The organism is Micromonospora sp. RTGN7 (assembly GCF_033804645.1).
GTDB lineage: Bacteria > Actinomycetota > Actinomycetes > Mycobacteriales > Micromonosporaceae > Micromonospora.
The window spans coordinates 402,227-459,897 of the sequence record NZ_JAPZLF010000001.1 but is presented as its reverse complement, the minus strand read 5'-3'; the positions used below and the strand labels follow the sequence as shown (position 1 = coordinate 459,897).

Sequence of the window (57,671 nt, the reverse complement as noted above, 5' to 3'; positions counted from 1 at the left end):
AGCCGCTGGGCGCTGGCCACCGAGTGCAGCGCCACCGTGGTCTTGCCGCTGGACTCCGGGCCGTAGATCTCGACCACCCGACCGCGCGGCAGGCCGCCGATGCCGAGTGCGACATCGAGTGCGATGGAGCCGGTCGGGATGATCGCGGTCTGGACGACCGGTCGATCCCCCAGCCGCATCACCGAGCCCTTGCCGAACTGCTTGTCAATCTGGGCGAGAGCAAGGTCTAGCGCCTTCTCCCGGTCGGGCCCTGCCGCCATGTTTGCCACCCCTGCCTTCGCCGGCGTCTTTCCTGAGCTTCGCGTCACGCGGACACGCTAGGCGCTGGGTCCGACAGAAAACCAGCCGACCGGCCGCGACCTGTGGACAAGCACCCTGCTGTGGACAATAGCCGAACAGGTGTACGACTGGAAAAGCGACACGCGGACGGGAAGGAAGTCCTGCTCAGCACAGCCGTGCGGGCACCCGGTCGGGGTAGGCGGCGACCACCGCGCGCCACACGACGTGGGTCTGCTCACCCGAGCTCAGCGCCTGCTCGACGGTTCGCCCGCCGAGCTCGGGCAGCACCTGGTCCGAGGCGATGCTGGCCGCATAGCCCGGCCCGAACGTCTCCTCCAGCCGGGTCCAGAAGTCGGTCAGCCGCACGTGTCAGTCCTCCTCGTCCGGCGCCGGTACGGGCGCCGGACGCAACGCTAGCGCCAGCAACGGCACCGTCGCGATCGCCGCCAGCAGGGTGAGCGTCGGATACCCGGCCGCCTGCATGACGAACCCGCTCAACGCGCCGGCGGAGGCCCCGGCCAGGCCCATCGTCAGGTCGGAGAGCCCCTGCACACTGGGGCGCACGGCAGTCGGCACCGACTCCGACAGCAGGGTCGACCCGGCCACCATCGTCCCGGACCAGCCCAGCCCGAGCAGGACCAGGCCGGCGGAGAGCCCCGCCGTGTGGTGCCCGGAGACGCCCGCCACGGCGCACCCGGCCAGCAACACCGCCAGGCCGCCGAGGATCACCGGGCGTCGGCCGAGCCGGTCGGTGAGCCAGCCGACCACCGGGGAGAGCGCGTACATGCCGGCGATGTGCAGGCTGAGCACGACCCCGACCGCCCCGAGCACGGCGGCGTCCGAGTGGTACTCGCCGAGGCGTACCGGGGTCATCGACATCACCGCGACCATCACCAGGTGGCCGACGGCGACGGCGGCGATGCCCAGCCGGGCCGCCGGACGCTCGCGGACCACCCGCCAGGCCGCCCGCATGCCGGCCCCGCGCTGCCCGGTCGCCGACCCGCCGGCCGCCCCAAGGCCGTCGGGGGCGTCGGCCGCCGCGAGCCGGCGCGCGGTGAGCAGCGGGTCGGGCCGCAACAGCGCCAGCAGTACGCCGGCGGCGAGCGTGAACGCCACGGCGCTGAACACGAACGGGCCGGCCAGGGGTGGCAGCCCCCAGCCCCGGGTGGTCCGGTCGGCGAGCGTGGCGAAGTTCGGCGCGGCCACCGCCCCGATCGTGGTGGCCCAGACGACCATGGAGAGTTGGCGGCCCCGGCGGGCCGGCTCGGCGAGGTCGACGGCCGTGTAGCGGGCCTGCAGGTTGGCCGCCGTGCCGCCGCCGAAGAGCAGCATGCCGAGGAAGATCAACGGAACCTGGCGGGTCACCGCGGCGAGCACCACCAGCACGCCCCCAGCCGCCCCGACCAGGTACGCGGTGACCAGGCCGGGCCGGCGGCCGTACCCCGTCATGATCCGGGTGACCGGGACGGCGAGCAACGCGCCGCCCACCACCCCGGCGCTCTGCGCCAGGCCGGCGACCGCCGTGCCGGCGATCCGGGCCGCGAGCAGCGCGCCGACCGAGATGCCGATGGTGACGCCGATCCCGCCGATGATCTGGGTCACGAAGAGCAGCCGCACCGTCCGGCGCTGGATCGCGGCGACGTCGGGCCGGGTCGGTGCCGGCGCAGTGAGGTCGGTGACCATCGGGCTCCTCGGGGGGCAGGGCGGTAAGGGGCGGTGGGCTGCCCTATCCTTGCGCAGCCCCGCCCCCGCCGGCACCCGGGTCTGCTACAGGCCGAGCCCTCGGCCGATAATCTCCTTCATCACCTCGGTGGTGCCGCCGTAGATGGTCTGCACCCGCCCGTCCAGCCATGCCTTCGCCACCGGGTACTCCAGCATGTAGCCGTACCCGCCGTGCAGCTGGACGCAGCGGTCGGCGACCCGGTTCTGCAGCTCGGTGGTCCACCACTTCGCCTTGGCGGCGTCGGTGGCGCAGAGCCGTCCAGCGTTGAACTCGGCGACGCAGTGGTTGACGAAGGTCCGGGCGATGGTGACCTCGGTGTCCAGCTCCGCCAGGAGGAACCGGTTGTGCTGGAACGCGCCGATCGGCCGGCCGAAGGCCTCGCGGGACCGGGCGTACTCCAGGGTCAGGGCGAGCAGCCGCTCGGCGGCGGCGACGGCGGACACCGCAATGCCGAGGCGTTCGCGGGGCAGGTTGGCCATCAGGTGGTAGAAGCCGTGGTTCTCGGTGCCGATCAGGTTCTCCGCCGGCACCCGGCAGTCGTCGAAGAACAGCTCGGTGGTGTCGTTGGCCTTCAGTCCGACCTTGGCCAGCCGGCGGCCCCGGCCGAACCCGGGGGTGCCGGTCTCGACCGCGACCAGGCTCACCCCGTGCGCACCCAGGTCCGGCGCGGTGCGGACCACCACGATCACCAGGTCGGCCAGTTCGCCGTTGGTGATGAAGGTCTTCTGCCCGTCGAGCACGAGCGCGTCGCCGTCGCGGACGGCGGTGGTGCGGATCCCGGCCAGGTCGGAGCCGGCGCCGGGCTCGCTCATCGCGATCGCGGTGACCAGGTCACCGGAGCAGAAGCCGGGCAACCACCGCTCGCGCTGGTCGGTGGTGGTCAGCTCCGTGAGGTACGGGGCCACCACGTCGTTGTGCAGCCCGAAGCCGAGCCCGGTGCAGCCGGCCCGGACGATCTCCTCGACCAGCACGGCGTTGAACCGGAAGTCGCGCTGCCCGCCGCCGCCGTACTCGGGGTCGACGTCCATGCCGAGCAGCCCGGCCGCGCCCGCGGCCCGCCAGACCTCCCGGTCGACGATCCCGGCGGCCTCCCACCGGTCGTGGTGCGGCACCGCCTCGCGGGCCAGGAACGCCCGGCACAGGTCCCGGAACTCCTCGTGGACGGACTCGTAGAGATGCTGCTCCATGTCCGAGATTGTGGCACCGCTCACCCGCCCCGCCCAGTGGCCAGCAGCCCCCTTCGTGGTGAACCCCCGGCCCGATCTCGGACAGTTGCCACCGGCGAAAACTGTCCAAGATCGACCCCGTACTCCTTCGGGTCAGCTGGGGAGGGCGCTCGCGGCTACGGTCAGATCGGCTACCAGGCCGGCGTACGCGGCGTCCTGGTCGTCGGCGCGGAGCACCGCCGACGGGTGGATGGTGGCCAGGAGTCGGGCCGCCGGGGCGTCGGCGACCTTCCCGGCGGAGTCGACCGGCACCCGGGCGAAGTCCTCCGGGTGCTGGGCCGAGGCCGGCCACGGCATCAGCGCGCCTCGCTGCCGGGTGACCCGGAACGACGGGCCGAGCAGCGCCTTCGCGGCGGTCGCGCCGAGCACCACCACGACGTCCGGGCGCAACCGGGCGAACTCGGCCACCAACCAGGGCCGGCACGCGGTGACGTGTACCCGGTCCGGCGTCTGGTGGATGCGCCGCCTGCCGCGCAGCTCGAAACGGAAGTGCTTGACGGCGTTCGTGAGGTAGAGCTGGGCCGGGTCGAGCCCGGCGTCGTCGACCGCCCGGCGCAGCAGCCGGCCGGCCGGGCCGACGAAGGGCAGCCCCTTCTGGTCCTCCATGTCGCCGGGCTGCTCGCCGACCAGCACCACCCGGGCCTCCTCACCGCCACGGCCGAAGACGGTCTGGGTGGCGTCCCGGTACAGCTCGCAGCCCCGGCAGCCGCCCGCGGCGGCGCGCAGTTCGTCGATGGTGTCGGCCTGCGGCGGGATGAACTGCTGCGCACCGGGCGCGGTCTCGGTCTCGGTCTCGGACATGACGATCTTTTTACCCGCCTTCCCCGCGCCCACGCGGGCGCCCCGCCCGACACGTCCTCACTCACCCCGCCCGGGCACCCCCGCTTTCACGGAAAGAGTGGCCATGGGACGCGGAATGGCCACTCTTTCCGTGAAAGTGCGAGCGCAGCCCGGGCCCGGACGCGCACGGTGGTGGGCGGGCGGGTGGGTGGGTGGGTGGGTGGGGTGGGTGGGGTGGGTGGGTGGGGTGGGTCAGGCGGTGAAGTTGGAGGTCGGGCGGGGGCGAACGGCGGCGGCCAGCGCGGCGGCCAGCGCCGGGACGTCGGCGTCGTCGAGCGAGCTGACCGTGATCCGCAGGCCGGGCTCGGCGGCGATCCGGAACAGCGCGCCCGGGGCGATCGCCCAGCCGGCGTCGCGCAGGGCGGTGAGGGCGCTGATCTCGTCCGGCACCGGCAGCCAGACGTTGATGCCGGTGCGGCCGTGGCCGGTCAGCCCCCGCCCGGCCAGGGCGGCGAGCAGGTCGCCCCGGCGTCGCTCGTAGCTCTCGCCGGCCCGGTCGACCAGCGCGGCGGTGGCCGGATCGCGCCAGAGCGCCAGCACGAGACGTTGCAACACGGTGGAGACCCAGCCCGCGCCGACCTGGGCCCGCCCGGCCACCCGCGCCACGGTCGCCTCGTCGCCGGCCAGCACGGCGAGCCGCAGGTCAGGCCCGTACGGCTTGCTGACCGACCGGACGAAGGCCCACGCCGGGGTGGCTCCGGCGAGTGGGTGCAGCGGCACCCGGGCCAGCTCGGCGGCGTGGTCGTCCTCGATCAGCAGCAGGTCGTTCCGGCCGGCGAGCAGGGCGCGCAGCCCGGCGGCCCGGTCGGCGGAGACGGCCGCGCCGGTCGGGTTCTGCGCCCGGCTGGTCACCACCAGGGCCCGGGCCCCGGCGGCCAGGGCGGCCCGCACCCCGGCCTCGACCGGCCCGTCGTCGTCCACCGGTACGCCGATCGGGCGCAGCCCGAGCGCGGCGACCAGGTCCAGCAGGTTGGCCCAGCCCGGGTCCTCCACGGCGACCGCGTCGCCGGGGCGCAGGTGGGCGGCGAGCAGCCGTTCGATGCCGTCGAGCGCGCCCCCGGTCACGGTGACCTCGTCGGCGGGCACCCCGTCGGCGGTGAGTCGTTCCCGAGCGGCGTCGGCCAGTTCGGGCAGGACGCCGACCGAGGCGTACCCGACGGGGGCGGCGAAGTCGCCGGCGAGGGCGGCCAGGTGCGGGCCGAGCGACGGGAGCAGCCTGATGTCGGGCTCGCCGCGGGACAGGTCGCGGGCACCGGGCGCGGAGGTGGGGTGCCGGGCGCGGCGGCTGGCCACCGGCGGCCGGGGGCGCACCCGGGTGCCGTGCCGGCCGGCGGTGGCGAGCAGGCCGCGCTGGCGCAGCTCCTGGTAGGCGCGGGCGACCGTGGCCGGGCTGACCCGCAGCTGCGCGGCGAGGGCCCGCACCGGGGGAAGCGCGGCCCCGGGCGCAAGCTCGCCGGACCGGATGCCCGATTCGACGCTGGCCGAGATCTCGGCGGCCGTCCCGCCGCTCACCTGATAATGTGCTGACACAATTTTGGGATTGTACTAGAACAAATAGGAGGCTGCCGCGTGTACCCGCCCACGCCCCGGACCACCGCCACCCGCACCCGCGAACGGATGAGCTACGACCGCGCCGCCGCGCACGCCGTGCTCGACGAGGCGTACCACTGCGCGCTCGGCTTCGCCGTCGACGGCGAACCCCGGGTGCTACCCACCCTGCACGTCCGGGTGGGCGACACCCTCTACCTGCACGGCTCCACCGGCAGCCGGCCGCTGCTCGCCGCCCGGGGCGACGGCCTGTCGGTCTGCGTGGCGGTGACCCTGCTCGACGGGCTGATCTACGCCCGCTCGCAGTTTCACCACAGCGCCAACTACCGGTCGGTGGTCGCGCACGGCACCGCACAGCTGGTCACCGACCCCGCCGAGAAGGCCGCCGCGATGACCGCGCTGGTGGAGAAGGTCGCCGCCGGGCGCAGCGCCGACACCCGCCCGCCGAGCCGCCGGGAGATGGCCGAGACGGCGGTCCTGGCGCTGCCGCTGCGCGAGGTCTCCGTCCGGTCCCGCACCGGCGGGGTACGCGAGGACGAGGCCGACCTGGACCTGCCGCACTGGGCCGGAGTGGTGCCGCTGACGCTGACCGCCGGGCCGCCCGAGCCGGCCCCCGGGGTGAGCGCGCCGCTGCCGGCGTACCTGCGGCCGGCCCGGTCACCGTGGCTGGAGCCGGCCACCCTGCGGGGCACGCACGTCGTGCTCGAACCGCTGGACCTCGCGCACACCGACGAGTTGCACACCGCCACCGCCGACCCGCAGGTGTGGCAACACCTGGGCAGCCGGCAACCCGTCGACCAGGCCGGGACGGCCGAGGTGATCCGGGAGGCGCTGGCCGCCCACCACCGGGGCGAGCGGGTGCCGTGGGTCCAGCGGTGCGCGGTCACCGGGGTGGTGGTCGGGACCACGTCGTTCTACGAGGTGGACCCGGCGCTGCGGGCGGTGGCGATCGGGTACACGTACCTGGGCCGGCCCTGGTGGCGGACCGGGATCAACACCGAGGCGAAGCTGTTGCTGCTCGCCCACGCCTTCGAGGAGTTGGGCGCGGAGCGGGTGGTGTGGCACACCGACCTGCGCAACGAGCGCTCGCAGCGGGCCATCGAACGACTGGGCGCCACCCGGGAGGGGGTGCTGCGCCGGCACCGCATCCGGCCCGACGGCTCCTGGCGGGACACCGTCCAGTACTCGATGATCGCCGACGAGTGGCCGAACGCACAGGCCATGCTGCGGGAACGGCTTCTCCCCGCGCCGGTCCCGCCGCGATGATGGCGGGCGTGCTGGGCATCACCGACATCTGGACGTACTCGCTGGGGACCGTGGCGATCATTCTGCTCCCCGGCCCGAACTCACTCTTCGTGCTCTCCACCGCAGCCAAACGCGGAGTACGCACCGGCTACCGGGCCGCCTCCGGGGTGTTCCTCGGCGACTCGGTGCTGATGGTCCTCTCCGCCGCCGGGGCGGCATCGCTGCTCCAGGCGTACCCGCCGCTGTTCCTGGTGGTGAAGTACGTCGGCGCGGCGTACCTGGGCTGGGTCGGGCTGACGATGCTGCGCGGCGCGTGGCGGCGCTGGCGGGACCGCAACGACCCCGCCGCGCCGCGGCTGATCGACGCCGCCGAGCCGGCGGAGCTGCGCAGCCCGTTCCGGCAGGCGCTGGTGATCAGCCTGCTCAACCCGAAGGCGATCCTGTTCTTCATCTCCTTCTTCATCCAGTTCGTCGACCCCGGGTACGCCTGGCCGGCACTGTCGTTCCTGCTGCTCGGGCTGATCGCCCAGGCGACCAGCGTGCTGTACCTGACGATGCTGATCTTCGCGGGGACGTACCTGGCCGGCCAGTTCCGCCGGCGCCGCCGGCTGGCCGCTGGGGCGACCACCGGGGTGGCCGTGCTCTTCCTCGGCTTCAGCGTCAAGCTCGCCACCGCCTCGGTGTAAAGAGGGGCCCCTCTCCACGCCTCAGGTAGCGAGGGGCCCCTCCTCACCGCCCTCGGCAGGGAGGCGCCGGCGCGCCGGCTCAGGTGCCGTCGCCGCCGCCCCCGCCGCCACCGATGCCCCCGCCGCCGGCGGTGCCGCCCAGGCCGTACCCGGGGCGGACCGGCTCATCCGGCCGGCGGCTCACGTGCGCCGACTCGCCGATCCGGGCCGACCAGTGGCCGTGCGCCGCCGCCGCGGCGTGTCGGTTGATCGTGTGCCGCAGCCAGCCGTCCAGCACGGCGACCCAGTCGGCCCGGTCCGCGTGGGCGTGCCAGACCCGGAACCGGCTGATGCTCTGGTGGGTGACCCCGGCCAGGGAGAGCCGGCGGTCGGCCCAGAGGATCACCTCCAGGCCGGCGGCGTTGGCCACGAAGATCACCTCCAGCTCGGTGATCGGGCCGGCATAGAGCGGCGCCACCCACCAACCGAGCCGCTGGTGCAGCGGGAACGCCTGCTCCACCCCGGGCAGCCGGCCGGCGACCAGGCCGGCCTGACGCAGGCTGAACCCGAGCGTGTCCAGCGCGGCGAGGATGTGCTGCTGGGTCGGCAGGGGATGCACGAAGAGTGGCACCAGGGCGCCCTGTTCCAGGTCGACGTCGATCGACGCCTCGGTGCGCAGGCCCATCCGCAGGCTCATCAGCGGCACCCCGCCGAAGATCGTCACCGGGGTCTCCCAGGGCAGCGGCAGCGCGAAGTCGACCGCCCGCCGCCGCCCGGCCGGTACCACGAACGCGCCCGCGATCGACACCTGGTGGAACTGGACGAGTCGGCGGGGTGCGCCCGGGTCGTCCGGCTCGACCTGGGTGACCAGGCCGAGCCGGAGGTGCCGGACGCCGACGTCGTCCGGGCCGGCGTGCAGCGTCACCCGCCCGGGCAGCCGCAGCCCGGGGCGGGTGCTCGGATTGGACAGTGTGGTGCGTACCGAGAGCCCGGTCCAGCCGGACTCCGGGGACACCCCGGTCAGCCGCACGCCGCTCCCCTCCGTACCCCTCGGTGCTGGCACGGCTTTCCCGGGCAGCGACCGGACAGTCCTGGCGGACCGCCGCGGACGCCGGGCCGACCCGGCAGCGCCGGGCCGACCCGGACGGGCCTCAGCGCATCCGACGGCCCCGGGGCACCGGGTCGGTCTCGTCGTCGAACTCGCCGATGACCTCCTCCAGCAGGTCCTCCAGCGCCACGAACCCGATCGGGCGGGTCGGCCCGCCGCCGTTGCGGACCAGGGCGAGCTGGGCCTGTTGGCCCTGCATCGCGGCCACCGCCTCCGTCACCGAGGCCGTCCCCGGCAGGGTGAAGGCGGCGCTCATCAGGTCACCGGCGGTGGCGACCCGGCCGGCGGTGGTGACCCGCACGGCCTCCCGGACGTGCACCAGGCCGCACACCTCGCCGCCGGCGTCCAGCACGGCCAGCCGGGACCGCCCGCTGTCCCGGGACACCTGCTCGATCCGCTCCGCCGGGTCGTCCCGGGTGACCGTGACGATCTGGTCGAAGGGCTCCATCACCTGGGCGACAGTGGTGCCCTGGAGCTCCAGCATGCTGGTGAGCAGCCGGTGCTGCTCCGCGCCGAGCAGCCCGTGCTCGCGGGACTGCTCCAGCAGGATGCGCAGCTCGTCCGGGCCGTGCGCCTGGGCGAGCTGGTCCTGCGGGCGCACCCGGACCAGCCGCAGGATTACGTTGGCCAGCGCGTTGAGCAGTGACAAAACCGGCCGGGCCACCCGGGCGAAGGCCCTGAACGGCAGGGCCAGCAGGGTCGCCGAGCGCTCCGCGTCGGTGATCGCCCAGGACTTCGGGGCCATCTCGCCGACCACCAGGTGCAGGAAGGTGACCAGGGACAGGGCGAACACCAGCGCCACCACACGGCTGGCCGCATCCGGCAGGCCCACCGCGTGCAGCAGCGGGCTCAGCAGGTGCTCGATCGCCGGCTCGGCCAGCGCGCCGAGGCCCAGCGTGCACAGCGTGATGCCGAGCTGCGCGCCGGCCAGCATCAGGGAGAGCTCGCGTACGCCGTCCAGGGCCGCGCGGGCCCCCCGGCCGCCGCCGGTGGTGACGGCCTGTTCCAACCGGTACCGCTTGCTGGCCACCAGCGCGAACTCGGCGGCCACGAAGAACGCATTCAGCGCCAACAGCAGCACGGAGACGAAGAGCGCCACTCCCGGGCTCATGCCGCCTCCCCCGTCCGCCGGCCGGCCCCGTTGCGGGACCTGTTCCCGGACCCATTGCCAGACCCGTTGCGGGACCTGTTGCCGGACCTGTTTCCGGACCCATTGCCGGGAGCGTTGCCGACGGGCGTGTCGACGAGCCGGAGCCGGACGGAGTCGGCGACGTGCCGATCCACCGCGAGCACCTCGACCAGGGCACGCGCCTCGGTCTGGGCGTCGCCGTCGCCCGTCACCGCGATCTCCAGCCGGTCGCCCACCTCGGGCACCCGGCCCAGCTCGCGCATGACCAGGCCGGAGAGGGTGTCGTACTCGGGGGCCTCGGGCAGGGCGATGCCGGTGCTGTCGGCGACCTCGTCGATCCGCCAGCGCGCCGGCACCACCCACGAGCCGTCGTCCTGCCGGGCCGGGGCCCGGTCCGGTGGGTCGTCCTCGTCGCGGATCGGTCCGACCAGCTCCTCGGCGATGTCCTCCAGCGTGATGACGCCGGCGAAGCCGCCGTACTCGTCGACCACGCAGGCGAGCTGCCGGTGCCCGACCCGGAGCCGGTCCAGCACCGTCGGCAGCGGCAACGTCTCCGGCACCAGCAACGGGGGTACGGCGACGGCGCTGACCGGGGTGGTCGCGCGTTCGGCCGGGGCCACGGAGAGCACCTCGGAGATGCCGACGACACCGACCAGGTCGTCGACGCCCTCGGTGCCGCGTACGGGGAACCGGGAGTGCCCGGTGTCGAGCAGCTCCACCACCCGGCTCAGCGGCTCGTGCGTCCGGACGGTGTGCACGTCGACCCGGGGCACCATGGCCTCCCCTGCGGTCAGCCCTCGGAAGTCGAGCCCCCGGTCGAGCAGGTCGGACATCTCGGCGTCGAGGCTCCCCTCCTCGCGGGACTCGGCGATGATCTGCTCCAGGTCCTGCGGGGTGGCACCGCTGGGCAGCTCCTCGATCGGTTCGATGCCGATCCGGCGCAGCAGCCGCACGGCTGCCTTGTCGAACAGGGTGATCACCGGCCCGAAGACCTTCAGGTAGATCAGGGTGGAGCGGCTGAGCGCCCGGGCCAGCGGTACGGCCCGGGCAATGGCCAGGTTCTTCGGGGCCAGCTCGCCGAGGACCATCTGCACGACGGTCGCGATGAGCAGGGCCAACGCGATGGAGAGCGGCAGGGCGACCGAGGTGGAGAGCCCGGCCACGCCGAGCAGCTCGGCCAGCCCGGCGCCCAGGGACGGCTCGGCGGCATAGCCGACCAGCAAGGCAGTCACCGTGATGCCGAGCTGCGCTCCGGAGAGCATGAAGGAGAGCCGACCGGTCACTTCCAGCGCCCGGGCGGCGGCTTGGTCGCCGTCGTCGGCGAGCTGCTTGAGCTTGCCCCGGTCAACTGCGACGTAACCGAACTCCTGGGCCACGAAGTAACCGGTGGCGGCGGTGAGGACGATGATAAGGACGAGTCCGACGACGATCAACACGGGTCGCTCAGGGCTCCCGGGGTCGTCGGGACGGGCAGATGCCGGGCACGACCCGGCGTGCTACTGCTGCCCTCCTGGGCAGAAGAGTCGATCATGCAGCCATTTTATCGGCGTCGGCTGAGTGCCCGCTGGAAGGAGTGGAGAACAGCACCGAATCACCGTTCGTCGACGGGTTCGCCTTCACCGTTCGTCGGCGAGTTCGCCTTCACCGTTCGTCGGCGAGTTCGTCAACGTCGAGCAGGGAGCGGTCGACCCGGCCCGAGCGGTACGCGGCCCGCCCCACCATCTGGGCGGCCACCGGCGCGGTGGTCAGCTGGAAGACCGCGACCAGGACGATCATGCCGATGTCGGACGACGTGCGCAGCCGCAGCGCCACCCCGGCGAGCAGCAGGAGCACGCCGAGCACCTGCGGCTTCGTGGCCGCGTGCATCCGGTCCAGCACATCCGGGAAGCGCAGCACGCCGACCCCGGCGGCGAGGCTGAGCAGGCCCCCGGAGATCAGGCAGGCCGCGCCCAGCCAGTCGGCGACCGTGCCCGCGCTCACGACTCCTCCCGGACGGCGAAGCGGACCACGGCCACCGCACCGACGAAGCCGAGCAGGGAGAGCACCACGAGCACGGGCAGGGTGCTGGCGTGCCGGTTGACCGCCGCCTCCGCCCCGACCGCGCCGACCATCGTGTTGAGCAGGACGTCGGCCGCGACCACGCGGTCCAGCAGCGAGGGCCCCCGGTACAACCGGGCCAGCGCGAGCAACGCGGTGACCGAGAAGAGCACGGTGAGCACGGTGGCGAGGAAGACGGTCACTGGTCGGGCCCCCTGTCGGTGGGAGGGTCGGGATCTGCGGCGGCGGAGGTCTTGGAGGCGGCGGGGGGCGGGGCGTCCAGCAGGCGAAGTTCGGCGGCGGAGCCGATCGCGCGGACGATCCGGGCCTCCGTGGCGAGGATCCGCTCCCGGCTGTCGGTCAGATCGGCCGGCCCGCGTACGTCGAACACGTGCACGTAGAGCAGGCCGTCCTCCCGGTCGACGTCGATGATCAGCGTGCCGGGGACCAGCGAGATCGCCTCGGCGGTGAGCGCCAGGTTGAGGTCGGTGCGCACCCGCAGGCGAACCGCGATGAGCGCGCCCCGGGGCCGGTAGCCGGGGTGCACGGCGATACGGGCCACATGAATGCTGGCGATGACCAGTTCGGTGATGAACCGGCCCGCCAGCACGAGCAGCGCCCAGGGTCGCAGCCGCCCGCCGAAGGTGACCGGCGGCAGCGGGAAGAAGAGCAGCACGGCCGCGCCGACCAGCAGCCCACCGACCAGGTTCCCCCAGGAGACCCGGCCCCAGAGCAGGCTCCAGACGCCGACCAGCCAGACGAGGGCCAGCAGCCGGTCCCGGGACCGCCCGGCCCGGGGGCGAGCCGAGCCCTCCGAGCCGTCCGGACCGTCGGTCGACCCGTCCCCGGGTCGGCGGCCGGACATCGGACCCCGGTCGCCGGCCACGGGGTCCCGATCTCCGGTCACGGGGCGCCGCCGGGCAGGACGGCGCGCACGTACGGGGTGCGGGCGCGCAGATCGGTGGCCGCGTCGGTGGTGATCGCGAAGAGCGGCCCGGCGGCGAGGGTGAACACCAGGCCCAGGGCGACCAGGGCCGCCGTGGCGCCGATCATCAGGGCGGGCAGCCGGATCGGCGGGTCGGCGGTGGGCAGCTGCGGGGCCCGCCAGAACGCGATGTTCCACACCCTGGACGCGGCGTAGAGGGTGAGCAGGCTGGTGGCGGTGCCGGCGGCGACCAGGGCCCAGGCCAACGGGCCGCCGACGGCCACCCCCGCCTCGAGCAGGCCCAGCTTGCCGAGGAACCCGGAGAACGGCGGGATACCGGCGAGGTTCATCGCCGGGACGAAGAAGAGCACCCCGAGCCGCGGGGCGATTCGGGCCAGCCCGCCCAGGCGGCGCAGGTCGGTGCTGCCGGCCTTCACCTCGACCAGCCCGGCGACCAGGAACAGGGTGGTCTGGATGGTGATGTGGTGCACCACGTAGAAGATCGCGCCGGACAGCCCGGCGACGGTGCTCAGCGCCACCCCGAAGATCATGTAGCCGATGTGGCTGACCAGCGTGAACGAGAAGAGCCGCTTCATGTCCGACTGGGCGGCGGCACCGAGGATGCCGACCACCATGGTCAGCCCGGCCACCACCATCAGCAGGCCCGCGACGTCCCCGCCGGGGAACAAGAGGGTCTCGGTGCGGATGATCGCGTACACGCCGACCTTGGTGAGCAGGCCCGCGAAGACCGCGGTGACCGGCGCGGGCGCGGTCGGGTAACTGTCCGGCAGCCAGGCCGAGAGCGGGAACACCGCCGCCTTGATCCCGAACGCCAGCAGCAGGATCAGCTGGAGGCTGAGCCGGACCCCGTCGGGCAGCTCGTCGAGCCGGTGGGCGAGCTGGGCCATGTTGAGGGTGCCGGTGGCGGCGTACACGAGACCCACCCCGGCCAGGAAGATCATCGAGGACAGGATGCTGACCACCACGTAGATCGACCCGGTCCGGATCCGAACCTCGGTGCCGCCGAGGGTGATCAGCACGAAGCTCGCGGCCAGCAGCATCTCGAACCCGACGAAGAGGTTGAACAGGTCACCGGCGAGGAAGGCGTTCGTCACGCCGGCGGTGAGCACCAGGTAGGTGGGGTGAAAGATGGTCACCGGGGTGCTCTCGCCGATGTCCCCCCGGCCCTGGCCGATCGAGTAGAGCAGCACGCACAGGGTCACCGCCGAGGAGACCACCACCATCAGCGCGGCGAGTTGGTCGGCCACCAGCACGATCCCCACCGGCGGGGGCCACCCACCGACGCGCATGACCACCGGGCCGTGCCGGTACGCCTCGACCAGCAGAACCACCGCCACCACCAGGCTGGTGGAGAGCCCGACCACGCTGACGGCGCGTTGCAGCCGGGGCTGTTCGGCCAGCAGCAGCGTGAACGCGGCACCCAGCAGCGGCACCGCCACCGGTAGCGGCACGAGCGCCTCGTACCCCGTCATCACGCCTCCCCTCGCCGGGGTCGGCGCGGACGCGGCTCCGGATCGACCTGCTCCGGGTCGTCGTCCGGTCCCTCGCCCCCGAGGTCGGAGGCGGGCAGCTCGTTGCGCGCGGCCAGCTCGGCGATCTGGCAGTCCTCCAGGTCGTCCTGCACCTCGTCGTTGCCCCCCAGGTACCAGCTGCGGTACGCGACCGCGAGCAGGAACGCGGTGAGCCCAAAGGTGATCACGATGGCGGTGAGCACCATCGCCTGGGTCAACGGGTCGCTCATCTCCTCCGCCGGGCCGCTGCCGACCACCGGCGCCCGGCCGGACCGGCCGCCGAGCAGGATCAGCACGTTCACCCCGTTGCCGAAGAGGATGATGCCGAGCAGGATGCGGGTCAGGCTGCGCTCCAGCAGCAGGGTGACGCCGGCGCCGACGAGCACCCCGACGATGGCCACCAGCACCAGGTTCGCCCCGGTCCCGCTCACCGCCGCCTCCCCTCCGGGTCGACGACCAGCCCACGCTCGTTCTTGCCGGCCGCCTCGATGTGCCGGTCGACCTCCGCGCCGAGGCTGCCCAGGATGTCCAGCGCCAGCCCGACCACGATCAGGTACACGCCGACGTCGAAGAAGATCGACGTGACGACGTGGAGGTCGCCGACGCCGGGAAGCCAGATGTCGACCTTCACGCTCTCCAGCACGGACCGGCCGGCGAGGAGCGCGACCAGGCCGGTGCCGACCGACACCGCCAGGCCGGTGCCGAGAACCGTGCCGGCGGCGACCGGGGCGGCCTCGGCCAGCTCGTACCGGCCACCGGCCAGATAGCGCACGACGAGGGCGAGGCTGGCCACCAGGCCGCCGGAGAAGCCGCCACCCGGAGCGTTGTGGCCGGCGAAGAGGAGGAAGAGGGAGAACAGCACGATGGTGTGGAAGAGCAGCCGGGTGACCACCTCGAAGACGATCGACCGGCGGTGCTTCCGCAGGGTCGGGCCGCCGCGCAGCCAGACCGGCCGCTGCGGTCCCCGGCGGGGGGCCGGGTGCTCGGGGCGGCGGCGGGGGCGACGGGGGCGGGGGCCGGTCCGGGAACGCTCGAAGATCAGGCTCGCCACCCCGGTCGCGGCCGCCACCAGCACGGAGATCTCGCCCATGGTGTCCCACGCCCGGATGTCGACCAGGGTCACGTTGACGACGTTGCGCCCGTACCCCTGGGCCACCGCCAGGTCCGGAAAGTCCAGCGAGATCGGCGGCGCGGTCCGGGCCCCGGCCGCGAGCAGGCAGAGGCCGGCGAACACCACGCCGACGGCCACTCCGATCGACCGGCGCACCCAGCGGCTGCGCCGCAGCGGGCGGGCGGAGAACTTCTCGGGCAACCGGCGCAGCACCAGCACGAAGACCGCGATGGTCGACGACTCCACCAGGAACTGGGTCAACGCCAGGTCGGGCGCGCCGTGCAGGACGAACAGCATCGCCACGCTGTAGCCGGTGATCCCGACCAGCAGCATCGCGGTGAGCCGGCGCCGGGCGCCGATGGCGAGCGACGCGGCCACCACGATCACCAGTCCCACCACCGGCTGCAACGGGGTGTCCCACAGATCGATCCCCTGGCGCCACGGGCGGGCGGCCAGCATCGCCCCGCCGGGCACGGCAACCAGGACGAGCAGGATCGTGCCGAGGTACTGCGGCAGGGACCCGCGCTGGGTGACGCTGGTGACCTCGATGGCGAGCCGGTCGAACCGCTGAGTCAGCCACTCGTACCCCCGGGCACCGGTCACCGGCGCGCGGACCCGCTCGAGCACCGGGGCGAGCGGGCCGCGCAGCGCGAAGAGCACCGCGCCACCCGCGAGCGCCAGGGCGGAGAGCCCGAGCGCGACGGTCGGTCCGTGCCACAGCGCGAGGCCCTCGTCGACCGGCCCGAAGAGCTCGGCGTACGGGCGCAGCAGGCCGCCCAGGGGGCCGGCGAGCAGCCCGACGACCAGCCCGGCGACGGCCAGCAGGGCCGGCGGCCCCAGCATGGCGGCAGGGACCGGATCGGGTTCGGTCGGCGCGACGGACGGGCGGTCGGCGAACCCGCCCCAGACGAAACGGGCGCTGTACGCGACGGTGAGCACGGTGCCCACGACCAGCCCGGCGAGGACCAGCGGGTGGTCGGTGAACGCCGCGAGGACGGCCTCCTTGGCGACGAAGCCGACCAGCGGGGGCACCCCGGCCATGGAGGCCGCGGCCAGCACCCCGACCGTGGCCAACAGCGGGGCCCGCCGCCGCAGGCCGGAGAGTTCCCGCAGGTCCCGGGTGCCGGCGGCGTGGTCGATCGCGCCGACGACGAGGAAGAGCGCCGCCTTGAACAGGGCGTGGGCGAAGAGCATGGCCGTGCCGGCGAGCGCGGCCTGCGCGGTGCCCGCCCCGAGCACCACGGTGAGCAGCCCGAGCTGGCTGACGGTGCCGTACGCCAGCAGCAGCTTCAGGTCGGTCTGCCGCAGCGCCGCCCACCCCCCGGCCAGCATGGTGAGCAGACCGGCGGTGACCACCACGGGGCGCCACGGCCCGACCGCGGCCAGCACCGGCGCGAGCAGCCCGAGCAGGTAGACGCCGGCCTTCACCATCGCCGCCGCGTGCAGGTACGCGCTGACCGGTGTGGGGGCGGCCATCGCGACGGGCAACCAGGAGTTGAACGGCAGGACCGCCGACTTGGACAGCGCCCCGGCCAGCACCAGCAGCACGGCCGTGACCAGGTAACCGCCGTGCGGCAGGTCTGCCGCCGCGAGGTCGGACCAGCGGTACCCGTCGGCGTGCCGGCCGAGCATCAGGAAGCCGACCAGCATGGCCAGCCCGCCGAAGGTGGTCACCATCAGCGCCTGCGCCGCCGCCCAGCGGCTGGCCCGCCGCTCGGCGCTGTGCCCGATCAGCAGGTAGGAGAAGATCGTGGTCAACTCCCAGCAGACGTAGAGCAGCAGCAGGCTGTCGGAGAGCACCAGGCCGAGCATCGCGCCGGCGAAGGCGACCAGTACGGCCGCGAACCGGGCCAGCCCCACCGCGCCGGCGGAGAAGTACCGGGCGCAGTAGACCAGCACCAACGCCCCGACGCCGCCGACCAGCAGGGTCATCAGCCAGGACAGGGTGGTCAGCCGGAACGCCAGCTCCAGCCGCAGCTGCGGCACCCAGGGGTACGTCTCGACCACCGCGCCGCCGTCACGCACCGCAGGCGTCCGGGCCAGCGCCCAGCCGAACGCGGCAGCGGGCACGAGCGCCAGTGGATAGCAGGCCCGCGGACCCCACCACCGGACCAGCAACGGCGCGACGAGCGCCGCCACGAGGTGGAGGATCAGCAGTACCAGCACCCGTGCTCCCGGTCGAGGTGGCGGCGCACCCCGAGGGAAACGCCTATAAGCGATCAGACGCCAGTTCTCGGCCCGATGGGAGGTTTTGCCGGAATTGACGGGATCCAGTGACGGGCTCGGCCCGCGTCACCGCAGTCCCCTTCGTCACCCCTTACCTGGCAGCCGACACCACGAGCACGGTCCGACTACCCTCGCGCCGTGAACGCAGTGGAGATCGAAGCACCCATCGTCGGTGTCACCGTCTATCCGGACCGGGCGCGGGTCACCCGCCGGGGCAGCACCCGGTTGGCCGCCGGTGAGCACCGGGTGCGTGTCGCGCCGTTGCCGCTGGGCCTGCGGCGGGACTCGCTTCGGGTCGGTGGCCGGGGTGCGGCCACCGTGCTCGGTGTGGACGTGACGACGTGGCGGCAGGCGCGCAGCGTTGACGGGCAGGTCCGCGAACTGGAGCAGCGGGCCCGGGAACTGGCCGACGAGTTGGCCGGGGTCGACGACGCAGACAGGATCGAGGAGCAGCGGGGGCAGTTCCTCGCCCGGCTGGCCGAGCGGGCCGGCGGCACGTACGCCCGCGCGCTGGCCTCCGGTGACGCCGACCCGAACGACGTGGTCACCTTCGCCGACTCGGTGGCCGGCCAACTCTCCGACTCCCACGGCCGGCGGCGCGGGCTGGCCCGGCGGCGTACCGACCTCACCGAGGAACTGGCGGCCGTCCAGCGGCAACTCGACGCCGCGAGCGGTAAGCGGCAACCTGACCGGCTGGCCGCCGAGGTGACCGTGTCCGTGGACGCCGACGACGCGGAGCTGGACCTGGAGCTGACCTACCTGGTCGACGGGGCCCGCTGGCAGTCCTCCTACGACCTGCGGCTGGTCGACGACACCATGACCGTGACCTGGTTCGGTCTGGTCAGTCAGGACACCGGCGAGGACTGGCCGGAGTGCGTACTCCAGCTCTCGACCGCCCGCCCGGCGGCGGCGGCCGGCGTACCCGAACTGTCGCCCTGGTATCTCGACCGGATCCGGCCGGCACCGCCGCAGACGCCCATGCCGGCGGCCAGCTTCGACAGGTGGCCGGGATCCCCGCCGCCCGGCGCGCCGCCGGCCCTCACGGGCGGTGCGGCCCGGTCCGGCCCGCCGCTCCCCAAGGTGCGGGAGAGCGTCGCCGCGGTCGAGCAGGGGGTCAGCGCGGCCACCTACCGGCCGGCCCGCCCGGTCGCGGTACCCGCCGACGGCAGCGCGCACCGGGCCACCATCGCCGTCCTGGACCTGCCGGCCCTACTGGACCATGTGACCGTGCCGGTCCACGCGGCCGAGGCGCACCTACGCGCGACGGTCCGCAACACCTCGGCACACACGCTGCTCCCCGGCCCAGCGGCAGTCTTCCACGGCGCCGACTTCATCACGGCCACCCGACTGCCGACGTGGGCACCCGGCGAGGAGACCGAACTGGCACTCGGGGTGGACGACCGGCTACGGGTAGAACGGAAACTACGCCGACGCGCCGACACCCGGGCCACCCTCGGCTCCACCCGACGGCGGGACGTGGAGTACCGAATCAACGTGGCCAACCACACACCCCGACCGGCGACCGTGGAGGTACGCGACCAACTCCCGGTATCCCGCGACGAGGCAGTGGTCGTCCGGGAACCCACCCTCACCCCACCGCCAGCCGAACGCACCGAGCTGGGCGAGCTGACCTGGCGGCTACGACTCGCGCCCGGGGAGAGCACCGAGATCACCATGGGCTTCCGGGTCGAACTCGCCAAGGGAATCGAACTGGCCGGCTGGCGGGAGTGACCGGGGCGATCGCCAGGTTCGGCCCCTGGCGCGGGATGAACCGGCTCGGACGGCAGCGTCGGGTCACACCAGCAGGTCGGGGCGGTTTTCGACCAACAGGTCGGGGCGATTCTCCACCAGCAGGTCGGGGCGGCCGAGCTGGAGCACGACCTTGTTTACCACGCGCTGGGCTGCGGCGAGGGAGCGCACGGCGAGCAGTCGTCCCCGGCTCTCCCGGCGCAGGACGAAGTAGTGCACTGCGGCGCGGACCTGCCCCCGGTCGGCCGCGCTGGACTGGGCGGTCTGCCGGACCAGCTCCCGAAGGCAGCTCGCAAGCTGCTCGGCCAGCTCAAGCTCGGGGCCGTGCAGGCCGGCGCGGAGTGCGGCAAGATGGCTGTCGACCTTGCGAATGAGCACGTCGGTGCCGGACCCGGAGCCTCGTTCCTCGACGGCCATCCGCTCTCCTCACCCTTAGCACTGCGGGTGAAGTTACTGTAGGTTGCGGCTCACAATCAAGCAGTTAAGTAAGACTTAACGGAAAAACCGCTCCTTCTGCGTGCATTTCTCCGTAGTCGAACAGCCGCCCGAACCGGCCGGGCGTGGGCCTCCCTTCCCGGGCCGGGTGGATGTCCCACCTCGGGGGCAGGATGGGAGGCATGGCGGAGGTGACGGCCGGCTTCGGCGCGGCGGAGGCGCACCGGGTGCTCGCGGGCTTCGGCCCGGCGACCCGGGAGTGGTTCACCGCGGCCTTCGCCGCCCCCACCGCCGCCCAGGTCGGCGCCTGGCGATCCGTGGCGGCGCGGCGCAACGCCCTGGTCGTCGCCCCCACCGGCTCCGGCAAGACCCTCGCCGCGTTCCTCTGGTCGCTGGACCGGCTTGCCGGGTCGCCGCCACCGGCCGAGCCCCGACAGCGCTGTCGGGTGCTCTACGTCAGCCCGCTCAAGGCGCTCGCCGTCGACGTCGAGCGCAACCTGCGCGGCCCGCTCGCGGGCATCCGGCAGGCCGCCACCCGGCTCGGCATCCCACCGCCGGAGATCACCGTGGGAATGCGCACCGGCGACACCCCCGCCGACGAGCGGCGGGCCTTCGCCCGCACCCCACCGGACATCCTCATCACCACCCCCGAGTCACTGTTCCTGCTACTCACCTCCGCCGCGCGGGACTCGCTGCGCGGCGTGGAGACGGTCATCGTCGACGAGGTACACGCGGTCTCCGGAACCAAGCGCGGCGCCCACCTCGCGCTCTCCCTGGAACGCCTCGACGAGTTGCTGCCCGCCCCCGCCCAGCGGATCGGCCTCTCCGCCACCGTCCGGCCGATCGACGCCTGCGCCCGGTTCCTCGGCGGGTCCCACCCCGTCGACGTGGTGCAGCCGCCAAGCGCCAAGACCATCGAGGTCAGCGTCCAGGTCCCGGTGGAGGACATGACCCGCCTCGACGAGCGGGAGCAACCCCCCGACGACCTCGGCGGCCCCGGCCCGCGCCGGGCCTCGATCTGGCCGGCCGTGGAGGAGCGGGTCTTCTCGTTGATCCGGGCACACCGCTCGACGATCGTCTTCACCAACTCCCGGCGCGGCGCCGAGCGGCTCTGCGCCCGGCTCAACGAGCTGGCCGCCGAGGAGCTGACCGGGCAGCCGGAGAGACCCCCCGCCCGGCCGCCGGCCGAGGTGATGGCCCAGTCCGGAGCGGCGGCCGGTGCGGCCCCGGTGATCGCCCGCGCCCACCACGGCAGCGTCTCCCGGGAAGAACGCAAGCACATCGAGGAGGCGCTCAAGTCCGGGCAGCTCCCCGCCGTGGTGGCCACCTCCAGCCTGGAGCTGGGCATCGACATGGGCGCCGTCGACCTGGTGGTGCAGATCGAGGCCCCGCCCAGCGTGGCCGCCGGCCTGCAACGCGTCGGCCGGGCCGGGCACCAGGTCGGCGCGGTCTCCCGGGGGGTGATCTTCCCGAAGCACCGGGGCGACCTGCTCTCCTGCGCGGTGGTCGCCGAGCGGATGGCCGCCGGCGCCATCGAGGAGCTGCACCACCCCCGCAACCCCCTGGACGTGCTGGCCCAGCAGGTCGTCGCCATGGTCGCGCTGGAACCGTGGCGGGTCGGCGACCTCGCCGCCCTGGTCCGGCGGTCGGCGCCCTTCGCCGAGCTGCCCGACTCCGCCCTGCACGCCGTGCTGGACATGCTCTCCGGGCGGTACCCGTCAACCGCGTTCGCCGAGCTGCGTCCCCGGCTGGTCTGGGACCGGGCCGCCGACGTGCTCACCGGCCGGCCCGGGGCGCAGCGACTTGCCGTGACCAGCGGGGGCACGATCCCCGACCGTGGTCTGTTCGGCGTCTTCCTGGCCGGGGCCGAACGGGCCGCCCGGGTCGGCGAGCTCGACGAGGAGATGGTCTACGAGTCGCGAATCGGCGACGTGTTCCTGCTCGGCTCGTCGTCGTGGCGGATCGAGGAGATCACCCCCGACCGGGTGCTGGTGTCCCCCGCCCCCGGGCAGGCCGCACGGATGCCGTTCTGGAAGGGCGACCAGCTCGGCCGGCCCGTGGAGCTGGGCCGGGCCATCGGCGCCCGGGTGCGCACCCTGCTGCGTCACGGCGACGAGGCTGCGGTGGCCGCGCTACGCGCCGGCGGGCTGGACGACTGGGCCGCCGGCAACCTGATGACATACCTGCGGGAGCAGCAGGCCGCCACCCGGTCGCTGCCCGACGACCGCACGGTGCTGGTCGAGCGGTTCCGCGACGAGCTGGGCGACTGGCGGCTCGCCGTGCACTCGGTGCTCGGCGCCCGGGTCAACGGCCCGTGGGCGCTGGCGATCGGCCGCCGGCTGGCCGAGCGGTACGGCGTCGACGCCCAGGTCATGCCGTCCGACGACGGGATCGTGGTGCGGCTGCCGGACACCGCCGAGGAGCCGCCCGGTGCCGATGTGGTCGTCTTCGAGCCCGACGAGATCACCCAGCTCGTCGAAGAGTCGGTCGGCACGTCCGCGCTGTTCGCGTCCCGGTTTCGGGAGTGCGCGGCCCGGTCGCTGCTGCTGCCCCGCCGCGACCCGCGCCGCCGCCAACCGCTCTGGCAACAGCGCCAGCGTTCCGCGCAACTGCTCGACGTCGCCCGCGAGTACGCCGACTTCCCGGTCACCCTGGAGGCCGCCCGGGAATGCCTCCAGGACGTCTTCGACCAGCCGGCGCTGGCCGGGCTGATGCGCGACCTGGCCGCCCGCAAGGTCCGCCTGGTCGAGGTGGAGACGACCCAGCCGTCGCCGTTCGCCCGATCGCTTCTCTTCGGATACGTCGGCGCGTTCCTCTACGAGGGCGACGCCCCCCTCGCGGAACGGCGGGCCGCCGCCCTGGCGCTGGACTCGGCGCTGCTCGGCGAACTGCTCGGCCGGGTGGACCTGCGCGAGCTGCTCGACCCGGCGGTGCTCGCCGAGACCGAGCGGCAGCTGCGCTGGCGCACCGAGCAGCGCCGCCCCCGCGACGCCGAGGACGCCGTCGAGCTGCTGCGCACCCTCGGCGACCTCTCCGAGCCGGAGCTGGCCGAGCGTGGTGCCCCAGTCGACTGGCTCACCGAGCTGGCGGCGACCCGCCGGGTGCTGCGGGTGCGGATTGCCGGCGAGGAGCGCTGGGTGATCATCGAGGACGCCGCCCGGCTGCGCGACGCGCTCGGTGTGGCGCTGCCGGTCGGGGTGGCCGAGGCGTACCTCGCGCCGGTGGCCGACCCGCTCGGGGACCTGGTCGCCCGGTACGCCCGCACTCACGGCCCGTTCGCCGCCGCCACCTGCGCCGCCCGGTTCGGCCTCGGGGTCTTCGTCGTGGAGCAGGCACTGCGCCGGCTCGCCGCCACCGGGCGGGTGATCTCCGGCGAGTTCGCCCCCGACAGCGTGGGCACCCAGTGGTGCGATGCGGAGGTGCTGCGGCTGCTGCGCCGCCGTTCCCTGGCCGCGCTGCGCCGGGAGATCGAGCCGGTGCCGCCGAGGGCGCTCGCGGCGTTCCTGCCCCGCTGGCAGCAGGTCGGCTCGTCGGCTCGGGGGATGGAGGCCCTCGCCGCCGCCGTGGAGCAGTTACAGGGGGCGGCGGTGCCAGCGTCCGCGCTGGAACGCCTGGTGCTGCCCGCCCGGGTCGCCGACTACTCCCCCGCCCAGCTCGACGAGCTCTGCGCCAGCGGCGAGGTGGTCTGGGCCGGGTCCGGGGCGATCTCCGGCGGCGACGGCTGGGTCACCCTGGCATACGCGGATGCCGCGCCGCTGCTGCTCCCCCCGCCCGACGACGCGCTGACCCGTACCCCGCTGCACGACGCCGTGCTCGATGCCCTCGCCGACGGTCAGGCGCTGTTCTTCCGGCCGCTGGCCGACCGGGTGGAATCCACCGACGACGCCGCACTGACCGCCGTGATCTGGGACCTGGTCTGGGCCGGGCACCTCACCAACGACACCCTCGCCCCGCTGCGGGCGGCGCTCGGCGGCGGCGGGGCGCACCGGTCCCGGCCGACCGCGCCGCGCACCCGGTACCGCCGCCCCGGCCGGGTCGCGCTGCCCAGCCGCAGCGGCCCGCCCACCGTCGCCGGCCGTTGGTCGCGGCTGCCGGAACGGGACCTCGACCCCACCCGGCGGGCCGCTGCCCTGGCCGACGTGCTGCTGGAGCGGCACGGCGTGGTGACCCGGGGCGCGGTCATCGCCGAGCAGGTCACCGGCGGCTTCGCCGCCGTGTACCCGGTGCTGTCCGCACTGGAGGAACGCGGGGCAGCCCGGCGGGGATACTTCGTGGAGGGGCTGGGCGCGGCCCAGTTCGCAGTGCCCGGCGCGGTGGAGCGGATCCGCGCCCTCGCCGACCCGACCGACGGCGGCCGGGGCCGGGGCGGGCAGACGCTGGTGCTCGCCGCCACCGACCCGGCCAACCCGTACGGCGCGGCCCTGCCCTGGCCGGAACGGGTGGTCGACTCCGGCGACGGGGCGGCCCCGGCCACCGGCCACCGGGCCGGCCGCAAGGCGGGCGCCGTGGTGGTGCAGGTCGGCGGCGACCTGGTGCTCTACGTCGAGCGCGGCGGCCGGACGATCCTCTCCTTCGCCGACGACCCGGACGCCCTCGCGGCGGCCGGCAAGGCGCTCGCCGACGCGGTGCACTCCGGCGCGCTGGGGGCGATGTCGGTGGAGCGGGCCGACGGGGATGCGATCTCCGCGTCCCCGCTGCGCGACGCGCTCACCTCCGCCGGCTTCCGGGCGACTCCCCGCGGCCTACGCCTACGCGGCTGACCACGCCTGCGGTGGTCGCCGCCGGACGGTCTGCCCCAACGGCTGAGCGGTCACCCGTCAACGAGTTGAACAGCAGGCTCGTCTGCGTGTCCAGGACCCCCGCGAGTCCACGGATTCTCTCCAGTGCGAGATCGAACTCCGACAGTGAAGCGGCGCGCAACTGTAGGACCAGGTCCCAGGCCCCGATCGTGGAAAACAGGGTCTCGACCTCGGGGTAGCCCCGCACCGCCCGTACTACGTCCTGGCCACGGTTCGGTTCGATCCTGACCATCGTGACGCCCCGGATGGCGTCCCGGTCGACGTCGTTGCTCAGCCGGACCGTGAACGCCTCGATCACCCCGGAGTCGCGGAGCCGCTCGATTCTCGCTGTCACCGTCGATCGGTTCACACCGAGGACCCGAGCCAGGACAGCGACCGGAGCGCGGCTGTCGTGACGCAACTCCGAGATCAGTCGGTGATCGAGATCATCAAGCACGCAAATCGCCCTCTCCCCCTGTGCAATCTGCTGCAATAGGCAGCAGATTGCGTACTAGTTGCTCATTGTGTCACCACTTCGGCTGCTCCTACGGTCAGGTCGTCACTGTCAGCTCTGGTGAAGGCCAGAACCCGTGTCCGCTTCCAACACCTCGGGACCGGTGGTCACCCACTTCGCGGCCCGCGCCGGCGACCACAATGACCACGCCATGCAGGGATCGCGCATGATCGCAGCCGAACTCGCAGCTCGCCTGGGGTCAGCGCCGGTCGTCATCGGGTCGCCCCAGCCCGCACTGTGCACGAACTGGGACGAGGAACTGGCCGTGGCTCGACCAGCGCTCCACGCCATGTCAGAGCACTTCGACGGGCTGTTCCACGACGGCGCTTTTCCCGTCACAGCGCTGAGCCGCTGCGCAGTCGCCTTGGCGACGCTCCCGGTCGTCGCCAGGCATCGCCCGGATGCGGTGGTCGTCTGGCTCGACGCGCATGCAGACCTCAACACACCCCAGAGCACCACCACTGGTTACCTCGGAGGCCTCGCCTTCAGCGGCCCGCTCGGAATGTGGGACTCCGGTCTGGGACAGGGACTGAAACCAGAAAACGCGATCCTCTGTGGGGCGCGCGACATCGACCCGGCCGAACAGCCCCTCATCGATGACGGCGTGATCACGCTGGTCGAGGTAGGCCCAGACCTGGCGGAAAGGTTGAGAGCCGCGATCGCCGGCCGTCCGGTCTACGTGCACATCGATTGTGACGTCCTCGAGCCCGGCACAGTGCCCACCGACTACCTCGTGCCCGGCGGCCTCACACTCGGCGATCTCAGATCCGCCGCGCTCGCCATGAGCGAGTTCGACGTCGTCGGGCTGGAAATCGGCGAGTTCGAGGCCGGGGAAGACCCCGATGGCGTCCCAATCCACCCCGGTCCGCTCCTGGACGCCCTTCAGCCGCTGCTCCGCATGGCGGGGATGCCCCGCGATAGTGGCCTCTGATGACCGCGCGCTCGGGCTCGCCCCAACCGCCCCAACACCGTGGGTGCGTCATGGAGACTGCGACCGAAGGCCCCGGTCACGGCACCGGCTGCGCGCCACCCCGGCGGGTCGCGAGCGCAGTGAGCGCGAGCGCCACCACGGCCGTGCCGACCGCGCACCACAGGATCGCCGTGAAGGTGTGCGGCACCACCCACTCGGCGACCACGATCAGGCCGACCGTCGCCGCCCACAGCGGCGCCGACGGCCACCGTGCGCCCGCCGCCACCTGGGCGTTGACCAGCACGAACACCAGCGCGTACAGGGCGCCGGTGGCGGCGAAGACCGGCGCGTAGCGGCCGAGGCCGACGTAGTCGGTGCCGCCCGCCAGGCGGAACGCGAGGCCACCGGCGAGCGCCGACGCCGCCACCAGCAACGCCCCGCAGCCGGCCACCAGCCCGAGGGCGATCATGAGGGCCCGCCGGTTGCCCTGCGCCAGGCGCGGGAGCGCCAGCACCGTGACCACCTGCGGTGCCCACAGCGCCCCCTTGGTGAGCACGGTCCCGACCGCGTACCCGCCCGAGGCGTCCGCGGGCAGCAGGTGGCGGGCCAGGATCAGGTCGGCGTACGAAACGACGAGCATCGCGAGCGTCGCCGAGCAGGCGGTGAGGACCTGACGGGCGGTGATGCCGTGGCCGCCCGACGCGTCGACCCGCGAACGGGCCAGGTGGGCCAGGACCGGCGGGATCAGCAACGTGACGGCCGTACCCGCCAGGACCGACCCGGTCAGGCCGGCACCGAGCAGCAGGCCGGCGATCAGTCCGGCGTACCGCCCGACGGCCAGCACCGCCATGCCGAGTGCCAGGCGTAGGAAGCGCTCGTCACCCTGCAACTCGCCCAGCCACCGGCCGGCCACCACCACGGCGCCGGTGTAGACCGCGAGCAGCAGCGTCACGGCCGGCGAAAGGTCCAGCAGCGCGCTCAGGACCGGCGTCAGGACGACCACGGCACCGGCACAGACGGCCGCGGTCAGCCAGCCGATCCGGCCGCTCGCCGCGCCGCGCGTACGGGCCCGGTGGATCGCGACCGCGATCTGCAGCCCCACCCCGGGAACGCCGGCGATCGCCGCGATCGCGAGGACGGTGGCCAGCGCGCCCAGGTCGCCGGGGCCGAGCTGTCGGGCGCCGAGGACGGGCACGAGGTAGCCGAGCCCGTTGGTCAGTGCTCCCGCCACGGCCACCGCCGCCCCGGACATGCCGATCCGCCGCCGGGCCGACGTCGTCGTGGTCATGGCACCAGCCGCCTGGGAGATGGGTCGCAGTGCCCACCGGGCACGACGCGGCTCAGAGCCGGCCGTCGTGCACGGCCCGGGTCACCCACGGGATCACCTCGTCGAGCATGGCGTCGAGGCCGGTCGTCGCGGTGAAGCCGAGCACCTCGCGGGCCTTGGCGACGTCCGGCACCCGCTTGGTCACGTCGTGCTCGAACGGCTTGTCGCTGACGTGGTGGAACGGCACATCCGGGCCCTTGATCTTGCGCCAGATCAGCTCGGCCAGCTCCAGCACCGTGGTCGACTCGGCGGTCGAGAGGTTGAAGTCATCGTTGCGCGCCGCCTCGTGCTCCATCGCCACCGCGATCCCGCGCGCCAGGTCGCCGCCGTAGGTGTAGTGGCGCACCTGCTCGCCGGTACCGAGGATGCGCAGCGGGTCCTGCCCCTTGACGATCTTCTGCACCAGGTCGGGGACCACATGCGACATCGCCAGCTTGACGTTGCCGGAGAGCACCTCCGCCTCGCCGAGCGCCCGCCCCTCGCCGACACCGACGCAGTTGAACGGCCGCACGATCGTGTACGGCAGCCCGTACTGGTCCCAGGCCGCCCGCGCGTAGTACTCGACCGCCAGCTTCTGGAAGCCGTACGAGGACAGCGGCGGCGGGATGCGCCGCTCGTCGCCCTCCCGGCTGGGCCAACGGTCGGTCGACTCGTACACCATCGACGACGAGATGTAGGTGACCTTGCGCAGCCGGCCGGCCCGGTGCGCCGCGATCGCCGCGTCGCAGGACGCCGCCATGATCCGCTCGTTGGTGGCGAGGAGGTCGTACGCGTACGCGTGGAAGTAGGAGATCCCGCCGATCATGGCGGCGCCGGCGACGAAGTGGTCGCAGTCGGCGAGCAGGTCGGCGAGGAGCGCGGCGTCGCGTGCGTCGCCCTCGACGAACCGGTAGCGGGGATGGTTGTCGTAGCTGTGCGCCACCGGGCCGTACTTCGAGTGGTTGTCGAGCCCGACCACGTCGTGCCCGCGACCGAGCAGTTCCTCGACCAGGTAGCCGCCGATGAATCCCGCCGAGCCGGTGACCAGCACCGTCGCCATCCGTATCTCCTCTACCGCGCCACGTCGATGTCGGTCGGCACGCCGCCGGTTGTCACTTCGTCGGTCGGCACGTCGCCGGTCGCCACGTCCGGCGCGGGCGCGGCCGGCGCCGGGCGCCGCGCCTCCCACCGCGCGGCGAGCTGCTGCGTGGTCAGCCGCCGACCGAACGCGAAAAAGTACCAGCGCAGATAGCTGGGCAGGAACCGCCCCAGGTCGAAGTGGGACTCGCCGAGCTGCCGATCCAGCCAGATCGTCGGGATCTCGGCGACCGGGCGACGCAACCGGGTCGCCTTCGCGGTCAGCTCGATGCCGATCTCGAACCCGGTCCGGGACTCGATGCCGACCTCGCGGACGAAGTCGGTGTCGTACGCCTTGAAGCTGTTGGTCGCGTCGCGGGTGCCGACCCTCGCCAGCAGCCACAGGGTGCGCCCGGCCCACCGGGAGGCCATCCGCTTGAATCGCGGCCCGCCGACCTGCTGCCCGCCGGGCATGTAACGGGACGCGGCGGCGACCACCACCCCACGGTCGACGAGCCGGGCCAGCTCGTCGATCTGCCGTGGGTCGTCACAGCCGTCGGCCATCGTCACCACGGCGACCGGCGCTTGTGCCGCGTCGATGCCGAACCGGATCGCGTTGGCCGGCCCGGACCCGTATGTGTTGAGCACCGGACGGACCCGCGGATCGCGGCGGGCGACCTCCTCGGCGTACGGGACGGTGGTGTCCTCCGGCATGTCGTGCACGATGAGCACCTCGGCCGGCAGCAGCACCTCACGCAGGATCCGGTCGAGACAGCGGACGACGTCCGCGCCCTCGTTGTAGACCGGGATGACCACCGTGACCCGGGGTCTCATACCCGCACGCCCCGTCCGGTCAGGCCCCACATGTCAATCAGTGGCTTGTCGGTGTCGAGGTCGGCGTATTCGGCGTGCGGTGCGGCGATCACCAGCAGGTCGGCGCGGCTGAGCACGTCGGCGAGCGGGACGAGCCGGTCGTCGACCACGTACGGGTCGGTGCACAGGGTCTCCCCCGCCTTGAGCGTCAGAATCTTGCGCAGCTTGTACGCCAGGCTGCTGCGGGTGTCGTCGCTGCCGCCCTTGAACGCCATGCCCAGGATGCCGACGGTCATCGTGGCGAGGTCGAACCGGTCCTCCAGCCGGGAGACCAGGTACAGCGGCAGACCCTCGTTGATCAACATCGCCGAGTGCCCGAGCACGAAGTTGTTCCGGTTGAACGCGGCCAGCTGCATGGTGTCCTTGAGCAGGCACGGTCCGGCGGCGAAACCGGGCATCGGCAGGTCGGCCGCGCGCGGGTAGTCGAACGCGACGGCGTGCCGGATGCGGGCGAAGTCGAGGCCGAAGTCGTTGGCCATCATCCAGAACTGGTTCGCGGTCGCGAACTTCACGTACCGCCAGGTGTTGGTGAACAGCTTTGCGAGCTCGGCCTCCTCCGGCTCCAGCTCGACGATCGAGTCGGTGAGCCGGCGGAAGAGCCGCTCCGCCCGTTCCATGGCCCGCGGCGTCCGGGCCGCGACGATCTGCGGCAGGGTGAACAGCTCGGTCATCGCCCGGCCCTCGGCGATCCGCTCCGGGCAGAACGCCACGTCGACCGCGAGGCCCCGGCGCGCCAAGAGCTTCTCGGTCAGCGCCGTCACGCCCGGGTAGACCGTGCTGCGCAGGACCACCAGTTGCCCGTCGTGCAGGTGCTCGGCGCAGCGTTCCAACGCCCGGGGCACCGCGCTGAGGTCGGGGTTGAGGTGTTCGTCGACCGGGGTGCCGACGACCACGATCAGGGTCTCGGCCAGACCGACGCTCGTCGCCTCGGTGCTCGCCCGCAACCGGCCGGCGGCCAGCGCCTCGGTCAGCAGCTCCGCGGCGCCCGCCTCGGCGAAGGGCAGCGCACCGGAATTGACCCGGTCAACCGCGGCGGCGTCGATGTCGTACAGCACGACGCTCAGGCCGCGCGAGGCCAGCGCGATACCCAGCGGCAGGCCGACCCGCCCGCACCCGCCCACGACACAGACGTCGACCGCCACCGCACCGTCCGCCTGTGTCATCGCCGCACCCTTCCGCCGGCCCGGCGCGGAAATCGCCCGCCGGCCAGTGCAGGTTACTGGTGAGGAAACCTCGGGTCTACCCACCCGTCGATAAGGGTCTAAGGTTCCACCCCATGGCCAGCACGCTGCCCACGGAACTGAGTTCGCGGTTCGCCGCCAGGCTCCCGGCCCGCGCCGTCGGGGCCGCTGTTCGGCTCGCCTATCCGCGGGTCGAACCGGAGCTCGCCCGGCTGCCCTCCTACGCGCCGCGCGGCGGCACCGCGGTGGACATCGGCGCCTGGTACGGGCCGTGGACTCGCGGCCTGCGGCGGCTGGCCGATCGGGTCGTGGCGGTGGAACCGGCCGCCGAGCTGGCGCGCTGCGTGGCCGCCGCCTACCCGGACGTGCGGGTCGTCGAGGCGGTGGCCTCCGACCGGACGGGCACCGCGGAGCTGTTCGTTCCCACCGGTGGTCCCGGTATCGGCACCTCGTCTCTGGAGCACGGGGACGGCCCATCGGTCACCGTGGAGCGGATCACCGTGGACGGTCTCGGGCTCACCGACGTGCGGTTCGTCAAGCTCGACGTCGAGGGCCACGAACTGCCGGCGTTACGCGGCGCCGAGCGCACCATCCGGCGGGACGGCCCGCTTCTGCTCATCGAACTCGAGGAACGGATCCAGCCGATCGGCCCGGTGCTCGCGCTGCTCGACGGGTGGAACTACCGGCCGTACGTCATGCCGGACGACCGCTGGCTGCCGCTGGCCGGCTTCGACCTGGTCGCACACCAGCGGGCGGCGCTCGGCCGGGTGGCGCAGAGCTTCGCCCGGCGGGTCGTCCACCCGCGTCCGCGCTACGTCAACATGGTCCTGTTCCGCCCCGAGGAGCCGCCCCGATGACCGAGCCGGCGGCCACGGCCGCGCCCGACACCACGGCCGCCCAGCGCGTCGACCTGATCCACGTCGCCGCCGTCGTGCTGATCACCGCGAGCGTGTTCTGGCGGGCGTCGATCACCACACGCGGGTTCCTCACCGCCGACGACTTCCCGATCATCGCCCAGGCCGACGCCGGCGGCCTGTCACCGGGGCACCTGTTCTCCCTCTACAACAACCACCTCATGCCGGCCGCCCGGCTGCTCACCTGGGTCACCCACCGGCTGACCGAGTACGACTACTGGCCGTACGCCACGCTCATGGTGCTCGGTCAGTTGGCCGTCAGCGTCGCCTTCTACCGGCTGCTGCGCCTGCTGCTCCCGGCGGGCTGGGCGTTGCTGGTGCCGCTCTGCCTGTTCCTGTTCAACCCGCTGACGCTGGAGGTCAGCGCGTGGTGGGCGGTGGGGATCAACCTGCTGCCGATGCAGTTGGCCATGATCGTGGCCATCGGGGCCCAGGTGCGTTACCTCCGTACCCGCCGACCCCGCCACCTGGTCACGCTCGGCGCGTCGGTCGTCGTCGCCCTGCTCTTCTTCGAGAAGGCGCTGCTGGTGGTCGCGGTGGTCTTCCTGCTGACGCTCTGCCTCTACGCACCGGGCGGGCCGCTGCGGGCGGTGCTGACCACGATCCGCCGCTGGTGGCCCGCCTGGCTGGTGCTCACCGGGATCTCCGTGGTGTTCCTGGCCGGCTACCTGTCGGTGTCGGCGTCGACGCTGCGCGCGCCGACCTCGGCGGGCGAGGTGGGCACGTTCCTCCAGCAGTTCTACGGGCAGTCCCTCCCCGCCGGCCTGGTGGGCGGCCCGTGGACCTGGCTCGACGCCGCGGACGGCCCCGCCGTCGTCGCCCCGACCCAGGCCGCCCAGTGGGTTTCGTGGGCAATCGTGGCGGCGTTCGTCGGGTTCACGGTGTGGCTGCGCCGCGCGGTGGCGGTCCGGGCATGGATCCTGCTGGCGCTCTGCTCCGGGCTGGCGGCCGGGCTGATCGGCGCGACCCGGCTCGGGTCCGGGTTCAGCGGGGTGGCCGGGCTGGTGCCGCGCTACTTCGGTGATCTGCTGCTGGTCGCGGCCCTCTGCGTCGGCGTGGCGCTCTGCGGCCTGCGCCGCGCGGAGCCCGCCCCTGCAGAGCCGGCCGCCGCAGAACCCACCGATGCCGCCGAACCGGCACCGATCCGTCGCCACCCCCAGCAGTTCGCCACCGCGCTCGCCGTCGGCCTGGTCCTGCTGATCGCCAGCAGCGTCTACAGCGGCGTCGACTTCGGCACCGACTGGCGGTCCAAGGCCGGGCGCGACTACCTGAACACAGCCCGCGCCGACCTGGCCATCGCCGAGCCGGGGACCGTCTTCATGGACCAGCCGGTGCCCGAGCCGGTGGTCCCCGGGTTGTCCCACCCGTGGAACCTGCAATCGCGATTCTTCGCACCGCTCGACGACGGGCCGATCTTCGTGACCAGGGCCCGCAAGCTGTGGGTCTTCGACGCCTCCGGCCACGTCCGCCCGGCCTGGGTCAAGGGCGTCAAGGCGGCGCCCGGGCCGACGCCGGGTTGCGGCTACCCGGTCACGAGGGGCCGGACGGCGCGGATCCCCCTGAAAGCGACGGTCGTCGACTACTGGCAGGCGGTGCGGATCGGGTACATCAGCGACCGGGACACCACCGCCACGTTCCGGCTCGGCGACGGCGAGGCGGTGCCGTTCGACGTACACCGCGGGCTCAACGCGATGTTCCTGCTCGTGTCTGCCGGTGGCGACGAGGTCCAGCTCACGGTGGGCGACCCGACGGCCTCGTTCTGCACCGACGAGATCGAGATCGGCGCGCTGGTGCCACAGCCGGTCGGGTAGCCAATGCGCCACCGGCTGATCCCGCACACCGTGCCGCACGCCGTCGCGGCGGCGATCACCGCCGTGGTGCTCGCCCCGCTGGTCCTACCCGGCTACGTGCTGCGTTACGACATGGTCTTCGTGCCCCGTCAGCCGCTGAACTGGGAGATGGTCGCGCCGGCCGACGCGCTGCCCCGCGCCGTACCGCTGGACGCGCTGGTGTCGGCCGCCAACCTCGTCGCGCCGGGCTGGTTGGTGCAGCGGATCGCGCTGGTCGCGATCGTCTACCTGGCGGCGCTCGGCATGGCCCGACTGATGCCGACCGGACGGACGCTCACCCGGGTGGCCGGCGCGTTCGCCTATGCCTGGACGCCGTACCTCGCCGAGCGGCTGCTGCTCGGGCAGTGGGGCCTCCTGCTGGCGTACGCGGCCCTGCCCTGGCTGGTCGCCGCGGTGCGGGACGTGCGCACCGGCCGGCCCGGCGGGCTGGCCCGCCTGGTGCTGGCGGCGGCACCGGCGGCGGTGACCCCGACCGGCGGTGTGATCGCGCTCTGCACCGTGGCGGTGCTGCTGCCCGGTGGCTTCGCGGGCTGGCGCCGGGTCACCGCCGCTGCCCTCGGCGCGGTCGCCGCGCTCAACGCGCCCTGGCTGGTCGCGGCCGCGACGAGTGCCGCCGACGGCCGATCGGACCCGGAAGGCGTCGCCGCGTTCGCCGCGCGGGCCGAGAACTGGGGCGGCGCGTGGACCGCGCTGGCCGGCACCGGCGGCATCTGGAACGCGCAGACCGTTCCCGACAGCCGGTCCTCACCGCTGGTGCCGGTCGCGACGCTGGTGCTGCTCGCGGTGGCCGTGGTGGGTGTGCGGGAACTACGCCGGCGGTGGCCGGGCGGAGCCGGGCGGCTCGGGCTGCTCGCGGCCGGCGCGTTCCTGGTCGCCGCGGCGGGCACCGCGCCCGGAGCACCGCTCCTGGAACGGCTCATCGACACGGTTCCGGGCGCCGGGTTGCTGCGCGACGGCCAGAAGTTCCTGATCCCGTACGCGGTCCTGCTCGCACTGGGGGTGGCCCTCGGCGCCGAGGTGCTCGCCGGCAGGTTGGCTCGCCGCCTCGACGCCGGGGCGGGCCGGGTCGTGCTGGTCGCGGCCGCGCTGCTGCCGGTGGCGGTCCTGCCCGACCTGGCCTTCGGCGCCGCCGGGCAGCTTCGGCCGGTGCACTACCCGGCCGACTGGGACGCGGTGGCGACGCGGGTCGCCGCTGCGCCCGGCGAGGTGCTCTCGCTGCCGTTCGAGGGCTACCAGCGTTACGGCTGGGCCCGGGACACTGTGGTGCGTGACCCCGCGCCGCGCTACCTGGACGCGCCGGTGCTGATGAACGACGCACTGCGGGTCGGCGACGTGACGGTCGACGGCGAGAACCCACGGGCGGCGCGGGTCCGTGCAGTGCTCGACGCGGACGGCCCGCTCGCCGAACTGGGGGTTCGGTGGGTGCTCATCCGGCGCGAACCCGGCGTCGAGCCACCTGCGACGGCCCTCGCCGGGCTGCGTCCGGTTTTCGCCGGCCCGCACCTCGAACTGTGGGAGAACCCGGCCGCCGTCCCGCCGCCGCCGCCCGCCGCCTCGCGGTGGCCCGCGGCCGCCGCGCACCTGGCCGCCGCGTCGATCGTGGTTTTCGCTCTCCTGACCCTACTGCTACGTCGACGAACGCCGTGGTATGGTCCGCGCATTCACGAACCCGGGGAGGTAGGACTATGGCCAAGCTGGCCACGTTCGCCGTCGCTGCTGTCCTCGGCGCGGCGCTGGGCTTCATCAGCCTCGTCGCAACGGTCGGAGCGGTGAGTCCGTCCGCCGACCACGTCGCCGAGGAAACCACCACCAACTCTGTCACCAAGGTCTACGGCAACCGCTGATCCGCTAGCTGCGATGTGGTCGCCGGCAACTGCCCGGCGACCACATCGGCGAATGCCTCCCCCGACACCGCCCAGGTGAAGCGCCGCGCATAGGCCACGGCCTCCGTGCCCATCTCCGCGCGCCGGTCCGACTCCAGCAGCAACGCCCGAATGGCCTGGAAGAACTGGAACTCGTCGTCGACCAACATGCCGGTCTGCCCGTCGGCCATCGCCTCGGCGACCCCGCCGGCGGCGCGGAACGCCACGGACGGGGTGCCCCGGGCACCGGCCTCCACGATGGTCAGCCCCCAGCCCTCCTTGAGCGACGGCACCAGCGACACCCACGAGCGGCACAGCAACTCGTGCTTGCGCTCCTCCGGGACGAACCCGGTGAACCGGACCCGGTCGGCGATGTCGAGTTCGGCGGCGAGCCGCCGCAGCGGCTCGTCCCACCAGCCCTGGCCGGCCACCACCAGCTCGATCTCCGGCAGCTCCGTGGCGAGCAGCGCGGTGGCGCGCAGCGCCAGCTCCACCCGCTTGTGCGGAACGAGCCGGCCGAGCACCACCAGGCTCGGGTGAGCGGTACGCGGCACCGGCGCGCCGACGACAGCCGGCGTTCCGTTGTAGATGATCGCGATGCGACCCGGGTCCACGCCGAGCCCGGCGAGCTCACCGCGGGTCGACTCGGACACCGTGACGTACCGGCAGGCCCGGTAGACCCGGACCGCCAGCCGCGACTCGATCCACCAGCCGATCCGGGCCATCCACGGGCCGAAGACCACCGGCCACTGCTCACGGTGCACGTGGTGGACCAGCGCGATGACCGGGCAGCGGGCGTAGACCCGGCTGAGGAACGGCATGCCGTTGCAGACGTCGACGATCACGTCCGGCCGGCCGAGCCGCCGACGGGCGAGCGGACCGACGCCGAGGGCCCCCGCCAGGTAGACCAGGGCCGCGTACAGGTAGACCGTGTGGCGGCCGCCGCGACGCAGGATGCGGACTCCCCCGGGCATCAGCTCCAGGGCGGGGCCGTCGGCGTGCGCCTGGCAGAACAGGGTCACCCGGTAGCCGCGGGCGGCCAACTCGTCGGCGACCCGTTCGAGGAAGACCTCCGAACCGCCGCCCTCCGGATGCCGGGTGTCCCGCCAGCTCAGGAAGAGGACGTGCGGACCAGAGGTTTGGGTCATGGCCTACTCATCCACCCCTACTTACGAGTACGGTTCGCGGTTGCGTCACACTAGGGCGCTCTGCAGAGTTCCGCAACGGTGACGTCACTGAGGAGGATGCGTGGCGAACGGCGGCCTGCGGACCCGGCCGGAGTTCTGGCCGGTCCTGCTACTGAGCGGTGCGCTGGTCGCGGTGCTCGGCGGTTGGGGCGCGACCAGCTACCTGGAGCGGACCCGGAGTGAGCCGCCGTGTAAGCAACGGACCGAGCTGCGGATCGCGGTAGCGCCGAGCGTCGAACCGCCCGCCCGACAGGTCGCGCGCGACCTGTCCGCCCGGGAACGCTGCCTAGACGTGGTGGTGCAGGCGCGCGAGTCCGCGGACGTGCTGCGCGACCTCACCTCTCCGGCGACCGGCGGTGCGCAGACCGGCACGGCGACGTCTCCGCCGCCCGCAGCCACGGCTACCACCGCGACTCCCACCGCACCCCCGGACGCCTGGTTGCCGGAGTCGACGCTGTGGCTGCGCCGTGCCCGCGCCGCCGGCGCGTTCCAGGTGCCGGCGGAGGGCGTCTCCGTGGCGAGCACCCCGGTCGTGCTGTCGCTCGACGAGCGGTCGAACGCGCGGCTGAGGCGCGACCGCGACCTCGGTTGGACCAGGCTGGTCGCCGCCGAACGACCACCGCTGACCGTCGTGCTGCCCGACCCGACCGCCAGCCCACTGGGCTTCGGCGCGCTGGTGGGCGTCCGGGCGCTCGCCGACTCCGCCCAACCGTCCAAGGGCGCGGCCGGGGCGGCGGCAATCATGCGTCGGCTGGCGGCCCACACGGCGCCGTTCCCCGGTACGGCCCTCGCACCCACCGGCCCCGGTGCGGCCGAATCCGCGGTCGTCAGCACCGAACATGCGGTCCTCCTGGCCGCCGCTGACAGCGGTACGCGTCAGGTCGCCGTCTACCCGCCGGAGCCCGTACCCGGCCCGGACTACCCGTACGCGATCCTCGCCTCCGGCGCGGGGCGCGAGGGTGCCGCCGCCTTCCTGCGCGGAATGCTCGCCGCCGAGGGCGCGGCGGCGTTGGCCGGTCACGGCCTGCGCACCCCGAGCGGCGGGCCACCCGCCGACATCCCCGCCGGCAGCGGAATCCGCAGCGGGGAGTACCCGCCGGCGTCCCTACCCGCCGAGGCGGACGCGACCGCGCTGATCAACGCGTGGGGCGGGGTGCACATCAGCGCCCGGATGCTCGCGGTCCTGGACGTCTCCGGATCGATGGCCGCTCAGCTGCCGGGATCGACCGAGACCCGGCTCTCCGCCATGATCAAGGCCGCCCAGGGCGGCGCGGAACTGCTCCTGGGCACCACCGAACTCGGCGTCTGGGAGTTCTCCACCGACCTCGACGGCGAGCGTGACTACCGCGAGGTGATACCGGTAGGGCCGGTCGGCCCGCGCCGTGAGGAGATCGTGAAAGCACTCGACCGGGTACGGGTCAAGCCGAACGGCGCGACCGGGCTCTACGACACCACGCTCGCCGCGTACCGCGACGCGACCCGGAACTGGACCGTCGGACGGATCAACATGGTGCTGGTCCTGACCGACGGCAAGGACGACAACGCCAGCGGGATCACCCGCGCGAAGCTGCTGGACGAGCTGGCCGGGCTGCGCGACAAGCGCCGTCCGGTGCCGATCCTGTTCATCGGCGTCGGCCCGGAGATCGACCCGGACGAGCTCAAACAGATCGCCCGGGCCACCGGCGGACGGGTCGCGCTGACCCCACGCCCCTCCGGCATCCAGCAGATCTTCTACTCCGCGCTGGCCGAGTTCAGCTGCCTGCCGCCGAAGTGCCGCCGATGACGGCCAGCACGCGGGACCGGGTTTCCGGGCTGCCCGCCGCCCGGCCGGCGGGCGCGGCCGGCCGCCCCGACGGGGTGAACCATCGCCGACGACGTCTCGCCACCTGGGCGGGCGCGCTCCTCCTCGTGGTCGTCGCCGTGCTGCAGCGCCCCGGCCGGACCACCTTCGACACCAAGCTGGACCTGGCCGTCGACCCGATCGGGTTCATGGCCCGGGCGCTGCACCTGTGGAACCCGGAGGCGGCCTCGGGGGAACTCCAACAGCAGGCGTACGGCTATCTCTTCCCGATGGGCCCGTTCTTCGCCGTCGGCGACCTGCTCGGCCTGCCCCCGTGGGTGACCCAGCGAGCCTGGAGCGCGCTCCTGCTCTGCGCCGGATACCTCGGCGTGGTGCTGCTCGCCCGGGCGCTGCGGATCGGCGCGGAGCCCGGGCGGCTGCTGGCCGGGCTCGCCTACGCGCTCGCGCCCCGGATGCTGACCGAGATCGGCCCGCTCTCCGCGGAGATGCTGCCCGTGGTCGTGCTGCCGTGGGTGCTGCTGCCATTGGTGGCGGTGCGCCGCATCGGCTCGGCCCGGCGCGCGGCGGCCCTCTCCGGGCTCGCCGTGCTCTTCATGGGCGGGATCAACGCCGCCGCCACCGTGATGGCGCTGGTGCTGCCCGCACTCTGGCTGGCGACCCGGCGCTGGGACCGGCAACTGGCCGTACTCGCCGCCTGGTGGTGCGTCTTCGTGGCGGGCGCGACCCTCTGGTGGATCGCGCCGCTGCTGCTCTTCGGGCAGTACAGCCTGCCGTTCCTGGACTACATCGAGTCGTCGGCGACGACCACCGCGGTGACCTCGCTCTTCCAGGCCGTACGCGGCACCAACCAGTGGGTCGGCTACGTCGTGCAGGGCGAACCCTGGTGGCCGGCCGGCTGGGTGCTCATCGACAACCCCGTCCTGATGGCCGCGACCGCGCTGGTCGCCCTGGTCGGCCTGGTGGGGCTCGCACTGCGTGGCCTGCCCGAGCGCCGCTTTCTCGTCTTCGGCGTGCTGACCGGGCTGACCCTGCTGACCACCGGCTACCTCGGCGCGCTGGACAGCCCGCTCGCCCCGTTCGTCCGCGACCTGCTCGACGGGCCGCTCGCGCCGCTGCGCAACGTGCACAAGTTCGAGCCGGTGCTACGGCTGCCGCTGCTGCTCGGCCTCGCCCACGCGGCCAGCCGCCTCCTCGCCCGACGCCGGGTACGGATCCCCGCGGCACCGGTCGTGGCGGCCCTGCTGCTCGTCGCGTCCGCGCCCGCGTGGTTGCTCATGCTGCGGCCGGGTCCGGGCTGGACCGACCTGCCCGCACACTGGCGGCAGGCGGCCGGCTGGCTCGCCGCACAGGATTCGCAGGCCCGCACGCTGGTCGTCCCCGGGTCCGGGTTCGCACAGCACACCTGGGGCCGGACGGTGGACGAGCCCATTCAGCCGCTGACCGGCGCCCCCTGGGCGACCCGGCACCAGATCCCGCTCGGCTCCGAGGGCAACATCCGGGTGATGGACACCGTCGAGGCGGTCCTGGCGCAGGGCCGTGGCTCACCGGCGCTCGCCGACTTCCTCGCCCGCTCCGGCTACCGCTACCTGCTGGTCCGCCACGATGTCGACCGGGCGGCCAGCGGTGCCCCGCCGATCGCGGTCATCCGGCAGGCGATCGCGGGCTCCCCGGGGCTGCGACCGGCCGCGTCGTTCGGTCCGGCGGTGGGCGTCGACGATCCGCAGCGCAGCCCCGTCGACGCGGCGGAGTCCGTACCGGCGATCGAGATCTTCGAGGTCGACCGCGTGGTGCCCACCGTGTCGGCGTCGGCCCGCGCCGACGTGCCGATGGTCAGCGGCGGACCTGAGTCGCTGCTCGGAGTGCTCGAACAGGGGCTGCTCGACCCGCGGCAGCCGGTGCTGCTGACCGGCGACGCGGAACCGGCCGACGCGGCCGGTCCGCGGATCGTCACCGACGGGCTGCGCCGGCGCGAGCTGAACGTGGGCCGGATGCGCGACAACATCAGCCACACCCTGACCGCCGACGAGGCGACCCGGCAGGGGCGGATTCGCAGCGACCTGCTCCCGTTCGACGCCGCCGGGCATCAGACCGTCGCCGCGTACCAGGGCATCCGATCGGTGGACGCGTCCAGCGGCGCCAGCTTCGCCGACTCCGTCGGCGGCACCGAGCCGTCCTACCTCCCCTTCGCCGCGCTCGACGGCGACCCGGCCACCGCCTGGCGCTCCGACCCGTTCGAACCCGCGCCGGGTCAGTGGCTGGAGGTCACCCTCGATACGCCGCGCCGGGTCACCGAGGTCACCGTGGACTTCTCCGACGACCTGCGGGCGGCGCTCCCGGTCGGGCTGGTGCGGGTCAACACCGACCAGGGCGCGGTCGACCGGGCGCTGCCCGACACTCCCGGACCGCACCGACTCGAGACGCTCCCCGGCCTGACCACGACCGTACGGGTGACGGTGCTCGCCCTCCGCGAGGGCTTCGGCGGCGGCGCGGTGGCGCTGCGCGAGCTCGGCATTGCCGGGCTGACGGCCCAGCGTGGGCTGCGCGCGCCGGCGGACCTGAGCGGGGGGCCGGCGCCGGCGTACGCGTTCAGTCGCGCCCCGCAGGAGCGCGGTGCCTGCTTCCCCGGCCCGGACGGACTCCGCTGCGACCAGTTCCTGGCCCGGTCGGGCGAGGAGCCGCTGGGTGTGGACCGGTTCTTCGCGACGCCGGTGGACGCGACGTACACGCTGCGCCTGACCGCGCGACCGCGCCCGGACGGGTCGATGCCGGTGAAGCGCCCGGTGACCGCCTCGGCGTCGTCGGTGCTCGCCGGGGACGTCGCGGTCGGCGCCGACGCGGCGGTGGACGGCGATCCGGCCACGGCATGGCTCGCGGAACCGGTCGACGACCTGCCGACGCTGCGTCTGCGGTGGGAGCAGCGTCGGAAGATCGACCGGGTACGACTGGTCGCGCCGACGACGCCGGTCTCCGCCCGACCGCGGCAGGTCGTGCTGCGCACAGCGTCCCGGTCGACCACCGCGCCGGTCGACGCGGACGGCTGGATCCGCTTCCCGGCGCTGACCACCAATCGACTGGACATCGCGGTGACCGCGTTCGACGGCACGGTGGCCGACTCGCGCGGCAACACGTGGCCGGCGCCGGTCGGCGTCGCCGAGGTCGAGGTTCCCGCGCTCGCCGACCTCCTGCGGCCGGCCGGTGCCGATACCCCGGTGGCGGTGCCGTGCGGCAACGGGCCGACGGTGACGCTCGACGGCGTCGGGTACCCGACCTCGGTCTCCGGCACCCTGGCCGACCTGCGCGCCGGCCGGTCGCTGGCGGTGACCGTGTGCGACGACTTCGCCAGCGAGGGGGTGCAACTCCCCGCGGGTGAACACCGCCTGCGCACGGTGCCGTCGACCGCGTTCGTCGTGGACTCGGCGGCGCTCGTGCCGGACGGTGCCACCCGGGCTCCGACCCGGTCGCGCGCCGTGGAGGTCGACCGGTGGAGCGCCACCGAACGGACGGTCACGATCGGCGCGGGCGAGGCGGCGCTGCTCGTCGTGACGGAGAACTCCAACGCCGGCTGGACCGCCACGCTGGGCGGCCAGCGGCTGCGGGCCGAACGGGTCGACGGATGGCAGCAGGCGTTCGAGGTGCCGGCCGGCAGCGGCGGCACCGTGACGCTGCGCTTCACCCCGGACCGGCCCTACCGGATCGGGCTGGCGGCGGGTGCTGCCGCCGTGCTCGTCGTCGGACTCGCCGCGCTCGTGCCGGCTCGGCGTCGCCGACCGGTCGAGGGCCCGGCGACGGAGCGGCCCTCGGGTACCGGCGGGTGGTGGATCGTGCTGCCGCTGATGGCGCTCACGGTCGCCCTCGGCGGCGTGGCCGCGGCCGTGCTGCTGCTCGCCGCCATGCTGGTGCGCCTGCTACGGCCGGGTGCACTGCCGGGGATTGCCTTCGTCACCGGTGCCGGCGGCATCGCGGTGGCCGTCCTGGGCCGCCTGCTGGGGCACGGACAGGAATGGGTGTACGGTGCCGCCGTGCAGGCAACGATGCTCGCGGCGGTGTGCGCCGTGGCGGCAACCGTGGTGCCGGCCGTCCGTCGCCCGCCCGAGGCCGATCCCAGGACCGACACCGAGCCGACGCCGACGCCGTCACCCGTGCCGGCGGACGAGAAGCGGCCGTCACCCGTGCCGGCGGACGAGAAGCGGTACCGGGCGACGCTCGGTCGGTCGGTCGCGCTGTTCCGCGGCTTCCTGCACGAACAGTCCGACCCCGACCGGTTCTACTCGCTGCTCGCCGAGGACTCGGTACGCCAGCTTCGGTCCTACGTGGACCTCGCCGGCGCGCGGGTCCTCGACGTGGGTGGCGGCCCCGGCTACTTCGCCACCGAGTTCCGGGCAGCCGGCGCGGATTACATCGGCCTGGACCCAGCCGTCGGTGACTTCGCCGCAGCCGGTGCCGCGGTGTCGGGGATGCTGCGGGGCAGCGGGACCGCGCTGCCCGTACGGTCCGGTGGGGTGGAGGTCTGCTATTCGTCCAATGTGCTCGAACACGTCGCCGAACCCGAGGCGATGTTGGACGAGATGGTCCGGGTGACCCGCCCCGGCGGCACCGTGTTCGTGTCGTTCACCCCGTGGCTCTCCCCGTGGGGCGGCCACGAAACCTCGCCGTGGCATTTCCTGGGTGGCGAGCGGGCCCGGCGGCGCTACCTGCGCCGAACCGGCCGAGAGCCGAAGAACCGGTTCGGGCACAGCCTGTTCCCGGTCAGCGCCGCGCGGGCGATGCGGTGGGCCAGGGCGGCCCGGCGTGCCGGCGCCATCGAGATCGTTGACGTGCTGCCCCGGTACCACCCGGGGTGGGCGCGGTGGGTGGCCCGGGTCCCGGCGCTACGGGAGACTCTCACCTGGAACTTCACCATGGTGCTCCGGAAAACGGCGGAACCCGACGATCGAGCGTAGGAAGATGCCGCGCAGGGGTCGCTTCCGGATGTAACTCGGTAGTAACCTCTGGCAGCCGGCAAGCAGTCCGCCTGCCGAACTACCCGTCCCTCAATACGTGGAGGCACTATGAGGTCTCGCGTCATCGGCGCCGCGCTGTTCGGCGTCGGTGTCCTCGCGTTGGTCTTCGCCGGCGGTCTCGCGTTCGTCGTGGCACCCCAGGTGGACCGCCTGCCGTACGACCTGGATGGCACACAGTCCGTCGCCGAGGCACCCAACGCCCGCTTCCTGCAGATCACCAACGGCAAGGCGGAGGTGAACCAGGCCACCCTGCGTTCGACCGTCACCGTCACGCCGGACACCACGGAGACCGCCAAGCTGGACGGCCCGCTCGACGGCGACGCCGTCGTCTGGCTGGTCGGGCAGGAGGTCGTCCGCACCGACACCAAGGCCCTGATCAGCGCCTACAGCACGTCGCTGGCGCTCGACCGGAAGACCGGCGCCGCCCAGCGCTGGGACAAGCAGTGGATTGACACCGGCAACGACCGGCAGAGCGTCAACTACTCGGGTCAGATCTACAAGTTCCCGTTCGGCACCGAGCAGAAGACCTACGAGATCTTCGACCGGGACATCAACACCACCCAGCCGGCACGCTTCATCAAGACCGAGCAGATCAACGGGCTGGAGACCTACCAGTTCACCCAGGAGATCCGCAACGCGACGCAGGAGTTGCCGGCCGACCGCCTGCAGCTCCTGGTGGGCCAACTGGTGCCCGGTGCCACCACCGGCAAGATCAGCTACAGCAACACCCGCACCGTGTGGGTGGAGCCGACCACCGGCCAGTTCATCAAGGTGCAGGAGACTCAGAGCAAGAAGCTCGTCGGCGACAACGGGCAGGAGACCGTCATCCTCGACGCGGTCTTCACCTACACCGACGAGACGATCGCGAAGAGCGCCGACACGGCGGGCTCCAACCGGCAACTGCTCCAGACGGTCAAGCTGTGGGGTCCGCTCGCACTCCTGGTCATCGGCCTGGTACTGGTGATCGTCGGTCTCCTCATGGCACTGCGCCGTCCCCGCGCGGCGACGGTCGGCGGCAGCGTCCCGGAGCCCCGCTCCGGCCGCCACGCCGGCACGGCTTCGGCGGGGGCCGCCGAGCCTGGACGCGACGCGCCGACGGCCGAGTTCGACCGACAGCAGAAGTCCGACAGGTAGGGCGACCAGCTCGACGCATGCGACCTGAGGTGCCCGCCCCGGGGGGGCGGCCCCCCCCGGGGGGCCGAAACCGGGGCGGCGGGGGGCCCGGCCGGGGGGGGGGGGGGGCGGCGGCGGGGTCGCCCCGGCCGCCGACGGTGGGATGCGGGGGGATCGGCCGGCTGCCGGCCGACGCCCGACCTGTCGCGGGCGCCACGCCCGTCCACCGGGTACCGGACCTCGGTGCGGGAGGACGCCGCCATGAACTCGCAGTAGGCGAGGTGATAGGCGAGGCCGGCGAAGTGCGGCACCGTCTCGTTGAACAGATATGTGAAGTGGTCGATCTCGACGCGCCCGCGCCAGTCCTGAAGGAGAAGGCCGCTGTTGCGTCGAGCGACCCCGCGCAGGATCTCGGCGGCGGCCTCGTACTCCTCCCTGGCCTGGCGGATCAGCCCGCGGTTGATCTCGGCGTTCAGCAGGTGGGGTTCCAACGCGAGCGCCCCGTTGAAGGCCGCTTCGGCCTCGTCCAGCTCGTTGAGCATGAGGTGCATGACGCCGACCATGTTGAGGAAGATGGAGTCCTCCGGGGCCAGCTCGGATGCCGTCTGGAACGCCGCGAGGGCATCCTGCGGGCGATCCGCGGCACGGAGCACATGGCCGTGGTAGGCCCACACCCGCGGTGCCGACGGATCCGACGCGACGGCCTGGGAACTCCACTCGACCGCCTCGTCGAAGTTACCGAGGACGCGGTTCAGGAATCCGGCGTAGGCGGGCCACAGGCCGAGGTCGGGGTAGTCGGCGATCTGCTTCTCGGTGAGGTCGAGGTAGCGCCGCAGCTTGGCGGTGCGGTCCGCGACCGGCCGGACGTTGCCGGGATGGTTGAGGACGAGACCCGAGGACGCGATGACGCCCCCCATGTCCTGCACCGCATCCTCCACCGACTCACCCACGAGCCGCCGGTACCGGATGTCCGGGTGGCTCCGGAAGAGTCGGACGGGGCGGTCGACCCAGATCGCGCCCACGGCCGTGAGGTTGAAGCGAAGGACGGTGTACGCGAGATGGTCGTCGGGCGCCTGCGCGAGGAGAGCGGCGATCCGGGGCCACTCGGTGGAGGGAAACTCCTCGTCCGCGTCGAGGAACAACACCCAGGGCGTCTTCACCTGCTCCAGCGCCAGGTTCCGCGCGGCGGAGTAGCCGCCGTCCATCGTCGTCTGGATGAACGTGTCGGTGTGGGCACGCGCGATGTCCTGGGAGCCGTCGCCCGACCCGGTGTCCACGACGACGATGTCGCCGCAGAAGGGAGCGGCCTGCGCGAGGCACCTCGGGAGAAACGCGGCCTCATCCCTGGCGATGAGACAGAGCGTGAGCTCCGGAATTGTGATCTTGTCCAGTTCCACCAGTTCTCCATATTCCGATCCGCCATCGCACGACGGTGTGCGGTGATCAGTGGTTGCGTGTCGGCGGCGCGACGAACGGTTCCTTGGGTCCAACCCGGCTAACCGCGCGGTGTCGCCCGTCGGACCGCCGTTGCCCACGCCCGTTCGGCCGCCAGAGCGTCGTCGTAGGTCTGCGCGAGCCCGTCATCGAGCGTGCCGCCGCCGGCGAGCGCCCGCTCCACGAGCACGCGCCACCGGTCCGCCGCGGCTGCCGCGGCGAGCTGGCAGGCCGCCGCGTCGGCGGGACCGGCTCCGGCCCGGTACAGGATCAGCCGCGCCGCGGCACCCAGGATGTGCTGGCTGTCCACGTATCCGAACTGCCGCCACGCCGAATCCGGCGCGGCCCCGGCCAGGAACTCGGCCTTTGCCCGTACCGGTTCGTCGCCGGCGAGAACCGCGTCGGCCACGTCGGCGAGCGCGGTTGCGGCGTCGCGGACCACGGCGGTGGCGGTCGTCGGCGTCGGTCCGGCCGAGACGGTCAGGACCTGCCCGACCAGGTAGGGAACGCCGTGATCCGCCCAGGCCGCGTGCGCGCGGACGAGGTGTGCGCTCGGCACGTAGGCCGTCGTGCAGATGTCACCGAAAACCTGCCGAAAGGTGACCGTCGGTTCGAACGGCACCGCGAACCGCAAGGGGGTCTCCCAGGGATCGAGCGGCGCCGGGCCACCGGTCGAGTCGACGTGGAACAGCCTGGCGTTCGTCAGCGATTCCAGATGCAGCCCGTCCAGCACGGTGAACATCTCGCGCTGCTTGCGGTAGCCGGTCACCACCGTGACATGCCCCGAGTGCTGGCCGTCGTAGTAGGCGCGGCACGACGGCAGCTCACCCATGTCCAGGGGAAGTAGCGGGACGTGGTCCTCGCGCAGGAGCCCGGCGAGGGTCTCCACCACGTTCTCGTCGCCGGAGCTGAACGTGTCGAGACGCAGTCCCAGGTGCGCCCGGAAGATGCGGTCCTGCACCGCGTCCACCTCGGCGCCCATTCCGGTGTCCCACCCCGTCGCGCTGTCGGCGCCCCGCCAGCGGTCACCGACGTCGTAGCGATCCCACCCGTGGTTGTAGTGGACCCAGAGCTGGAAGTGCACGTAGAAGGCGTCGTGTCGCTCCCTGCCCCACCGGGACGCGGCGAGCGCCCGGGGCACCCAGAAGCAGTGCAGCCCGTCCCGGTCGTACATCAGTGGCAGGTGGGAGTGGGTGAAGCCGTCCAGGTCGATCTCGTTCATGTGTCCCCCCACAGCGGCGGTCGTGTCGCACCCGCTCATCCGCTCGTCCGGCATCCGGCTCCGGTTGTCTGGCGGTCAGGTGTCCGGCGGTCAGGTGCCCTCGTCGGGGGAGGACACCTGACCGCCGTCTGCCGGGTGTGGCCCGCCCTGTTCAGGCCGGCAGGGCCGCCTCGCAGTGTTCGAGGTGCCGGCGCCGGTTCGCGTTGGTGCTGGCGAAGCTGCGCAGGTAGATGCGTCGGATGTCGTCGCGGCTCCGGGAGTCCCAGAGCCGCTCGTGGTGCTGGTAGCCCTCGATCCGCAGGGAGAACTTCGTCGGTCCGTCGAGGACGAAGTCGGCGAGCGGCTGCCGGAAGTTGGCGTCCTTCCACGCGACCAGGTCGTAACCGGACTCGAGGATCACGGTTTCGGGCACGGGCTCGTGCAGCGGGATGAAGGACTGGACCTGCAACTGGGTGATCACGTCCAGTTGCGCCAGGAACGCCTCCGACGGCTCCTCGCCGGACAGGTCGCGGTGGAGCCGCAGCCCGCTCTGCGCGAACTCGCGGACGACCTCGGCGAACCGGCCCTCGGTGAACAGGTCACTGAAGACCGCGTACTGGTAGCGCATCGCCCCGAACTGGTTGTCGGTGACCTGCTCCGGCTGGCGCTCGGCCAGGTCGCGGATGAGCTCGGCGACCTCCTCGCGGGTGTCGCGCATCATCGCCCGGTGGCCGGTGAGGAACCGGCCGGCGAACTCGGCCAGGGTCGGGCACTGCTCGGGATCGGCCAGCATCGAGCGGATCACCGACGTCGCCCGGACACCGTTGGTCTCGAAGAAGAAGACCAGTTCCCGCAGCCAGCCGTAGAACAGGGCGAAGTTGAAGAAGAAGATGAACTTGAAGAACCCGAGGTACTCCTGCTCCGGGATCGTCGAGGTCGCGACCACGAGTTCGTCCATCTCGAAGGTCTGCACGGTGTCGTACGCGGAGTAACCGTTCTCGGAGAGGGCGAAGCGGGTCTTGAGGCCGAACTTCTCGCGGTACTCCGCGAAGGCCATCTCGGCCTGGTCGAGGATGTTGAGCGCGTAGATGACGACGTTGTCGAAGCGGTAGTCGAGCACCTTGTCCAGGGAGTTCGTGAAGGACGCGATCGTCTCCCCGGGAAGTCCGAAGATCAGCTCGGTGGAGAGCACCAGGCCGTGCTCCCGCGCGAAGGCCGCGGCCTCCTCGATCGCGGTGTCCTTGACGTTGACCCGCTTGATGTTCTTCAGGACCTGCTTGTCCAGCGACTGGAAGCTGATGTTGAGCGGGATCAGGTCCTGCATGAGCAGGGTCACCTGCTTGACGTTCCTGGTCAGATGCTTGTCGGTGTAGACCTGCACCACGGAAGGGTAGGAGAACCTGTCCTTGACCTTCCGGATGTGCTCGGCGATCTCGACGTCGCGGGGGAGGATCCCGAAGTTCTCGTCGGCGATGCGCAGCAGAGGGTTCGACGTCCGCGCCTGGATGTAGTCGATTTCCTCCTTGACGCGCTCCACATCGAACGCCCGCAACTTGGACCACCAGTCGTGACCCGCCACGCAGAACGTGCACCGGTACGGGCAACCCCGCGACGTCTGGAGCAGCGGGATGTACTCGGGATTCGTCAGGAAGCCGTCACAGAGGCCGGTCAGGTACGGCGACGGAATCTCCTCCAGGACCCCCACCCGGTCCAGCGGGTCACCCTGGAGGATCAGCCCCTCATCGGTCAGCGAGTAGCAGCCGCCCACCACCGTCCCCCTGACGTCGCTGGGGTTCGCCACGCTCAGGCAGGCTTCGACGAGGTTGGCGAGCGGATGCTCACCCTCGCGGGAGATGTAGAAGTCGGCGGCCCGGTTCCTCCGCAGACCGGCCTCCGCGATGGGTTTCTCCGTGGGGATGTTCGGCCCGGCCACCGCGATGACGACTCCGGGATGCCGCTGCTTCACGACGCCGACCACCGCGTTGGTCAGCGCGGTGTTCCACGAGTAGTTGCCGAACGCGAAGATGTCGGGCACCTGCTCGTTCAGCGCCTTATCGATCTCCTGCGTGGTGGCGAGTTGCCGAATCTGGATGGCGTCGCCGAACCGCGCTCGCAGATACGAGTGCACGTAGGTCATCCCGAGTGGAACTGTCACGCGCAGGTTCTTCCCGGTCGTGCTGTGCAGGTGTGCCAGGAAGACGACGAGCGGTCGGCTCATCGTGGCTACCCGGGCGCCACGCCCGAGGGTGCGAGCACTGAGGCTCTCGACAGGAATGAAGTTTTGTCCGGGCTGCTCGTCGATGACCATCATGTTGTGCCTGCCCTCTCGGCATGATTGACCGTCGACTCGTACGCCGGCACATGCGGCGCCCGAGACGGTCGCTCGATTAGGAATGAAGGACCAGAGTGCGCCGCCGTGGACCGGCGTGAGCGTCGACGGTGTTCCGCCGGACAGCGTCGGCCCATCGTGGTGCGAAGCGCACGACGACCGTCGCTACGCCGGGTGCGACGACGTGGGGTGAGGAGATGCGACACCGAGCGTTCCACCCGGATCGAGCCCTCATCGGAAGCACCCCGGTGCTACCGAGTCGCAACCGGCTGCACTCGGGCCGGCGACGGGACTCAGGAGGAGGTTGATCAGGGGATACCTACACGCCTCTTCCTTCCTGTGGAACGCCGGTCGGCGTAGCGATCTTGCTGAGGCGGGTTCGACGCTACGCGATCTATGGTCCGGGCACGACCCGTCGCGGGCCCCGAATTCGCCGAGGTGGGGTATCCAGGTAGGGGGTCATGACGGTGTGAGATGCCGCCGTCGCGAACGGTGCAGCGAGGGCGGACGGGCCGGGCGTCGCACGGCTGATCGGTGACCGCCTCGTGACCTTCGGCGGTCCGGCCCGGGGGTGGGGGCCGTGTCAGGATGTGGCGGTGTCGTATCCCCCTCACCCGTCGTACCCGCCTATGCCCAGCGCCGTCACGCCGCTGATCGCCTACCCCCACCCGATCCCGGCGCCCCCGGGCTACGCGGTGCTGGCGGTCTCGGTGAACCGCGGGCCGTACCTCGTGCCCGCCCCGACCTCCAGCAGGTTCAAGGTCGACAGGCAGGCGGTGCCGATTCCCGGCGAGGGCACCTGGTATGTGGCCGTCCCGGCCGGGCCGCACGACATCCGCTACACCGACATCTTCGGCATCCCCATCATGACCACCGCGCTCGTCGCCCACCCCGGGGCCCTGCACCACCTGTCGTTCCGCTTCGGCGGCTGGCGCAACCGCGTCTACGACGGGCACGGCACCGACGTGACGAAGTTCGGCCTGTGGTCGAACTACAGCATCCTGCTCGTCATGCTGGGCGTGCTCGGAGTGTTCTGCTGCGGTGGCTTCGCGCTGATCGCCATGCTCCCCACCTCGCCCTGACCGGGTTCGTCCGGGTCAGCGCCCGACGACGTCGCGGGAGTCCACGTCGGCACCGACCGACCGCAGGTGGCCCAGCACCTGCGCCCAGGAACGCGCCAGGGTCGTCTCGTGATACGGGATGCGGTGCTCGGCGCAGAAGCGCCGCACCAGTGGCTGGGCGCGGCGCAGGTGGGGCCGCGGCATGCTCGGGAACAGGTGGTGTTCGATCTGGTAGTTGAGGCCGCCGAGCACCCAGTCGATGAACGGGTTGCCGCGCACGTTGCGGGAGGTGATGACCTGCCGCCGCAGGTAGTCGAGCTGGTCGTCGGCGGCGAGGATCGGCATCCCCTTGTGGTTGGGGGCGAACGACGCCCCCAGGTAGAGGCCGAGCAGGCCCTGGTTGACGAGCACGAACGCGACGGCCTGACCCGGGCTCAGGACGAGCAGCACCGCACCGAGGTACCCGCAGGCGTGCATGATCAGCAACGCCGCCTCGGCGCGGCGCTGCCTGACCCGGCCCGGTCGGACGACCGCCCGGACGCTGCTGACGTGCAGGTGCAGGCCCTCAAGAAGGAGTAGCGGAAAGAAGAGGTACGCCTGGTGGCGGACCATCAGCGCGGCGAGTCCCCGCTGCTGACGCGCCTGGCTGGGGGTGAACGACAGCGGCCTCACCGTGATGTCCGGGTCGTGGCCCTCGCTGTTCGGGTGGGCGTGGTGCCGGTTGTGCTTGTCCACCCACCACCCGAAACTGATGCCGACCAGAAGGTTGCCGTGGACGAGACCGACCAGGTCGCTGGCGCGGCGGGAGCGGAAGATCTGACGGTGGCCGGCGTCGTGGCCGATGAACCCGGCCTGTGCGAAGATCACCGCCAGGACCGCCGCGACGCCCAGTTGCCACCACGACTCGCCGAGCAGTGCGAACAGCGTCCACGCCCCGACGTAGCAGCCGGCGAGGACGCCGATGCGCGCCACGTAGTACCCGGGTCGCCGCTCCAGAAGACCCGCCGCGCGGACGAGGCGGGACAGGTCGGCGTACTGGCTGCCGCGCTGACGCCCGGTCTGCACGCTCGCATCGCTCATGGGTTCCTCCCTCGCCTCCGGCGTCGGCATCTCGCGCCCGCGCCGGCTGCGCGGGAAGGCCCCGATCGGCCGGCCCGTCGACGGTGCCGTCACGATGAGTCCTCCTGCCGGGATCCGGTCCTGACCGTTGGTGCCGGCTCGCCCTCAGTGTCGGTCATGCCCCACATCACGGGGGCCAGATGCGAGTTTTCGCCTTTGCGCCGGCAATGACGTCGATCAGGAGTACGCCCCGGCGTGTGGGGGTGACCGCCACCGTCGATCTTGTCTCGGCCCGTCCGCTCCGTCCGCCGCACCGGGGCGGGCACCGGGTGGGGCGGGCCCGCGACGTGCGCCGACCCGCCCCACGGTTCGATCTGCGGTCGGTCAGCCCTTGCGCCACTTCTGGTTCGCGGTGCCCGCGCAGTCCCAGAGGTGGAGCCGCGCGCCGTCGCCGCTGTTCCACTCCTTGATGTCCAGGCACTTGTTGGCCTGGAGGTTGACCAGTTCACCGGCCGCGTTCAGGGTGAACTGCTGCGCGCCACTGCCGTTGCAGGTGTAGAGCTGGACCACCGCGCCGTTTCCGGTCGCTCCGCCGTCCACGTCCATGCACTTGTTGTTCTGGCTCTGCAGGGCGTTGCCGGTGAACGTCCACTTCTGGGCGCTGGTGCCGTTGCAGGTCCACATCTGCAGTGGGGCGCGGTCGACGAAGTTGGCGCTCGGCACGTCGATGCACTTGTTGTTCCAGTTGCTCAGCACCGCGGTCCCCGACCCGCCGCCGCCCGTGCCGAACGGGCTCAGGATCAGACCGGCCGCGCGGGGGTCGCCGTCGTGGACCAGGGACTCGAAGGCACCGACGTCGTCGAAGGCAAAGGCGTACGCCTTCCCGTCGCTCATGTTGGCGTGGATGATCCGACCGTAGTGGTTCGCCGGGTTGTTCCGGTAGAACTCGGCGGCGTTCGTGCTGGGCTGCGTGTCGATGGTGCCGAGCGTGCCCCGGTTGAGTGCCGCGCAGAGCGTGCGGGAGATCGGGCCGACCACCTGGTCGTTGGGTGCGGGCAGGTCGCCGTCGCAGCCCCAGACGCTCGCCGAGGAGGGCCGGTTGAAGGAGGCGACCGCCTGGCCGGCGCTGTTGGTGAAGGTCATGACGTTGCCCGACGTCCGCCCGAAGTACCGGATGTTCGGCTGGTCGGCGAAGGGCACCACGGTCAGCGTTCTGGTCGTGTACGCGTTCCACGCCGAGGCGATGTAGGAATCCAGGTAGGTGGTGCTGAACAGGCCGGCGCCGGCCGCCTTGCCCGGCGACAGCGCGCGCAGCACGGTCCCGTCGGAGCGGGTCTGTACGGTGTTCGCCCAGCCGGCCTGCGAGCGGATGCCGTCGATGATGGTGTTGCGGCCGTTGTTGACGACGTCACCGGTCCGCTTGGTGACGCCGTTGGCGCCGGTGACGGTGACCGCGTGCGGCACCGCGAACATGTCGACCTGGGAACTGTTCAGCCACAGCCCGTCGTCGTTGTAGGTGAACTCGCTCCAGTCGAACAGGATGTTGTGGTTGGGGTCGCCGGCCACCCATGGCGCGGGTTGCACGAACCCGTCGGGGGTGATGAAGAGCTTGAGCTTCTCGCCGAACGAGAAGTAGACGCGGCCGGAGAAGCCGCGCGGGAAGCGGATCGTCGTGTTGCCGCCGTTGCCGGGGCCGGGGATCGACACGTCCGGTGCGGGCGACGGCGGGATCTGCCCGCCGGTCCAGGGGATGAACGTGCCGGCCTGGTTGACGTAGCCGAGGCGGCCGCTGGAGAGCTGGATGCCGATCACGTACAGGTGGACGGCGTCACCGCGGCCGGTGCTGTTGGTGACCGTGACGGGCAGCAGCGCGGGGCCGATGGCCTGGGCGGGGGAGGCGACGAGCGTCACCGGGACGGCGGCGATCAGGGCGGTGATGGCGGAGAGCAGCTTTCTTCGGAAACCCACGAGGACTCCTCAAGGACAGGGGGAACGGCCAGAGAGAGCGCTCTCTCAGAATCCGACTGCTAACAATGTTTGTCAATGTGATGGCCGTTCACGTCACGCCCGCCCTCCCGCCGGGGCCCTGCGCTCCGCTGTTCGTACCCCGGGGTAGATTCCGCGCATGGTGGCGGACCGCGAAGCTGGGCAGCTGCTGTCGTCGGGCCTTGACCGGGCCGGGCCGGCGCCGGCGGGGCAGTTCGACCGATGCCGGCATCGCCGCGACGATCCGACCTGGATCGAGGCGGCCTGGCCGCTGGCGCGCACCCTGGTCATCGACGCACCCGGCGGTGGCCGGGTCCTGGTGCGGGAGGGCCCCGACGCCGGTCCGGCCGAGGTGCGGCTGGCGCTGATCGGATCAGCCGGGGCGCCCGCCGGGGAGCGGTTGTTCCTCGGCGTCCTCCCCGACGGGGTTCCCGTCTTCGCGGTGCTCGCGCCACTGCCGGCCATGCCCGCCGCGCGCCCCCGGAGCATCCGGGAGATCGGGCACCGCCTGCCGGCGGCCGAGGCGGAGCTGCTCAACCTGGCGATGGCCCTGGCCAACTGGCACGCAGCCAGCCCCTACTCACCGGTCACCGGGGCACCGACGACCGGCACCCTGGGCGGGTGGGCCAGGACCGGGCCGGGCGACGACCTGCTGCGGCCACGGACCGATCCGGCGGTCATCGTCCTGGCGCACGACGGGGTGGCCGGCCCGGACGGGCGCTGCCTGCTCGTGCACCGGGCATCGGGCGCGCTCATCGACGGCCGGCAGCAGTTCTCCTGCGTCGCCGGGTTCGTCGAGGCAGGGGAGAGTCCGGAGCGGGCCGCCGTGCGGGAGGTCGCCGAGGAGGCCGGGGTCACGTTGCGCTCACCCAGCTACCGCGGCAGCCAGCCATGGCCGTTCCCGGGCTGCCTGATGCTCGCCTTCGAGGGGCTGGCCGATCCCCGGGAACCGGTGCGCATCGACCCGGTCGAGATCGCCGCCGCGGGCTGGTTCACCCGCCGGCAGTTGACCGCAGCCTTCGCCGGCGCCCCGGTGGAGAGCGGCCACGGAACGGCACTTGCACTCCCGCCGCCGGTGTCGCTGGCCTGGTCGCTGCTCAGGCAGTGGGCGCACTGACCGCCGCCGCCCGGTCGTCGCTCAGGCAGTGACCGCGCCGGCCGTCGCCAGGTCGCTGCTCAGGCAGTGGGCCCGCCGGCCGCCGTTTGGTCAGTCGACGTCGAAGTCGTGCACGGTCCGCTGCCGGTAGGTCTCACCCGGGTCGAGCCGCACCGAGGGGAAGTCGGGCCGGTTGGGGGCGTCCGGCCAGGCCCCCGCCTCCAGACACAGGCCGCCCCGTCGGGCGGAGAACCCGTCGGCCGAGTAGACGCCCAGGCCGGGCTGGTCGGTCACCACCCGCATCCGCCGCCCACTGGACGGATCGGCCAGTTCCGCCGCCCACGCCGGGTCGTCCAGGACGAAGAAGTTGTCCAGGGCCGCGTCGCCGATGGTCCGGGGCACCCGGTAGTCCAGGTCGCCGCCGCCGATGTCGACCGGCGGCCCGGCCACCGGCAGCAGGTCGGCGTCGAACGCCACGGACCGTCCGGCGTTGACGGCCAGCCGATGACCGTCCACCACCCCGCCGCCGGCGAGGTTCCAGTACGCGTGATTGGTCAGGCCGATGATCGTCGGCGCGGTCGTGGTGGCCCGGTAGTCGAAGGTGAGCCGGCCGGATCGGTGCAGCCGGTACGCCACCTCCACCGTCACCTCCCCGGGATATCCCTGGTCCCCGTCGGCGGAGACCAGCCGCAGCACCACGCCGACCTCGTCCGAGGTCCCCTCGACCCGGGCGGTGAAGACCCGGCGGTCGTAGCCGGTGGAGCCACCGTGCACGTGGTGTCGCCCGTCGTTGCGGTCCAGGTCGTACCGGACGCCGTCGAGGTCGAAGCGGGCCTCCCGGACGCCCCGGCAGTACCGGCCGACCGTCGACCCGACGTACGGGTTCCGCGCGCGGTCCAGGTAGCTCTCCAGGTCGGGCAGCCGTCGCACGACGTTGCCGAGGAGCCCCGCCCGATCCGGGACGAGCACCTCGACCAGCGTGGCGCCGTAGGTCCAGACCGTGACCGCCGGCCCATCCCCGGTGGACAACGTGTACGACTCCACGGGGCTGCTCGCCCCGGTGGCGTCCTCCCCGGTGTGACCGACCAACTCCTGGTGGACATCCATGCGGCCGAAGATAGTCTTAATCTTGGTGGCCGGTGAGGGCAGGGGGACGCATGCAGGTGCACGGTGACGCGGTCCGGTTCGGCGTCCACTCGGGACAGCAGTACCACTCCTTCGCCGAACTGCTCGACCTCTGGCAGCGCGCGGAGTCGCTCGGTTACGACTGGGCCTCGCTCTTCGACCACTACCGGCCGCCGCTGGGGGGCCCGGCCGGGCCGTGCTTCGACGGGCTGAGCCTGCTGGCCGCGCTCGCGGCCCGAACCACCCGGATCCGCTGCGCGATGCTGGTCTCCGCGGTGACCTGGCGGCACCCGGCCATCGCGGCGAACATCGCCGCCACGATCGACCACATCTCCGGCGGGCGGTTGGAGTTCGGCGTCGGTGCCGCCGGCGCCGACCTGGCGTACGAGCAGTACGGCATCCCGTTCCCGTCCGCCGGCGCCCGCCTGGACCTGCTCGACGACGCGTGCCGGGTGCTGCGCGGGCTCTGGGAGCAGCCCTCGACCACGTTCACCGGCCGGCAGGTCCGGCTGACCGAGGCCCACCTGGAACCCAAGCCGCTCCAGGCCCGCATCCCGCTCATCGTCGGCGGCGAGGGCGAGCGGCGGATGCTGCGGATCGTGGCGGAGCACGCGGACATCTGGAACACCCTCGCCGGTGACCCGGCCGGCTACGCGCACAAGCTCGACGTGCTGGGCCGGCACTGCGCGGCGGTCGGCCGGGACCCGGCGACGGTGCGCAAGTCGGTCACCTTCCGGGTCGCGTTGGCCGACGACCCGGCGCAGGCACGGGAGCGGTTCGCGGCGACCGCCCAGCGGCTGGGTGCGGACTCGCCCGTCCTGCGCGAGTACCTCACCGTGGGCACGCCGGAGGACTGCGTCCGCGACCTGCGGCCGTATCTGGAGCTGGGGGTCCGCGACTTCGTGCTGGGGGCCCGCCCGCCGGTCGACTGGCGCTCCGTCGAGCTCTTCGCCGAGCGGGTGGCGCCGGTGCTGCGCCAGGGGTAGCCGGCCCGTCCGGTGGGCACGGGTCAGCGGCGGTCGCTCTGGAAGAGGGCGCGGCCCAACGCCTCCGCCGTCGCGGCGGCCAGGTAGCTGGCGAAGCCGTGGTAGACCAGCGGGGAGAACTCCTCCCGGACGTCCCCGGGCACGGGCAGCACCGCCGCGGCGTGCGCGGTGATCGCCTCGTCGTCGGGTCGGGCCACCGCGACGACCCGGCGGCCCAGCTTGTGCGCCCGTTGCGCCACCTCGGCGGCGCGGTCGTGGCCGCGCCCCGGCGGCGCCACCACGAACAGCGGGGCGTCGACCGGATAGGCGAACCGTTCGACGTGGCACCACTCCTCGACGTCCTGACCGGCGGCGCCGATCCCGGCCGCCTCGACGAGCTTGGCTGCGGCGTAGAGCGCGGTGCCGTAGCTGGGGCCGCTGCCGAGCAGCATGGTGCCCTCGGCGGTGGCGCACCACCCGGCGACCCGGCGGCACTCCGCCCGGCTGGCCGACAACGTCTCGTCGATGAGCACACCGAGCGAGGCGATCTCGTCGACGTGGCCGTCACCCTCGGGAGACCCGCCCAGCCGGACGGCGAGCAGCAGCAGCGCCAGCAGGTTGGCCTGGTAGGTGCGGATGCCGGGGGAGCGTTCCCGGTCGGCCACGTCGACCACGACCGCCTGCTCGGCGGCGGTGGTGACCCGGCTTCCCTGGGTGCCGGTGACGGCCAGGGTGGCCGCGCCCCGCTGCCGGGCCTGCTCGAGGGACCGGACCACCAGGGGCGTGTTGCCGGAGGCCGAGACGCCGACCACCAGGGTCTGCCCCGGATCGTCCCCGGCCGGTGTGGTGCCCCCGTAGGCCAGGAAGCGCAGCGTGCTCAGCGGGGTGCAGCGCACCCCACCGAGGGTGCGGAACGCCAGCTCGGCGGCCTGGCCCGCGTGGTGGGAGTCCCCGCTGCCCACCAGGATGACCTCCCGGACCGTCCGGCCCCGGCGTGCCGCGAGCAGCTCCCGGATCCGCTCGTCCGTGTCAGCGGTCAGCCTGCGCAGGTCGCCGCTGAGGCTCTCGACCTGGCGCACCATCACGTCGGGCGGGATCGGTTCCACGGGCTCCTCCTCGTCGGGGGTCAGGACCGCACGGACCGGACGGCGGCGACGTACTCCCGTACCCGCTCGACGTCGATCTCACCACCCCAGCCGTCGCGTTCCAGGCAGGTGCCCACGAACGCGCCGTCGGCGGCGGCGAGCAGCCGCGCGGCGTTGTCGTGGTTC

Annotated in this window: 42 protein-coding genes and 2 pseudogenes (2 of these 44 running past the window's edge); 14 read left to right on the top strand and 30 right to left on the bottom strand. The window is 72.9% G+C overall.

Annotation, left to right across the window (positions count from 1 at the left end; translation table 11 throughout):
- From recA to SNR22_RS01915, 6 genes are all read right to left on the bottom strand, one after another.
- A protein-coding gene (recA, locus tag SNR22_RS01940; protein ID WP_320064568.1) for a recombinase RecA crosses the window boundary here: on the bottom strand, nt 1–260 show its start. 790 nt of this gene lie to the left of the window's left edge; the window shows 260 of its 1,050 coding nt (coding positions 1–260); the start codon lies at nt 258–260; its stop codon lies beyond the left edge, outside the window.
- 184 nt (nt 261–444) lie between these two features.
- Nucleotides 445–645 carry a DUF3046 domain-containing protein gene (locus SNR22_RS01935; RefSeq protein WP_320064566.1) on the bottom strand — a complete coding sequence of 67 codons (201 nt, stop codon included), beginning with the start codon at nt 643–645 and terminating at the stop codon, nt 445–447.
- A gap of 3 nt (nt 646–648) precedes the next feature.
- Nucleotides 649–1,962: an MFS transporter gene (locus tag SNR22_RS01930; RefSeq protein WP_413775570.1), complete on the bottom strand. Its 1,314-nt coding sequence runs from the start codon at nt 1,960–1,962 to the stop codon at nt 649–651.
- A gap of 84 nt (nt 1,963–2,046) precedes the next feature.
- A complete protein-coding gene (locus SNR22_RS01925) occupies nt 2,047–3,189 on the bottom strand; it encodes an acyl-CoA dehydrogenase family protein (protein ID WP_320064565.1) in 1,143 nt (380 codons plus the stop codon).
- Between the two features lie 132 nt (nt 3,190–3,321).
- A complete protein-coding gene (locus SNR22_RS01920; RefSeq protein ID WP_320064563.1) occupies nt 3,322–4,029 on the bottom strand; it encodes a UdgX family uracil-DNA binding protein in 708 nt (235 codons plus the stop codon).
- A gap of 231 nt (nt 4,030–4,260) precedes the next feature.
- Nucleotides 4,261–5,598: an aminotransferase class I/II-fold pyridoxal phosphate-dependent enzyme gene (locus SNR22_RS01915; RefSeq protein ID WP_320064561.1), complete on the bottom strand. Its 1,338-nt coding sequence runs from the start codon at nt 5,596–5,598 to the stop codon at nt 4,261–4,263.
- Nucleotides 5,599–5,637: 39 nt separating this feature from the next.
- Here SNR22_RS01915 and SNR22_RS01910 point away from each other — a divergent pair, with 39 nt between their 5' ends.
- Complete coding sequence (locus SNR22_RS01910) at nt 5,638–6,882, top strand: bifunctional pyridoxamine 5'-phosphate oxidase family protein/GNAT family N-acetyltransferase (protein WP_320064560.1); 1,245 nt, start codon at nt 5,638–5,640, stop codon at nt 6,880–6,882.
- Nucleotides 6,879–7,547 carry a leucine efflux protein LeuE gene (gene leuE, locus SNR22_RS01905; RefSeq protein ID WP_320064559.1) on the top strand — a complete coding sequence of 223 codons (669 nt, stop codon included), beginning with the start codon at nt 6,879–6,881 and terminating at the stop codon, nt 7,545–7,547. The genes SNR22_RS01910 and leuE overlap by 4 nt, the downstream gene beginning before the upstream one ends.
- Before the next feature lie 79 nt (nt 7,548–7,626).
- Here leuE and SNR22_RS01900 read toward each other — a convergent pair whose 3' ends face one another.
- The 9 genes and pseudogenes from SNR22_RS01900 to SNR22_RS01860 all read right to left on the bottom strand — a co-directional run bounded on the left by SNR22_RS01900 (nt 7,627) and on the right by SNR22_RS01860 (nt 17,534).
- Nucleotides 7,627–8,556, bottom strand: a complete 930-nt coding sequence (locus tag SNR22_RS01900) for a sporulation protein (RefSeq protein ID WP_320064557.1) — start codon at nt 8,554–8,556, stop codon at nt 7,627–7,629.
- Between the two features lie 121 nt (nt 8,557–8,677).
- Nucleotides 8,678–9,745: a hemolysin family protein gene (locus SNR22_RS01895; RefSeq protein ID WP_320064556.1), complete on the bottom strand. Its 1,068-nt coding sequence runs from the start codon at nt 9,743–9,745 to the stop codon at nt 8,678–8,680.
- A gap of 125 nt (nt 9,746–9,870) precedes the next feature.
- Nucleotides 9,871–11,199 (bottom strand): annotated as a pseudogene (locus tag SNR22_RS01890) (hemolysin family protein); the annotation flags it as partial.
- A 205-nt stretch (nt 11,200–11,404) separates the two neighbouring features.
- Nucleotides 11,405–11,743 (bottom strand): monovalent cation/H(+) antiporter subunit G, encoded by a 339-nt coding sequence (gene mnhG, locus SNR22_RS01885; protein ID WP_320064555.1) that lies wholly within the window; start codon nt 11,741–11,743, stop codon nt 11,405–11,407.
- Nucleotides 11,740–12,003 (bottom strand): monovalent cation/H+ antiporter complex subunit F, encoded by a 264-nt coding sequence (locus SNR22_RS01880; RefSeq protein ID WP_320064553.1) that lies wholly within the window; start codon nt 12,001–12,003, stop codon nt 11,740–11,742. Before SNR22_RS01880 ends, mnhG begins: the two co-directional genes overlap by 4 nt.
- Entirely contained in the window at nt 12,000–12,665 is a 666-nt protein-coding gene (locus SNR22_RS01875) for a Na+/H+ antiporter subunit E (RefSeq protein WP_320064552.1), read from the bottom strand. The genes SNR22_RS01880 and SNR22_RS01875 overlap by 4 nt, the downstream gene beginning before the upstream one ends.
- A 38-nt stretch (nt 12,666–12,703) precedes the next feature.
- Entirely contained in the window at nt 12,704–14,218 is a 1,515-nt protein-coding gene (locus SNR22_RS01870) for a Na+/H+ antiporter subunit D (RefSeq protein ID WP_320064550.1), read from the bottom strand.
- Complete coding sequence (locus SNR22_RS01865) at nt 14,218–14,688, bottom strand: Na(+)/H(+) antiporter subunit C (protein ID WP_320064549.1); 471 nt, start codon at nt 14,686–14,688, stop codon at nt 14,218–14,220. Before SNR22_RS01865 ends, SNR22_RS01870 begins: the two co-directional genes overlap by 1 nt.
- On the bottom strand, nt 14,685–17,534 hold the full coding sequence (locus SNR22_RS01860) for a Na+/H+ antiporter subunit A (RefSeq protein ID WP_320064547.1): 2,850 nt from the start codon (nt 17,532–17,534) through the stop codon (nt 14,685–14,687). Before SNR22_RS01860 ends, SNR22_RS01865 begins: the two co-directional genes overlap by 4 nt.
- 198 nt (nt 17,535–17,732) lie before the next feature.
- On the opposite strand from SNR22_RS01860, the gene SNR22_RS01855 reads away from it, so the two are divergent.
- The gene (locus SNR22_RS01855; protein ID WP_320064545.1) at nt 17,733–19,325 is read left to right on the top strand and encodes a mucoidy inhibitor MuiA family protein; all 1,593 of its coding nucleotides are present in this window, start codon (nt 17,733–17,735) and stop codon (nt 19,323–19,325) included.
- Nucleotides 19,326–19,388: 63 nt separating this feature from the next.
- On the opposite strand, the gene SNR22_RS01850 is transcribed toward SNR22_RS01855, so the two are convergent.
- Nucleotides 19,389–19,760, bottom strand: coding sequence for a hypothetical protein (locus SNR22_RS01850; RefSeq protein WP_320064544.1), 372 nt, complete (start codon nt 19,758–19,760; stop codon nt 19,389–19,391).
- A gap of 191 nt (nt 19,761–19,951) precedes the next feature.
- Between SNR22_RS01850 and SNR22_RS01845 the strand changes: the two genes are divergently transcribed.
- The gene (locus SNR22_RS01845) at nt 19,952–24,538 is read left to right on the top strand and encodes an ATP-dependent helicase (RefSeq protein ID WP_413775569.1); all 4,587 of its coding nucleotides are present in this window, start codon (nt 19,952–19,954) and stop codon (nt 24,536–24,538) included.
- Here the strand turns inward: SNR22_RS01845 and SNR22_RS01840 are convergent.
- Nucleotides 24,486–25,013 (bottom strand): Lrp/AsnC family transcriptional regulator, encoded by a 528-nt coding sequence (locus SNR22_RS01840; protein ID WP_320064542.1) that lies wholly within the window; start codon nt 25,011–25,013, stop codon nt 24,486–24,488. The genes SNR22_RS01845 and SNR22_RS01840 overlap by 53 nt on opposite strands.
- 133 nt (nt 25,014–25,146) lie before the next feature.
- On the opposite strand from SNR22_RS01840, the gene SNR22_RS01835 reads away from it, so the two are divergent.
- On the top strand, nt 25,147–26,001 hold the full coding sequence (locus tag SNR22_RS01835; protein ID WP_320064540.1) for an arginase family protein: 855 nt from the start codon (nt 25,147–25,149) through the stop codon (nt 25,999–26,001).
- Nucleotides 26,002–26,077: 76 nt separating this feature from the next.
- On the opposite strand, the gene SNR22_RS01830 is transcribed toward SNR22_RS01835, so the two are convergent.
- The 4 genes from SNR22_RS01830 to SNR22_RS01815 are packed head-to-tail and all read right to left on the bottom strand — an operon-like array spanning nt 26,078 to nt 30,399.
- On the bottom strand, nt 26,078–27,268 hold the full coding sequence (locus SNR22_RS01830) for a polysaccharide biosynthesis protein (protein ID WP_320064538.1): 1,191 nt from the start codon (nt 27,266–27,268) through the stop codon (nt 26,078–26,080).
- A gap of 52 nt (nt 27,269–27,320) precedes the next feature.
- Nucleotides 27,321–28,346 (bottom strand): NAD-dependent epimerase/dehydratase family protein, encoded by a 1,026-nt coding sequence (locus SNR22_RS01825; RefSeq protein ID WP_320064536.1) that lies wholly within the window; start codon nt 28,344–28,346, stop codon nt 27,321–27,323.
- 11 nt (nt 28,347–28,357) lie between these two features.
- The gene (locus SNR22_RS01820; RefSeq protein WP_320064534.1) at nt 28,358–29,197 is read right to left on the bottom strand and encodes a glycosyltransferase family 2 protein; all 840 of its coding nucleotides are present in this window, start codon (nt 29,195–29,197) and stop codon (nt 28,358–28,360) included.
- Nucleotides 29,194–30,399, bottom strand: a complete 1,206-nt coding sequence (locus tag SNR22_RS01815) for a nucleotide sugar dehydrogenase (RefSeq protein ID WP_320064532.1) — start codon at nt 30,397–30,399, stop codon at nt 29,194–29,196. The genes SNR22_RS01820 and SNR22_RS01815 overlap by 4 nt, the downstream gene beginning before the upstream one ends.
- Nucleotides 30,400–30,512: 113 nt before the next feature.
- Between SNR22_RS01815 and SNR22_RS01810 the strand changes: the two genes are divergently transcribed.
- From SNR22_RS01810 to SNR22_RS01800, 3 genes are read left to right on the top strand one after another with little or no spacing between them, the layout of a single operon-like run.
- Nucleotides 30,513–31,274, top strand: coding sequence for an FkbM family methyltransferase (locus tag SNR22_RS01810; protein WP_320064530.1), 762 nt, complete (start codon nt 30,513–30,515; stop codon nt 31,272–31,274).
- On the top strand, nt 31,271–33,142 hold the full coding sequence (locus SNR22_RS01805) for a hypothetical protein (RefSeq protein ID WP_320064528.1): 1,872 nt from the start codon (nt 31,271–31,273) through the stop codon (nt 33,140–33,142). Before SNR22_RS01810 ends, SNR22_RS01805 begins: the two co-directional genes overlap by 4 nt.
- Nucleotides 33,143–33,145: 3 nt before the next feature.
- The gene (locus SNR22_RS01800; protein ID WP_320064527.1) at nt 33,146–34,954 is read left to right on the top strand and encodes a hypothetical protein; all 1,809 of its coding nucleotides are present in this window, start codon (nt 33,146–33,148) and stop codon (nt 34,952–34,954) included.
- A 55-nt stretch (nt 34,955–35,009) separates the two neighbouring features.
- Here the strand turns inward: SNR22_RS01800 and SNR22_RS01795 are convergent, their stop codons facing one another.
- Nucleotides 35,010–36,191 carry a glycosyltransferase family 4 protein gene (locus SNR22_RS01795; protein ID WP_320064526.1) on the bottom strand — a complete coding sequence of 394 codons (1,182 nt, stop codon included), beginning with the start codon at nt 36,189–36,191 and terminating at the stop codon, nt 35,010–35,012.
- Nucleotides 36,192–36,291: 100 nt separating this feature from the next.
- On the opposite strand from SNR22_RS01795, the gene SNR22_RS01790 reads away from it, so the two are divergent.
- The 3 genes from SNR22_RS01790 (at nt 36,292) to SNR22_RS01780 (ending at nt 44,165) form a co-directional block, all read left to right on the top strand.
- Nucleotides 36,292–38,013 (top strand): substrate-binding domain-containing protein, encoded by a 1,722-nt coding sequence (locus SNR22_RS01790; RefSeq protein ID WP_320064525.1) that lies wholly within the window; start codon nt 36,292–36,294, stop codon nt 38,011–38,013.
- The gene (locus tag SNR22_RS01785; RefSeq protein ID WP_320064524.1) at nt 38,010–42,971 is read left to right on the top strand and encodes an alpha-(1->3)-arabinofuranosyltransferase family protein; all 4,962 of its coding nucleotides are present in this window, start codon (nt 38,010–38,012) and stop codon (nt 42,969–42,971) included. Before SNR22_RS01790 ends, SNR22_RS01785 begins: the two co-directional genes overlap by 4 nt.
- 108 nt (nt 42,972–43,079) lie before the next feature.
- Nucleotides 43,080–44,165 (top strand): DUF3068 domain-containing protein, encoded by a 1,086-nt coding sequence (locus SNR22_RS01780; protein WP_320064523.1) that lies wholly within the window; start codon nt 43,080–43,082, stop codon nt 44,163–44,165.
- A gap of 479 nt (nt 44,166–44,644) precedes the next feature.
- Here SNR22_RS01780 and SNR22_RS01775 read toward each other — a convergent pair.
- The 3 genes and pseudogenes from SNR22_RS01775 to SNR22_RS01765 form a co-directional block, all read right to left on the bottom strand.
- Nucleotides 44,645–45,541 (bottom strand): annotated as a pseudogene (locus SNR22_RS01775) (glycosyltransferase); the annotation flags it as partial.
- Between the two features lie 98 nt (nt 45,542–45,639).
- Complete coding sequence (locus SNR22_RS01770; protein ID WP_320064522.1) at nt 45,640–46,800, bottom strand: BtrH N-terminal domain-containing protein; 1,161 nt, start codon at nt 46,798–46,800, stop codon at nt 45,640–45,642.
- 151 nt (nt 46,801–46,951) lie between these two features.
- On the bottom strand, nt 46,952–48,997 hold the full coding sequence (locus SNR22_RS01765; protein ID WP_320064521.1) for a B12-binding domain-containing radical SAM protein: 2,046 nt from the start codon (nt 48,995–48,997) through the stop codon (nt 46,952–46,954).
- Between the two features lie 707 nt (nt 48,998–49,704).
- On the opposite strand from SNR22_RS01765, the gene SNR22_RS01760 reads away from it, so the two are divergent.
- Entirely contained in the window at nt 49,705–50,190 is a 486-nt protein-coding gene (locus tag SNR22_RS01760) for a hypothetical protein (protein ID WP_320064519.1), read from the top strand.
- A gap of 15 nt (nt 50,191–50,205) precedes the next feature.
- Here SNR22_RS01760 and SNR22_RS01755 read toward each other — a convergent pair whose 3' ends face one another.
- On the bottom strand, nt 50,206–51,249 hold the full coding sequence (locus SNR22_RS01755) for an acyl-CoA desaturase (protein WP_320064518.1): 1,044 nt from the start codon (nt 51,247–51,249) through the stop codon (nt 50,206–50,208).
- Between the two features lie 363 nt (nt 51,250–51,612).
- Nucleotides 51,613–53,196, bottom strand: a complete 1,584-nt coding sequence (locus SNR22_RS01750; protein WP_320064516.1) for a beta-1,3-glucanase family protein — start codon at nt 53,194–53,196, stop codon at nt 51,613–51,615.
- Between the two features lie 157 nt (nt 53,197–53,353).
- Between SNR22_RS01750 and SNR22_RS01745 the strand changes: the two genes are divergently transcribed.
- Complete coding sequence (locus SNR22_RS01745; protein ID WP_320064514.1) at nt 53,354–54,331, top strand: NAD(+) diphosphatase; 978 nt, start codon at nt 53,354–53,356, stop codon at nt 54,329–54,331.
- 90 nt (nt 54,332–54,421) lie between these two features.
- Here SNR22_RS01745 and SNR22_RS01740 read toward each other — a convergent pair whose 3' ends face one another.
- Entirely contained in the window at nt 54,422–55,417 is a 996-nt protein-coding gene (locus SNR22_RS01740; protein WP_320064512.1) for an aldose epimerase family protein, read from the bottom strand.
- Nucleotides 55,418–55,467: 50 nt separating this feature from the next.
- On the opposite strand from SNR22_RS01740, the gene SNR22_RS01735 reads away from it, so the two are divergent.
- Nucleotides 55,468–56,421, top strand: a complete 954-nt coding sequence (locus tag SNR22_RS01735) for an LLM class flavin-dependent oxidoreductase (protein ID WP_320064511.1) — start codon at nt 55,468–55,470, stop codon at nt 56,419–56,421.
- Between the two features lie 23 nt (nt 56,422–56,444).
- On the opposite strand, the gene SNR22_RS01730 is transcribed toward SNR22_RS01735, so the two are convergent.
- Both SNR22_RS01730 and SNR22_RS01725 read right to left on the bottom strand, forming a co-directional pair.
- Nucleotides 56,445–57,506: an SIS domain-containing protein gene (locus SNR22_RS01730; protein ID WP_320064509.1), complete on the bottom strand. Its 1,062-nt coding sequence runs from the start codon at nt 57,504–57,506 to the stop codon at nt 56,445–56,447.
- Between the two features lie 20 nt (nt 57,507–57,526).
- Nucleotides 57,527–57,671, bottom strand: partial view of a BtpA/SgcQ family protein gene (locus SNR22_RS01725; RefSeq protein ID WP_320064508.1) — the 3' end only. 659 nt of this gene lie beyond the right edge of the window; 145 of the gene's 804 nt are visible here — the last part of the coding sequence; the start codon falls outside the window, past its right edge; the stop codon is at nt 57,527–57,529.

Coding starts and splice junctions, on each gene's coding strand:
- SNR22_RS01825 (WP_320064536.1), bottom strand. CDS start 28,346: ATGGCGACGGTGCTGGTCACCGGCTCGGCGGGATTCATCGGCGGCTAC.
- SNR22_RS01765 (WP_320064521.1), bottom strand. CDS start 48,997: ATGAGCCGACCGCTCGTCGTCTTCCTGGCACACCTGCACAGCACGACC.
- SNR22_RS01875 (WP_320064552.1), bottom strand. CDS start 12,665: ATGTCCGGCCGCCGACCCGGGGACGGGTCGACCGACGGTCCGGACGGC.
- leuE (WP_320064559.1), top strand. CDS start 6,879: ATGATGGCGGGCGTGCTGGGCATCACCGACATCTGGACGTACTCGCTG.
- SNR22_RS01805 (WP_320064528.1), top strand. CDS start 31,271: ATGACCGAGCCGGCGGCCACGGCCGCGCCCGACACCACGGCCGCCCAG.
- SNR22_RS01815 (WP_320064532.1), bottom strand. CDS start 30,399: ATGACACAGGCGGACGGTGCGGTGGCGGTCGACGTCTGTGTCGTGGGC.
- SNR22_RS01930 (WP_413775570.1), bottom strand. CDS start 1,962: ATGGTCACCGACCTCACTGCGCCGGCACCGACCCGGCCCGACGTCGCC.
- SNR22_RS01925 (WP_320064565.1), bottom strand. CDS start 3,189: ATGGAGCAGCATCTCTACGAGTCCGTCCACGAGGAGTTCCGGGACCTG.
- SNR22_RS01830 (WP_320064538.1), bottom strand. CDS start 27,268: ATGACCACGACGACGTCGGCCCGGCGGCGGATCGGCATGTCCGGGGCG.
- SNR22_RS01895 (WP_320064556.1), bottom strand. CDS start 9,745: ATGAGCCCGGGAGTGGCGCTCTTCGTCTCCGTGCTGCTGTTGGCGCTG.
- SNR22_RS01920 (WP_320064563.1), bottom strand. CDS start 4,029: ATGTCCGAGACCGAGACCGAGACCGCGCCCGGTGCGCAGCAGTTCATC.
- SNR22_RS01745 (WP_320064514.1), top strand. CDS start 53,354: ATGGTGGCGGACCGCGAAGCTGGGCAGCTGCTGTCGTCGGGCCTTGAC.
- SNR22_RS01850 (WP_320064544.1), bottom strand. CDS start 19,760: ATGGCCGTCGAGGAACGAGGCTCCGGGTCCGGCACCGACGTGCTCATT.
- SNR22_RS01780 (WP_320064523.1), top strand. CDS start 43,080: ATGAGGTCTCGCGTCATCGGCGCCGCGCTGTTCGGCGTCGGTGTCCTC.
- SNR22_RS01800 (WP_320064527.1), top strand. CDS start 33,146: ATGCGCCACCGGCTGATCCCGCACACCGTGCCGCACGCCGTCGCGGCG.
- SNR22_RS01820 (WP_320064534.1), bottom strand. CDS start 29,197: ATGAGACCCCGGGTCACGGTGGTCATCCCGGTCTACAACGAGGGCGCG.
- SNR22_RS01785 (WP_320064524.1), top strand. CDS start 38,010: ATGACGGCCAGCACGCGGGACCGGGTTTCCGGGCTGCCCGCCGCCCGG.
- SNR22_RS01755 (WP_320064518.1), bottom strand. CDS start 51,249: ATGAGCGATGCGAGCGTGCAGACCGGGCGTCAGCGCGGCAGCCAGTAC.
- SNR22_RS01810 (WP_320064530.1), top strand. CDS start 30,513: ATGGCCAGCACGCTGCCCACGGAACTGAGTTCGCGGTTCGCCGCCAGG.
- SNR22_RS01870 (WP_320064550.1), bottom strand. CDS start 14,218: ATGACGGGGTACGAGGCGCTCGTGCCGCTACCGGTGGCGGTGCCGCTG.
- SNR22_RS01770 (WP_320064522.1), bottom strand. CDS start 46,800: ATGAACGAGATCGACCTGGACGGCTTCACCCACTCCCACCTGCCACTG.
- SNR22_RS01735 (WP_320064511.1), top strand. CDS start 55,468: ATGCAGGTGCACGGTGACGCGGTCCGGTTCGGCGTCCACTCGGGACAG.
- SNR22_RS01740 (WP_320064512.1), bottom strand. CDS start 55,417: ATGGATGTCCACCAGGAGTTGGTCGGTCACACCGGGGAGGACGCCACC.
- SNR22_RS01795 (WP_320064526.1), bottom strand. CDS start 36,191: ATGACCCAAACCTCTGGTCCGCACGTCCTCTTCCTGAGCTGGCGGGAC.
- SNR22_RS01845 (WP_413775569.1), top strand. CDS start 19,952: ATGGGAGGCATGGCGGAGGTGACGGCCGGCTTCGGCGCGGCGGAGGCG.